The sequence below is a fragment of the Mycobacterium sp. IDUB_24 genome, assembly GCF_055419385.1.
Genome location: NZ_JBVAXO010000003.1, coordinates 114889 through 170043 on the forward strand (window position 1 = coordinate 114889; position 55155 = coordinate 170043).

A 55155-nucleotide genomic window follows, 5' to 3' on the forward strand; every position below is an offset into this window, starting at 1 on the left:
GGCGCGGTCGTGGGTGACCAGCTGGGTCAGGTTGTCACACTCGGCCGTCGCATACTCCGGGTGGCTGCCCACATCCAGATACAACCGGGCGCCGTTGCGAAGGAACACGTTGGAACTGCGGCCCCACGACACGACCCGCCGGAACAGATAGCGGGCAACCTCGTCGGGACTGAGCCGGCGATGGCCATGGAACGTGCAGGTCACACCGAATTCTGTCTCGATGCCCATGATTCGTCGCTGCACGCCATCGAGCTTACGGGGTGGCTGACGGTAACGGTGGGCAAGCTCGTCCATCGTGTTCGTGGCGCAACCTTTCTCGGACTTTTGACCCTGGTCAGCGCCCCTGGCAGGCATAGGGTTGGAGAAGCATCGACACAAAGGAGTGGTGATGACCCGCTATGAACTACCCGATGTTGCCGACCTGATCCGCCTTGGCGAGCCCCACGAGAACGCCATCACGGTCTATGCGGAAACCGCACCGGGACCGGACGAGCGGGAGAAGAGCGTGCTGACGGCGAAGAGCGCGGTGGACCGGGCACTGCGCACGATCCGCGAATCCGGGGCGCGGCACGCCGTGGAGGAACAGCTGCGGTCACGCTGGACCGAGATCGCCGAATCGGAACTGTGGCTGAGCCTGTCCCGTTCGGTGGCCATCTTCATCGCCGACGACTTCCATGAGGTCTACGTCCTGCCCAACGCTCTGGACAGCCAACTGCAGGTGGGCAGTTACTTCGACATCGGCCAGTTGGTGCGGGCAGTCACCACGCCGCAGGACGCCTACGCGCTGACGCTGTCCGCCGATGGCTGGAACCTGTGGCAGGCCACCGCGAGTACGCGGGCCGAGGAGTTGGAGCTCACCGGCGAGTACGCCGTCGACGTCGCCGATGCGACCCACCGCGCCACCGTCCGCGACCGGGGTCATGTGCGGCGCCTGGTCGGTGACGAGGGCAAGAAGGTGTTACTCGAGCAGTACGCCAAGCGGGTCGCCGATGCGGTGGACAGCGAACTGGGACAGCTCGATCCGTCGTCGACGCGACCGCTGTACCTGTTCGCGACCGGCCCGCTGCTCGACATGTACCGCGGCCTCGACCACAAACGCCAGATCGTGGCGGTGCCCGGCGCGGCAGACCAGCTGCGGCCCGATCAGATCGACGGCGCCATCCGGGAGTCGCTGCCCGCCCTGAACGCCGAGCAGGCCAGCGCGTGGGTCGACGAGTTGGGCGACGACATCGGCAAGGGGCTGGTGGCCACCGATCTCGGCGACATCACGCGGGCCGCGGCGGCCGGGGCGGTGGACACGCTGGTGTACAACTTCACCGTCGATGTGGTGGGCCGGATCGAGGCAGCCACCGGAGCGCTGCACTACGACGATTCCGGCTATGACGTCCTGTCCCGCGTCGCGGTGACGGTCCTCGACAAAGGCGGTGCGGCTTACGCCGTGCGGCCTGACGAAATCAGCTCCGGCATCTGGAACCAGACCGCTGTCGCGAAGCTACGTTTCCCCCTGGCCTGAGGACGCCGACGCGTGCAGTGACCCGGCGGGCGCGCCGAGGATGCGTTCGAACGCCTGCAGGTAGGCACCCACAACCTTTTGGGCATTCGCCCCGCTGATGTCGGAGCCCGTGGCGCCGTCCGCCTCGATCGCATCGATGAACGCATCGGCCAGGTGTAGTCCCATCCCGGTGATGATGCCTGCGGCCTCGTGCGGGTAATCGGTGTCGAAGACGCCTTCGGCGCAACCCTGGCGGATGATCGACTCCAGCATGGGCGCCGTGGTGCGCATCGAACCCTGGGTCATCTTCTGCCGCAGCAGCGCATTGTTCTCGTCATGCCACAACCGGATCAGGGTCGCCACCTCGGTGACACTCTCCGATTTCCATGCCCTCGATGCGTCGAAGTAGGCGTGCATCTTGTCGAGTGCCCCGCGGTGCGGGTCCTCGACGATGCGGGCCAACCGGACGGTGGCACTCTCTCCCATCTGCTCGATGACGGCCTCGAGGAGGGCGCGCTTGGACCGGAAGTAGTGGTAGAGCGCCCCTTTCGAGATCTGCAGCTGGGCCAGAAGATCCTCGATGGTCATCGCCTCGTAGCCCTTGTCGTGCATCAACCGCAGTGCTGCATCGAGAATGTCGCGACGCCGAACGGCGTATTCGGTGGGGTTCACCTGACGTGCCACGAATCCTCCGTTGACGTTGGACGTGGACCGAGTCTAGCCTAAAAATAGACCGTCAGTCGGTTTATTAATCAGGAGCCGCACATGCCGCAACCCACACCGCAGGCCCGGCAACGCACCCGCGCGTTCGCCAGAGTCCTCGGCCCCTTCGTCGCCATCGCCACCGTCATCATCGCGATCCGGCTGCCCAGCCTTCAGAACCTGCTCGGCGACCTGTTCACCAGCGGGACTCTGCCCTGGATCCTCGGGGCCGCCATGCTGCTGATGGGGCTGGTCGTGATCGCCTTCCACCAGTACTGGTACAGCGTGACCGCCGTGCTGATCTCGTTGTTCGGCTGGTTCGTCGCACTGCGCGGGGCAGCCATGATGGCCATCCCGTCTGCCATCGAGTCCGGTGCCGATGCAACTGTGACCAGCGCCGGGCTGCTGATCGCCGCACGTTGCTTCTTCCTACTGCTGACCGCGATGGGACTGTGGTTCACCTATGTCGGCTGGCGCCCCGAGGACACCGACGGACGGTGAGCCGGCCGGGCTCCTCAGCCCGTCCAGTACAAAACCGAGGTGGCGCCGCCACACGGCATCGTCGCCGTCGGCCATCGCGATCACCTTCGACATGGCCCACATCAGCGTGGACAGGTCATCCGCCCCGAAGTCGGCGCGGAGCACCCCGGCCTCCCTGGCCCGGCCCACCACGGCCTCGAGAAGCCCACCGGCACGGCCACATTCGCCCGCGACGTCGACAGCGCCGACCGGGTTTCGGGCCACCGCGTCGTTGATGCTGCGGTCCGAGGCCTGCATCGCGAACAGGCTGTCGAGGAATCCGGTGAACCCCCGCCACGGGTCGGCATCGCCGAGCGCCTGCTGCGCCAACCGATCGATGACGGCCAAACGATCGGACAGCACGACATCCAGGAGTGTGCCGCGGTTCGGGAAGTGGTTGTAGAGCGTGCCGATGCTCACGCCGGCCCGTCGGGCGATCTCGTCGAGCGGTACGTCGACGCCGCGCTCGGTGAAGAGATCCGCGGCCGCGGCCATCAACCGGTCCCGGTTACGGACCGCATCCGCACGCATTGCCGCCATGCCGTTCAGCATATCGAAGTTGAGGGCACACTCAACTTGTGTTATTAAGTTGAGCATGACCTCAACTTCTTCTCCCGTCCTGCTGGCACTCGGCGTCGGCCCCGGTCTCGGTCTTTCCGTCGCGCAGCGGTTCGGCGCCGAGGGGTACCGCGTAGCACTGATTTCGCGTTCATCACGACGGCATTCGGGTTACCTGGAGGCACTGGCCGACAACGGAATCGAGGCGGCCGCCTATGTGGCCGACGCATCCCGACCCGATCAGCTGCGCAGTGCCATCGACGCTGCCCGCGCCCGGTTCGGCCGGATCGACGTCGGCTACTACGGTCCCGCCGCGTTTGAATCGGCACCCACCGACGACATCACCGGTCTCGACGCCGCAGGCGCGAAAGCCGCGCTCGACAGCGTCGTACCCGCGGTCGACTTTGCCGCCCAACTGCTTCCCGAGATGCAACAGCGCGGCAGCGGAGGATTGCTGTTCGCCGGCGGGCTGAGCAGTGTCGTGCCGATGCCCCCGCTCGGCGGGCTCGCCCTGGCGGCGGCGGCGCTGCGCAACTACGCAGTCACGCTGCACGCCGCGCTTGCGCCCACAGGCGTGTACGCCGGGACGGTAACCATCGGCGGCCTGATCGAGCGCGGCGACATCTACCAGGCGATGGCGGGCGCGGGTGATCTACCGACGATCGATCCCGACGAATTGGCGGACCTCACGTGGCGGCTCTACCGCGACGGCACCGAGGCCGAAGCGGTGGTCAACCTACTTACCTGATTTCTTCGGCTTCACCGACGGCTCAGCATCGGCCGTCTTGTCCGAAACCGCTTCAGGCAGAAGCGCTTCCAGCGCGGCACCGGTGATCCGGCGGAAACACCGGCGCGGCCGGGTGGCATCGAGCACGGCGACTTCGAGTGTCGCCGGACCCAGAGCGCGTGCCTCGGATCCATTACCGCTCGCGCCCAGCGCCTCCACCGCGATCTTGATCGCAGCGGCCAGATCGGCGTTCTCCGCGTACGACTCGTTCAGCGCGGCGATGATCGGCTCCGTGGTGCCGCCCATCACGACGAAGTGCGGCTCGTCAGCAATCGACCCGTCATAGGTGATCCGGTACAACTCCGGGGCCTTCGTCTCGCCATAGTGCGCGACCTCGGCCACGCACAGCTCGACCTCGTAGGGCTTGGCCTGCTCGGTGAAGATCGTGCCGAGAGTCTGCGCGTAGACATTGGCCAGCTGGCGACCGGTCACGTCCCGACGGTCATATGCGTAGCCGCGGGTGTCGGCGAACTGGATGCCGCCGCGCCGCAGATTGTCGAACTCGTTGAACCGGCCGACGGCGGCGAAGCCGACCCGGTCATAGAGCTCACTGACCTTCTGCAGGGAGCGCGACGGATTCTCGGCGACGAACAGCACGCCGCTGTCGTACGCCAACGCCACCACGCTGCGGCCTCGGGAAATGCCCTTGCGGGCCAATTCGGAGCGCTCACGCATCGCCTGCTCGGGCGAGATGAAATACGGGAAGCTCATTTACCCCTCACCGCCCGTCCGGGTCCGGCGCGCGATGACCTCGCGGGCCAGCTCGGCGATGCGTCCCTCAGCGATCTCCTCGGCCCCGCCGGCGCCGAGGGTCACCGCGGTCGGATAGATGCCGCGCACCAGATCGGGTCCGCCGGTGGCGGAGTCGTCGTCGGCAGCGTCATAGAGCGCCTCGATCGCCACCTTCAGCGCCGAATCCGCGTCGACCGCTTGCGAGTACAGCTTCTTGATCGAGGACTTGGCGAAGATCGAGCCCGAGCCCACCGACTGGTAGCCCTCTTCCTCGATGTTCCACCCGCCGGCGGCGTCGAAAGACACGATGCGCCCGGCGGTCTGCGGGTCGGCGGCGTCGACGTCGTAGCCCACCAGCAGTGGCAGCGCCACGAAACCCTGCAGTGCGGCACCGAGATTCCCCCGCACCATGATCGCCAACCGGTTCACCTTGCCGCGGAACGTCAGCGGCACCCCTTCGACCTTTTCGTAGTGCTCCAGCTCCACGGCATAGAGCCGGGCAAACTCCACTGCGATGGCCGCGGTACCCGCGATGCCGGTCGCCGTGTATTCGTCGGTGATGTACACCTTCTGCACATCGCGCCCGGCGATCATGTTGCCCTGCGTGGAGCGACGATCACCGGCGATCAGCACCCCGCCGGGGTACTTGATCGCGACGATGGTCGTCCCGTGCGGCACTACGTTCGTCGGGTTGATCGCGCCGTCGGAGACACGGTTCACCGGCAACAGCTCGGGGGCCTGCCGCCGCAACAACTCAGAGAAAGATGACAGGTCCATGGCTACAGAGGGGGTACCGGAGAGGGTTGGTTGGGACAGAGACAGGTTCTCGCGCCAGGTCACTGGCCGCCCTTTTGGACGTATGCGCGCACGAAGTCTTCTGCGTTCTCTTCCAACACGTCGTCGATCTCATCGAGCAGATCGTCGGTCTCTTCGGCCAACTTTTCGCGACGCTCCTGGCCGGCGGCCGATGCACCCGGGAGGTCCTCATCCTCGCCGCCGCCACCGCCACGCTTGGTCTGCTCTTGAGCCATCGCTGCCTCCTGCAATTGTGATCGGCCGGGCTAACCGCCCAACCGGTTCTTCCACAGTACCGGTCGGCACCCGGATTGCCCGGGATAGCTCACCGGTCGAGATCGTCAGTTCGTGAGTTGCTCGACGAGTTCCGCGGCGCTGTCCACGGAGTCCAGCAGGGCCCCGACATGCGCCTTGCTTCCACGCAGCGGTTCGAGCGTCGGAATCCGGACGAGCGAATCCCCGCCGAGATCGAAGATCACCGAGTCCCAGCTGGCCGCGGCGATATCGGCGCCGAAACGGCGCAGGCATTCGCCTCGGAAGTATGCCCGGGTGTCGGTCGGCGGATTGTCCACCGCGTCGATCACCTCCTGTTCGGTGACCAGGCGCTTCATCGAACCGCGCGCCACCAACCGGTTGTACAGGCCCTTGTCCAGCCGGACGTCGGAGTACTGCAGATCGACCAGGTGAAGCCGAGGCGCCTGCCAGCCGAGGTTCTCGCGCTGGCGGAACCCCTCCAGCAACCGCAGCTTGGCGGGCCAGTCCAGGATCTCGGCGCATTCCATCGGATCGCGTTCGAGCAGGTCCAGCACATGGGCCCAGGTCTCGACGACGTGGGAAGCCCGCGGGTCGGAGTCCTTGATGTCGACCAGTTTGGCCACCCGGTCCAGATAGACCCGTTGCAGCGCCAGCGCGGTCATCTCCCGACCGTCGGCGAGCGCGACCGTGGCCCGCAGCGACGGATCGCGGCTGATGACGTGCACCGCATGCACCGGCCGGGCCAGCGCCAGATCGGACAGGTCCAGCCCGAACTGCGGGCCCTCCTCGATCAGGTCGAGCACCAGAGAGCTGGTGCCGACCTTGAGGTAGGTGGATGTCTCGGCCAGGTTGGCGTCGCCGATGATGACGTGCAGCCGGCGGTACTTGTCGGCGTCGGCGTGCGGCTCGTCGCGGGTATTGATGATGCCGCGCTTGAGCGTGGTCTCCAGGCCGACCTCGACCTCGATGTAGTCGGCCCGCTGCGACAGCTGGAAGCCGGGATCGTCCCCTGACGGTCCGATGCCGACCCGGCCGGAACCCGTCACCACCTGACGGGACACCAGGAACGGCGTGAACCCGGCGATCACCGCAGAGAACGGAGTCTGGCGGCTCATCAGGTAGTTCTCGTGCGAACCGTAGGACGCACCTTTGTTGTCGATGTTGTTCTTGTAGAGCTGGAGCTTGGCGGCGCCGGGCACACTGGCGACATGGCGGGCCGCGGCCTCCATCACGCGCTCACCGGCCTTGTCCCAGATCACCGCATCCATCGGATCGGTGCACTCGGGCGCCGAGTACTCCGGGTGGGCATGGTCCACGTACAGCCGGGCACCGTTGGTGAGGATCATGTTGGCCGCGCCGACCTCGTCGGCATCGACGATCGGAGCCGGCCCGGAGGCCCGCGACAGGTCGAATCCGCGAGCGTCCCGCAACGGGGATTCGACTTCGTAGTCCCACCGGGTGCGCTTGCCCCGCTGAATCCCGGCGGCTGCCGCGTACGCCAGCACTGCCTGCGTCGAGGTCAGGATCGGATTGGCGGTCGGATCTGACGGCGAGGATATGCCGTATTCGACCTCTGTTCCGATGATCCGTTGCATGGGGCCAGCCTAGGTGACGGCCTGTGCACCCCGACCCCGGGCCGCCAGGTATTCGGGCCGTCGCCGCGGTGCGGCGAACGGCTCCGTCAGCGCGTTGTCGACGGAGTTGAAAACCAGGAAGACGTTCGACCTCGGCAGCGGTGTGATGTTGGACCCCGAGCCGTGCAACAGGTTGGCGTCGAACCACAGGGCAGTGCCGGGAGGACCGGTGAACTGGTGGATGTCGTGCTCGTCGACGGCCTTGGTCAACGTCGTCTGATCGGGCACGCCGACGTTCTGGGCGACCAGGGAGGTGCCGTGGTTGTCCTCGGGCGTGGCGCCGACGCAGGGATAGAACGTCTGGTGCGAGCCGGGGATGACCATGAGCGACCCGTTGTACGGGTAGTTCTCGGTCAGGGCGATCGAACACGAGACGGCACGGATCGCCGGCATGCCGTCCTCGGCATGCCAGGTCTCGAAGTCGGAGTGCCAGTAGAACCCTGTCCCGGTGAAACCGGGCATGAGGTTGATCCGGGCTTGGTGGATGTAGACGTCGCCGCCCAGGAGCTGCCGCGCGATCGGTAACACCGTGTCGAGCCGGACCAGCTGTGCGACCAGGTCGCTGAGCAGGTGCGGTTCGAAGATCGACCGGATCGTGCCACCCGGCTCACGGATCACCCGTGGGTCATCCGACTCCAGATCTACTGCGATCCGGTCGATTTCGTGCCGCAACAGCGGCAGCCAGTCATCCGACACGGTCTCCGGCGCCACGAGGTACCCGTATTCGGAGAAACCGTCCAGGTGATGCTGGCTCAACGGTCCGTCAGCCACACCGCCCCACACCACGGGCTCCTGGCGCGGTATCGGCTCGATCGCGTGGTCGAGCCGGGTCGGGTACCGATCCTCGACACCGGCCGAGTCCGTTCGCGATTCGCCGACGGATTCTCGCTGGACTGCCGTCATGCGACCGACTGCGGCGCCGGGTAGACGCCGTTCTCGTCGTGGACCTCCCGCCCGGTCACCGGCGGATTGAACACGCACAACATCCGGAGCTGCTCGTCGCACGTAACCCGGTGGCGGTCATGGTTGTTGAGGACGTACATGGTCCCATCGGCGAGCGGGTACTGCTGGCCGGTCTGCAGATCCGTCAGCGTGCCGGTGCCCTCGATGACCCAGACCGCCTCGATGTGGTGCTGGTAGTGGAACTCGTTGACCGACCCGGACTCGATGGTGGTCTCGTGGAACGAGAACCCGACACCGTCGCCGGCCAGGAGAATGCGCTTGGATCGCCAGGTTCCGTCGGCGACATCGCGGTCCGTCCCGGTGATCTCAGCTGTGGTGCGAACGATCATGTTTCAAGCCTCCTCAGGCCAGCGTGACTGCGACGGACTCCGCGAGAATGTCGAGACCCTCGGACAATTCGGCGGCTGAAGTGGTCAGCGGCGGCAGCAGTTTGACCACTTCGTCGGACGGACCACTGGTCTCTATCAGCGCGCCACGGTCGAACGCGGCGCGGCACACCTGCCCGGCCAGGTCCGCCTGGTCGAATTTGATGCCCTGCGCCATCCCGCGGCCGCGGGCGGTCACTCCGTCGTGGGCCGCGGCGATCTCCTCCAGCCGAGCCCTGACCAGCTCACCCTTGGCGACCGTCTCGGCACTGAATTCGTCGTTTTCCCAATATGTCTCGAGTGCCGCGGTGGCGGTGATGAAAGCGGGGTTGTGGCCACGGAACGTGCCGTTGTGCTCCCCCGGTGTCCACACGTCGAGATCGCGACGGAACAACGTGAGCGCCATCGGCAGCCCGTATCCGCTGACCGACTTCGATATCGTGACGATATCGGGCACGATGCCCGCGGCCTCGAAGCTGAAGAACGGCCCGGTGCGGCCGCATCCCATCTGGACGTCGTCGACGATCAGCAGGATGTCGCGCTTGCGGCACAACTCGGCCAGGGCACGCAGCCATTCGATCCGTGCGACGTTGAGACCGCCTTCGCCCTGGACGGTTTCGACGATCACCGCGGCGGGCCGGTTGAGCCCACTACCCGAATCATCGAGCACACGCTCGAACCACTGGAAGTCCTCGGTGACCCCACCGAAGTAGTTGTCGTAGGGCATCGGGGTGGCGTGCACCAACGGGATACCTGCGCCGGCCCGCTTCATCGAGTTGCCGGTGACCGACAACGCGCCCAGCGTCATGCCGTGAAATGCGTTGGTGAAGCTGATAACCGACTCGCGACCGGTTACCTTCCTGGCGAGCTTCAGTGCCGCCTCCACCGAGTTGGCCCCCGTCGGCCCGGGGAATTGCACCTTGTAATCGAGCCCGCGCGGCTGCAGGATGAGCCGTTCGAAGCTCTCGAGGAAGCGTTGCTTGGCAGCGGTCGCCATGTCCAGGGAGTGCACGATCCCGTCGGACGCAAGGTATTGGAGCAACGGCTCTTTGAGGGCGGGGTTGTTGTGACCGTAGTTCAGCGCCCCCGCCCCGGCGAAGAAGTCGATATAGGTGCGTCCCGAGGTGTCGGTCACCCAGGAGCCCGCGGCGCTGTTCATCACGGTGGGCCAGCCACGGCAATAACTGCGGACCTCGGATTCAACCGTGCCGAAGACGTCGGGCAGGTCAGATTCGGTCAGGGGTGCTGTAGTAGCCAGCAGCAAGGGACAATCCTTCCAATGTGGATCAAAATGGTTATCAGATAACTGATTTCAGCGAGAGAGCGGTGTGGTGATCGGCCCCATCCGCAGGATCGGCTCATCTTCGTGTGCTCCGCCCGCATCCAGCAGGTCGCACCCGAAATGCGGGTCTTCGACGAGCGGCACGCCATGCCGGCGCGCGAAGGCCCCGAAGAATGCGCGTGAGGCGGCATTGCCGGGCGAGACCGTGGCTTCCACGGTGACCGGGCGTCCGTCGCGCTGCGATCGAACCCGGTGCACCAGCGCGTCGAGCATCGTGCTGGCCAGTCCCCCGCCCTGCGCCGACGGCGCCACGGCGACCTGCCACACGAACAGGACATCCGGTCGCGGCGGCGGGTGGTAGCCCGTGATGAATCCGTGCAGGTCACCGTCGCGTTCGGCGACGATTGACGTCGCAGCAAAATCGGTTGCCAGCAGCAGATAGGCGTAAGTGGAATTCAGATCCAGCACACCGGTAGCTTCGGCGAGGTCACGGATGCCAATCGCATCGGTACCCCGCGGTTGGCGCAGGAACTCTTCCCGGGAATGGCGCCCGGGAACGCTTTCTAAAACACGCATATCGAGTTAAAAGTCACCACCGAACTTCTCAGCGATCATCGTCAGTTTCAAGCCATCGGTGCCTTCGACGTAAGCACACCGCCCTGCCCGGATCAAGCGCCGACACCGCCCCGGAAGCGCCAATCCGTCTGTAGTCACAGCCTTTGACCTGCAATAACTGCGACATTCGTCAATTCCAGAAAAGTGTTAGCGCCGTTATCGAATCGTTACATTGGTGCGGGGGTACCACCCTCGGCGTCGCCGCCCCGTCCGTACCCCCGGCGGGGCCGACCGGTGGACCCGAACGCACACTCGAAAATTTCTCCGCGCTTTTTCACCCTGAAATTCAAATCGAAATTTAATAATCGCTGGGTGCGGCCGATCTTCAAAAGCCGATCGAACCCGCTCGGCGGGCTCCCCTCGAATCGTCGCCTCGGCGTTGGTCGCCCTATCGTTGTACGGGCAACCCCACGCGATCCGTAGCGGCGCCTCGCCTACTCCGAGATCACCGCAGCAACGCTGCGCTGGGGACCGAGCGTGACGCCTACCCGGTGCCGGAGCAACGCCGAGGCCGGTGAGGTGAGAATCATGCGTCCCCACATCGTGCCGATGATCACCAGTACGGCTCCGGCGATTCCGGCGCCGGTGACCGGATCATCGGCCACCGTCACACCGACGACGGCCGCCCACAGTGGTTCGGTGCCCACCAGGAGACTGACCCGGGCCGGGCTGATCGTGCCCAGTGCCCGCAGTTGCACGAGGAACGCGAACACCGTGCAGGCCAACACCAGATACCCGATCAGGGCCCAGTCGGCTACGCCGTACGCCGCGGCCACCGCCGGCACGGACTGCCCGGACGCCGCGCACAGGGCGAGCGCCACTGCGGCGACGGTGATCAGCTGCACCAGAGTGGTTCGGGCCGAGTCGATCTCATTCGCTGCCGACATCCGCGCCATGACGGTGACATGCACCGCCCGCAACAGGGCGGCGATGACGATCACCATGTCGCCTGCCCGCGGGGCGGTCAGACCGCCGGACTGGGTCAGCATCGCGCAGCCGATCACCGCGAGCGCTGCCGCCAGGTAGAAGCGGTGCGCGACCCGATGGCCCTGGATCATGGGTGTGGCCACGATGGTCAGCGCCATGATCAGTCCCGCATTGGACGCCGATGTCGCGGTGACGCCGAAGGTTTCGGCGATACAGACCGCGGCCAGAAGGATTCCACCGACCGCACCCGAAGCGACCTCACCGCGGGTCAATCCCGCCAGGCGCCGGCACAGGACGACAGCCAGCACCGCTGCGGCAAGGGCGAATCGAACCACCAGCAGCGCGAAAACCGTGTCGGGCGCGGCGATCTCCTTGGTGACCAGATAGCTCGATCCCCACACCACCGCGACGGCAAGTAGGCAGGAGTCGGTAGAACGTCGGGCCATACGGGTCAGCCTCTAGCCTGCTCGATAGTTCAGTCAAGCTACTCTTTTAACCGATTATATGTAGCATTGCTTCATGGATGCTGGTCGCCTACGGATGTTGCGAGAGCTCGCCGACCACGGCACAGTCGCCGCAGTGGCACAGGTGCTGTCCATGACACCCTCGGCCGTCTCCCAACAGCTGAAGATCCTGCAACGCGAGGCCGGCGTGGCATTGATCGAACCCGACGGCAGGCGGGTGCGCCTGACCGACGCCGGGCAGGTGCTCGTAGGGCACGCCGACACCGTGTTGGCGGCCCTGGACCGAGCCCGGGCCGAGATGGACTCCTACCGCAGCACGCCCCGAGGCGCAGTGAGCGTGTCGTTCTTTCCCTCCGGCGCGGCAATGTTGTTGGCCCCGTTGATCCTTCGGGCAGCCAAGCACGGGGTCCAGGTACTCGGGCGCGACATCGACCTTCCGGCCGCCCGGGCTCCGGCGCAACTCGCCGACTTCGATGTCGTGGTGGTGCACCGCGACGAACGCGACGCATCGCCGTGGGGCCCACGCTTCGAGGCGACCCAGCTGCTACGGGAACCACTGGATGTCGTCCTTTCGCCGGGGCATCATCTCGCGAGCCGCGATCAGGTCCGGCTGACCGATCTGGCCGAAGAACGCTGGATCGGCGTGGAAGGGGGGCTGATGGTCGACGACGTGCTGAATTCGATCACCATCCTGTCCGGCATTCGACCGCGAATCATCCAGCGGATCAATGACTTCCGTGTGGTGGAGGAGCTGGTGCACGCGGGCACCGGTATCGCCCTGATGCCTCGCTACGTGAGGCTGGCGCGCGAGTTGGTGCGGTTGCCGATCGCCGACATATCGGTGGCGCGCCGAGTGGAGGCGGTCACCCGCGCGGGTGCGGTGGCGCGGCCCGCGGTGTCCGTCGTGCTCGATGAGCTGGCTGCTGTCGCCGCGGAGATCGGCTCAGCGGCCAACTGACCGCCCGCACGCGGTTTGCCGCGACACGCTGTGCCCGTCACCATCCGGTGCTTGCCGTACCGGTGATTGCTTGGTGCAGTAGTCGTGATGAGAGCCGTGGCGAGTTCACGATCCCCTGACCGTATCGCGGCTGAACGCTGGTTCCTGGCCAACGGACTGCCTGCAGTATTACGTCCGGGTGCTTTGGTCCGTTCGGTGTGGGCGCGGTCGGCTCCGGCTCTGGCCGCCTACGCGTGGGTGATGCTGAGCTCCGTGCTGGTGGTCGCCCTGACCGGAAAGCACACCATCGACATCGATGGCACCCCGACCCGCACCGAGTGGTTCGTGCTGGCGGTATTGCTGCTGGTGTTGCCGACCGCCGCCGTGGTCGGATGGTCGGTCTCTCGACTACCGTCCGCACGGGCGGCCGGCGCGGCATCGACGGTGGCCGGTGTGGTGATCGTGGTGAGCGGGTTCTACGGCGGTATGACCACGCGAGACGGCGTGAACCTGATCATCGAATTGGTGGTCGTTTCAATCGTCTTACTTTGCACCGCAACAGGAATCGGATCGATCCTGGGTTTCGCGGCCCGGGTGACGATCTCCAATCTGGCATCGGTCGGCAGCCTGTTCGTCCGGGCACTGCCGGTGGTGCTGCTGACCGTACTGGTGTTCTTCAACACCTACGTCTGGCTGATGGCGTCCACCTTGAGCCGGACCAGGCTCTGGCTGGCGCTGCTCTTCCTCTTTGCGATCGCGTCGGTGTTTCTGGTCTCCAGCACGCTGGAGCGGGTACGGCCGATTCTGCGGCCCGACGCCAAGGAACCCGAGGACGCCCGGCGGCTGGCCGGCACCCCGTTCGCCGACATGCCCGACCGGCCGAGGCGAGTGCATCTGTCGAAACCGGAACGGGTCAACGTGGTGTTTGCGCTCGTGCTGTCCCAGATCGTCCAGGTGCTCACTGTCGCGGTCGTGACAGCGCTGATTTTCTTCGTGCTGGGGCTGATCCTGCTCAGCCCGGAACTGCTGGCCGCCTGGACCCGCAACGGATCACCCGACGGCCAGCTGCTGGGGATGACTTTCCCGGTACCCCAGGCGCTGATCCAGACCACCATGTTCCTGACCGCCTTGACGTTCATGTACCTCAGCGCCCGGGCGGTATCCGACGCCGAGCAGCGGACCCGGTTCCTCGACCCGCTGCTCGACGATCTGCGACTCACGCTGGTGGCCCGCGACCGCTACCGCACGCACACGGCCGAATCCTGACCCGTCAGAGCTTGTAGCCGATCGCGCGCAACAGATCCCGCCGGGCCGCAACGTCGTCATCGGATTCGACGCCCAGCGGCGACTGTCCGTCGATCACGCCCGCGATGCCGCGGCCGAGCGGAGTGACGGCAACCAGCACCTCGACCGGATTTGCGGTGGCACAGAAGATCGAGCAGACCTCCGGGACCCCTTTGATCGGATTCAGGACGTTCACCGGAAATCCCTCGCGCAGGAAGATCACGAAGGTGTGCCCGGCGGCGATCGCCAGCGCATTGCGCACCGCCAACTCGACCAGATCGGGATCATTGCCGCTGCGCCGGACCAATCGTGGACCGGACGCCTCACAGAAGGCCAGCCCGAACCGCAACGACGGGCTGACTCCCACCATGGCCTCGTGCAGGTCGTCGGCCGTCTTGATGAAGTGCGCCTGCCCGATGACGACGTTGAGGTCATCCGGCTTGTCGACGGACACCACGTCCCACGACAGCGACGGTGTGGTCACACCGTCATGCTGCCACCGTCACCGCCCGGCCGGGGCCGATTCGCCCGCAGGTTCTGCGGTTACAGGTACTGGCCCAGGTTCGACTCGGTGTCGATGGCACGGCTCGCACTCGAGCTCTTCCCGGTGACGAGCGTGCGGATGTAGACGATCCGCTCGCCCTTCTTGCCCGAGATACGGGCCCAGTCATCGGGATTGGTGGTGTTGGGCAGGTCCTCGTTCTCCGCGAACTCGTCGACGATGGAATCCAGCAGATGCTGGATACGCAGGCCGGGCTGACCGGTCTCCAGCACGGCCTTGATCGCGTTCTTCTTCGCCCGGTCGACGACGTTCTGGATCATGGCACCGGAGTTGAAGTCCTTGAAGTACATGACTTCCTTGTCACCGTTGGCGTAGGTGACCTCCAGGAACCGGTTGTCGTCGATCTCGGCGTACATCCGGTCCACGACCTTCTCGATCATCGTCTTGATCGTCAGCGAGCGGTCGTCGCCGAACTCGGCGAGGTCGTCGGCGTGCACCGGCAGCGCCTCGGTCAGGTACTTCGAGAAGATGTCCTGTGCCGACTCGGCGTCGGGCCGCTCGATCTTGATCTTGACGTCCAGGCGGCCGGGCCGCAGGATCGCAGGGTCGATCATGTCCTCGCGGTTGGAAGCGCCGATGACGATGACGTTCTCCAGCCCCTCCACACCGTCGATCTCCGAAAGCAGCTGCGGCACAACAGTTGTCTCGACATCCGAGCTGACACCGGTGCCGCGGGTACGGAAGATGGAGTCCATCTCGTCGAAGAACACGATCACCGGGGTGCCCTCGGAGGCCTTCTCGCGAGCGCGTTGGAAGATGAGCCGGATGTGACGTTCGGTCTCACCGACGAACTTGTTCAGCAGCTCGGGGCCCTTGATGTTGAGGAAGTAACTCTTCGCCTCACGCGCGTCGTCGCCACGAACCTCGGCCATCTTCTTGGCCAGCGAGTTCGCCACGGCCTTGGCGATCAGCGTCTTACCGCAACCGGGCGGGCCGTAGAGGAGCACTCCCTTCGGCGGACGCAGCGAGTACTCGCGGTAGAGCTCCTTGTGCAGGAACGGCAGCTCCACGGCGTCGCGGATCTGCTCGATCTGCCGGCCCAGGCCGCCGATGTCGCTGTAGCTGACGTCGGGCACCTCTTCGAGCACCAGATCCTCGACCTCGGCCTTCGGAATGCGCTCGAAGGCGTATCCGGCCTTGGTGTCGACCAGCAGGGAATCGCCGGGACGCAGTTTGCGGGGCCGGTCATCGTCTTGCCTGGCGTCAGGAAGGTCGGGCAGATCCTCGGCGGCGACCAGGGGCTCGGCCAGCCACACGATGCGCTCCTCGTCGGCATGACCCACGACCAGTGCCCGGTGGCCGTCGGACAGGATTTCGCGCAACGTGCTGATCTCGCCGACGGCCTCGAAGTTGCCGGCCTCGACCACGGTGAGCGCCTCGTTGAGCCGGACCGTCTGGCCCTGCTTGAGCGAGGAGGTCTCGATGTTCGGCGAGCAGGTGAGTCGCATCTTGCGCCCGGACGTGAACACATCGACGGTGTCGTCCTCATGGGTGCCCAGCAGCACGCCGTAGCCGCTGGGCGGCTGGCCCAGCCGGTCCACCTCCTCGCGCAGGGCGAGCAGTTGCTGGCGGGCCTCTTTGAGTGTGTCCATGAGCTTCGCGTTGCGCGACGCGAGCGAGTCGATCCGCGCCTCAAGCTGGTGGACGTCACGGGCACTGCGCAGTCCGCTCTGGGGCCCTACCGCATTCTCCAGTTGCTCACGGAGAACCGCAGCCTCACGACGCAGCGATTCCAGCTCGGCGGCCTCATCGTTGGACATGGGTTGCGAGTGGCCGGCCGAGAAACTCTCGGCATGGCCGTCCGAACGCTCTGACTCACTCATATTGCGCTCCCTCCCGCACCGTAAGTTGGTGCAGTAACAACTTCAACGCTACCGGCGATTCAGCCATTGTGTGCGCTCTAGGAACGAGACACACCAGCACGACTGTTAGCCTCTTAATTCAGTTGGTCCGATCGAAAGGACAATCGTGGCCTTGAAAACCCTCGTTACCGGCTTTATCACCGCAGCTGCTGCCGCCGCTGTGGTGAGCGGAGCAGCGGCGGGTGTGACATCTATTGCATCCAGCGGCATGTCGACCGCCCCGGCGATCCAGCCGGTCGTGTTCGACGCGCCTCTGCCGGCCACCCCGGCGCCGGATCTGGCAACGCCACTGGTGCAGACCTTGCAGGCGCTCTCCAACGGCGGCTCGTTCAGCGGCAAGGCCTCCTACATCCAGGGGGGCATCGGCCGTATCGAGAGCATCGCCGCGGACCGCGCGTTCAGCAAGGCCGCTGCGGAAGGGAAGTTCCCGCTGACCTTCGACATCGCCAATATCGATGATCAGGGCGGCGTGGCGTTCGCCGACGTGACCGCAACCTCGGCCACCGGCGGCACCGCCACCCAGAACATCCAGTTCGTGGCCGGCCCGAGCCCCACCGGCTGGCAGATCTCCAAGGGATCGGCCCTGAACCTGCTGTCCTCTGTCGGCTGAGTAGGTAATTGAACCGCAGCCGTATCGCTGTCCTGAGTGCCGCCACGATCGTGGCGGCACTTGGGCTATGCGGGTGCAGTAGTGGCGAGCATCCGGCCAAGACTTCGCACCCCACGACCAGCGTGCAATCCACGACCGTGCCGCAGGTCCCGCCCGCCGCGCCGCTGCCTGCCCCCGAAGCGCTGACCGGCGTGCTGGACCGGCTGGCCGACGTGAACGTCCCCGGCGCCGACAAGGTCATCCTGGTGGAACAGGGCACGGCCGATGACGCCGCAGCGCTGGACAAGTTCGGTCGCGCGCTGGCCGACAACGGGTTCACCCCGCTGACCTTCCAGGCCACCGATCTGGCGTGGTCGCAGACCGAGCCGAAGAACGTGGTGGCAACCGTCAACGTCACCGCGGGCGGTGAGAACTCGGCGCGCGATTTCAGCTTCCCGATGGAATTCACCCCGCACGGCGACGGCTGGCAGCTGACCCGGCACACCGCCGACCTGTTGCTGGTGATGGGCGCCGGCGCCGAAGCATCTACGCCGCCCGCGCCGACTCCACCCCGCTGAGCCGGGCCATGTGGATCGGCTGGCTGGAGTTCGACCTGCTGCTCGGTGATGTGCACTCGCTCAAACAGAAGCGCTCGGTCATCCGTCCGGTGATCGCCGAGTTGCACCGGAAGCTCGCGGTGTCGGCAGCCGAATCCGGCGCCCAGGACCTGCACCGCCGCGCCGGCATCGGCGTCGGAGTCGTCGCCGCCGACCGTGCCCACGTGGTCGACGTGCTCGATGCCGCCGAACGGATGGTCGCAAGCCGACCCGAGCTCGAATTACTCTCCGCCCGAAGGGGCTTGCACCACAGCGATGACTGAGCCGTCAGACGCTCGATTCCGCGGTGCCACGCGCGCCGTTTTCGACGTGAGGGTGGTCATCCAGGCCTCAGAGCAACCGCGGTGCAGAAAGCGACGCCGGCCGATGGGCCGTCAGACGCTGGACTCGGGCCCGGCGGCGAGCTGACGTTTCTTGCGCAGCGGGACCGGCGCAACCGCACCCGGCGCCAATTTGCGCGCGCTGACCAGAAAAGCGGTGTGGCCGCGCATGTTGTGTTCCGGGCGGACGGCCAGACCCACCACATGCCAGCCGCGCTGCATGCTTTCCCAGGCCCGCGGTTCGGTCCAGCACTGCTGCTCGCGAAGCGCCTCCACAACCCGCGACAGCTGGGTGACGGTGGCCACGTAGACCATCAGCACACCACCGGCGACCAGTGCCTTGGAGACCGCGGGCAGCACCTCCCAGGGCGCCAGCATGTCCAGGACCACGCGGTCCATCTCCGGGCCGTCGTAGTCGGCGAGGTCGGCGATCACCAGATCCCAGTTCTCCGGGCGCTCACCGAAGAATGTGATGACGTTGCGTTCGGCGGTCGGGGCGTGATCGTCACGGATCTCGTAGGACGTCACGCGGCCCTCGGGGCCGACCGCCCGCAGCAGCGAGCAGGTCAGTGCGCCGGACCCGGCACCGGCCTCCAACACCCGGGCGCCCGGGAAGATGTCACCCTCGTGGACGATCTGTGCGGCGTCCTTGGGATAGATCACCTGCGCACCGCGCGGCATCGACATCACGTAATCGACCAGGAGCGGTCGCAGCACCAGGAACTGGTCGCCGTTGGTGGATTTGACCACGCTGCCTTCCGGCAGCCCGATCACGTTGTCGAAGGCGATGATGCCGCGATGGGTGTGGAACTCACCGCCGGGGTTGAGCACCATCGTGTAGCGCCGGCCCTTGGCGTCGGTGAGTTGCACCCGGTCGCCAACGGCAAACGGTCCGGTCGGTCTCTTCCCTGCCACGGGCGTCCAGCCTGCCAGTACCCGTACCCGGCCGGGTGCCCGGGGTTCTGCAACTTTGTCGGTGCCCGGTCCTAGGCTTACGGATGTGAGTGAGGAACCGGCCCCGACGCCGCGCCGCCCGGCGCTGTCACCGTCTCGGGCCGGCGATTTCAAACAGTGCCCCCTGCTTTACCGGTTCCGCGCCATCGACCGGCTGCCCGAGCCCCGGTCCACCGCCCAGCTGCGCGGTTCGCTGGTGCACGCCGCGTTGGAGCAGCTGTACGGGCTTCCCGCAGCCGAGCGAGTGCACGACACCGCGCTGACGCTGGTCGAGCCGGCGTGGGAGCAAGTCGTCGCCGCCGAGCCCGAGCTGGCCGACACCGAGTATCCGACCACGTTGCTCGCCGAGGCCAGGGCGCTGTTGTCGGGGTACTACCGGCTGGAGGATCCGACCCGGTTCGATCCGCAGTGCTGCGAACACCGTCTCGAGGTCGAACTCGCCGACGGCACGCTGTTGCGCGGATTCGTCGACCGGATCGATGTGGCGCCGTCGGGAGAGTTGCGCGTCGTCGATTACAAGACCGGCAAGGCCCCGCCCGAGGCGCGGGCACAGGCCGAGTTCAAGGCGATGTTCCAGATGAAGTTCTACGCCGTCGCGTTGCTGCGCTCGCGTGGGGTGATGCCGTCCCGGCTTCGGCTGTTGTATCTGGCCGACGGTCAGGTGCTCGACTACTCCCCCGAGCATGACGAGCTGCTGCGGTTCGAGCGCACCCTGATGGCGATCTGGAAAGCCATCCAGGCTGCCGGGGCCACCGGCGACTTCCGGCCCAACCCGTCACGGTTGTGCTCGTGGTGCGCGCATCAGAGTTTGTGCCCGGCGTTCGGCGGCACCCCACCGCCCTATCCGGGGTGGCCAGAATCAGGAGCTGCATGATCGGGTGTCACTACCATCGGCTCGGTTCCGATGGTGAGTATCAATTGTTCGAATCCACCGCGGATACCCGGAGCAACTGGGATCCGGCCATTCAGCACGGCTCGCCGCCGCTGGCACTGTTGACCAAGGCCATCGAGGAGTTGACCGCGGACTCCGGTCTGCGCGTGGGACGGTTGACGCTCGACATCCTCGGCGCGATTCCCGTTGCGCCGGTGCGGGTTCGGGCGTGGGTGGACCGGCCGGGCTCACGTATCTCCATGGTCGCGTCGGAGATGGAGGCGGCCCGGCCCGACGGCACCTGGCGGGCGGTGGCGCGGGTGACGGCCTGGCTGCTGGCACCCAGCGACACCAGTGACGTGGTCACCGACCGCTTCCCGCCGTTGGTGGAGGGCTCGGCCGCCGACGTGGCACACAACTGGCAAGGCGTGCCCGGCTATCTGGAAAGCGTGACGTGGCGGCGGCAGCGGACTGCCGAGGGCGAGGCCGCCGTGGCGTGGATGAGTCCGTTGACGCCGGTGGTCGACGACGAGGAGACGACGGCCCTGCAGCGCCTCGCGCTCGTGGTGGATTCGGCCAACGGTATTGGCGCGGCGCTGGATCCGGAGAAGTTCATCTTCATGAACACCGATACCTCGGTGCATCTGCACCGGCTTCCGGAGGGCTCGGACTTCGCGGTGCGTGCCCGTGGCTCGATCGGTCCGGACGGTGTCGGCGCCACCACTGCGGAAATCTTTGACCGCCAAGGGTTTATCGGCACTTCGGCACAGACCCTGCTGGTGATGCGGGCGTCGTGATCGCTGCGTTGCGTCGGCAGTTCGACCTGGCCTGGGCGCTGACCGACCTGCACCTGTCGGCGCTGTCCGAGGGTGATCACCTGTGGGAGCCCGGCCCATTGGTGTGGACGGTGCACGAGGATTCTTCAGGTCGGTGGTGGCCGGACTGGGCTGACACCGAACCTGATCCGATTCCGGTTCCGACCATCGGCTGGCTCACCTGGCACATGATTTTCTGGTGGTCGACCGCCCTGGCCCATGTCGACGGCCGGCCCCCAGTTCCGCACTCGGAGATCGACTGGCCTGGCCCTGCGGCCTCGGTGCAGCGGATCAGGGTGCTCAGTGCACGGTGGAGCGACGTACTGGACTCGCTGACCGACACGGATCTCCTTGGCCCCGCGGCGTTTCCGTGGGGCCCGGATTCCGGCCGGTCGTTGGCCGACATGGTGTTGTGGTTGAACGTCGAGCTGACGAAGAACGCTGCGGAGATCGGTCAGTTGCGCATGCTGCGCGCGTCTACCCGCACCGACTAATCGTCTTCGCCCCAACGGTCGCCGTCCCAACCGCCACGCCAACGCGGACCGTCATACCAACCGTTGTACCAGCCGGGCGTGTCCACGCAGGCATGCGCGAAACCGTATGGGCCACTGACACACAGGCCCGGATCAGCCGATGCCGACCCCGCACCGGCAACCGCGACACTGATCGGCACCGCCACCACGCCGAGTCCGGCGGCCAACTTTCCCAGATTCTTCAATCGGATCACACCCCACCTCCGGCATAGCCTCAAGCGAGCACCCCGACTCTGCCCATTTTAGGCCGACTGGGCGTGGTCGCAAGGCTCGTGCCGGAGCACCCCGTCGATGCAGCCTGCGGGCTGTCGAGATTGCGTTCAGGGTCGCCAATCTCGAGAACTCCTGATCCCATGTGCAATCTCGGCAACATGCCACCCGACTCATATATGCCCTTGCGTCTATATAGACCTAATGCAATACTTGACACCATGGACGTGTTCGAGGCGATAGCCGAACCCAGTCGGCGCGCATTGCTCGACGCCCTCGTCGACGGTGAACGCACCGCAGGCGAGCTGGTGGCCACCCTCCCTGAGCTGACCCAGCCCACCGTGTCGCGGCACCTACGGGTGTTGCGGGAAGTCGGGTTGGTCGAGGTACGGCCAGATGCGCAGCGCCGCATCTACGCGTTGCGCGCCGATGGCCTGGTGCAGATCGACGAGTGGATCGAACGGTACCGCCGCTACTGGACCGATCACCTCGACGCCCTGGAGCGTCATCTCAAAGCGACCCATAAGGAGACGAAATGACCAGCCGCGAAGGCAAACTCACCGTCGAGGGCGACCGGGCCGCTCTGAACTTCGAGCGGCGGCTGCCCTATCCCGTCGACGCGGTATGGGCCGCCATCACCGATCCCGAACAGCGCAGTCAGTGGATGGGCGAAACGACCATCGACGCCCGTGAGGGCGGCTCGATCGAGATGATTCCGCATTCACCGCCGATTCCGCCGCAGCAGAAGACGATGACCGGGCGGATCCGGGTATGGGACCCGCCAAGGGTTTTCGAGCACGAATGGAGCCAGGCCGTACTGTCGGCCCCTGAACCCGGAGTCGTGCGTTACGAGCTCATCCCCGACGGCGACGGCACCCTGCTGCGGTTCAGCCATCGCGGACTCACGGTCTCCGACGGTCAAGGCTTTCACCCCGGCACCCACGCCTATCTGGACCGGCTCGAGGCGCATCTGGGCGGGCACCAGCTGCCCGGCTGGACCCAGCGCTATCAGGAAGTCGCCCAGATGCTCGGCACCCAATGGAACCGATAGAAGGAAACAACATGCCACACAATGGAACTGACATCGCTGCCCCCACCGTCGCAGTGGTTCACCACTCCGGATTCGGCCACACGTCAACCCTGGCCGATGCCGTCGCGGCGGGTGCTCGCGACGGCGGCGCCGACGTCACCGTCATGCACGTCGAGACCATGACCGACGAGGATTGGGACCTGCTGGACAACGTCGACGCCATGATCTTCGGCAGCCCCACCTACATGGGGAACGTGTCGGCGGGTTTTCAGGCGTTCGCCGAGAAAACCGGCCAGCGGTGCATGGACGGCACCTGGCGTGACAAGGTGGCCGGCGGCTTCACGAACTCCGGAGGTAAGAGCGGCGACAAGCTCAACACACTCAGTTCACTGGTGGTCTTCGCCGCCCAGCACCACATGCACTGGGTGAACCTGGGTTTGAGAACCGGTTGGAACACCTCGTTCAGCAGCGAGGACGACCTCAACCGGCTCGGCTTCTTCCTGGGCGCCGGGGCCCAGACGAACGTGGACGCCAACCCCGATCAGGTGCATCCCTCCGATGTGCGCACGTGCCGCCACCTCGGGCAGCGTGTCGCACTGGTGACGCGCCAGCTCAACATCGGCCGCACGTTCAGTCCAGCGGTTTCAGCTCCTGCAGCATCGTAGGCACCAGCTCGCTGACGGTCGGGTGGATGTGCATGGTGCGCGAAATCGCCGTGTAGGGCAGTTTCGCCGTCATGACATCGAGAAGGGAATGCACCACCTCGTCGCCGCCGACACCGAGGATCGCCACCCCCAGAATCTCCTCGGTCTCGGCATCCACGACCACCTTCATGAAGCCCTGGGTCTCGCCCTTCTCCACCGCCCGGCCGACCCTGGTCATCGGACGCTTGCCCACCAACGCTTTTCGACCGGATTTGCGTACCTGATCGACGGTCATCCCGGCGCGGCCCAGCGGCGGATCGATGTAGAGCGCATAGGTGGTGACGCGATCGCTCACGCGACGCGGGTCGTCGTCGAGCAGATTGGCGGCAACGATCTCGAAGTCGTTGTAGGACGTGTGGGTGAACGCGCCCTTGCCGTTGCAATCCCCCATCGCCCAGATGTGCTCGGCCGTGGTGCGCAACTGATCGTCGACCACGACATAACCGCGACCGTCGAGGTCCACGCCGGCGTTCTCCAACCCGAGATCGTCGGTGTTCGGTAAGCGACCCACCGCGAGCAGCAGGTGCGTACCGGTGATCGGATCGGCGCCGGCGCGCGGCGTCACCTCGAAACCGCCGTCCTGCGCGGCGAACCGGATTCCGGTGGCGTTCAGCACGACCTCGATGCCCTCGGCCCGCAGAATGTCGGCGATGGTGGCCGACACATCCTCGTCCTCGCGGGAGGTCAGGCGCGCACCCTTCTCGATCACCGTGACCCTGGCACCGAACCGGCGGTACATCTGCGCGAACTCCAGCGCGATGTAACTACCGCCCACGATCACCAGGTGTTCCGGCACTTCGTCGAGGTCCAAGATCCCGACATTGGTCAGGTAATCGATGCCGTCCAGACCGGGAAAATCCGGAACCACCGCGCGGCCACCGACATTGAGGAAGATTCGATCGGCCCGCAGCAATTCGCCGTCGACGTCGATGGTGTGCGGGTCCACGAAACGGGCATGGCCGCGGAAAAGCGTCGCGCCGTTCATCCCCTCGAGCCAATCCTCGACACCGTGGCGGTCGGCCAGCATGATCGCATCCTTGCGGGCCTTGACCTTGGCCATGTCAACCGCGACTTCGCCTGTGCCGATGCCGAAATCAGCGCCACGTCGCGCCAGATGCGCGGCATGTGCGCTGGCCACAAGGGTTTTGGTGGGGATGCAGCCGTAGTTGACGCAGGTGCCGCCCACGAGCTTGCGTTCGATCACCGCGACGGTCTGCCCCGCCGCGGTCAACCGGCCCGCCAACGGCGGCCCGGCCTGCCCCGCGCCGATGACGATTGCGTCGAAACTCTGCGCGGACGCCATGGGTTAGAGGATCGAGGTCAGGGCTGCGATGGCGAAACCGCCGAGCACGGCGACCGCATCCTCGAAGAGCGCGACGGGCAGATCGTGACCATCGTTGCGGGCGACCAAGCGCTTTCGTGCCTCGTAACCGCCGAGCGTGCCGATCACCGCGCCGACGAGCGCCGCACCGACCGCGGTGTACGTGAAGCCCCACGCGGTGCCGATCACCGCACCGGCGAAGGCGCCGGTGATCAGGCGGGCGATGAACTGCACCGGGGTCTTACGGCTCGGCGTGCGCGGCAGCTGATCGGTAACCAACTCCACCACAGCCAGAATTGTCAGCACAGTGACCGTGACCGGGTGCGCCAACCACTGAACCCAGGTGCCGTCGAGGTTGATCCAATTCAATGCAGCGGCCCACGCCACCGCGGCCGGAGCGGTGAATGCCCGCAATCCGGCCACCACGCCGATGAAAAGAGCCAACAAAAGAACCAGAAAATGCGTCACGGCGACCTCCGAGGCCTGGAATTGTCACCCGGACGCTAACACGCAATGCGCCGCGGCACGCGCCGATCAAGGAGCGCGGTATCCGCCCGTCAGAAACGGCAGAACCGAATATCCGATGCGAGTATCGCTTTGGCGCCGATCGCGGAGATCTCATCCATGATGGCGTTGACGTCGCGTCGCGGTACCAACGCCCGTACGGCCACCCAGTCCGGATCGGCCAGCGGCGCGATGGTCGGTGACTCCAGCCCCGGCGTCACCGCGGTGGCCTGCTCCAAAACCGCACGCGGGCAGTCGTAATCCAGCATCAGATACTGCTGGCCGAACACCACGCCCTGAACGCGCGCCGTCAGCTGATCGCGCGCCGATGCGTTGTCATCGCCCTCGGCACCGTCACGTTCGATCAGCACGGCCTCCGAGTCACACAGCGGCGCACCGAATGCCACCAGGCCGTGCAGCCCGAGAGTTCGGCCCGAGCCGACCACGTCGGCGATCACGTCCGCAACCCCGAGCTGAATCGAGATCTCGACCGCGCCGTCCAGCCGAATCACCGAGGCCTCGATCCCCTGCGCCGCAAGATCCTTGCGCACCAGGTTGGGAAACGAGGTGGCGATCCGCTTGCCCGCCAGGTCCTGCGGGCTCCACTCCCGGCCGGCCGGGCCGGCATAGCGGAAAGTGGAGTTGCCGAAGCCCAGTGACAGGCGCTCACGCACCGGGGCGTCGGAGTCGGCAGCCAGGTCCCGCCCGGTGATGCCCAGATCGAGCTGACCCGAGCCCACGTAGATCGCGATGTCCTTGGGACGCAGAAAGAAGAACTCGACGTTGTTGACCGGGTCGACGACAGTCAGGTCCTTGGGGTCACGCCGGCGCCGGTACCCGGCCTCGGCGAGGATCTCGCCGGCCGCTTCGCTGAGCGAGCCCTTGTTGGGCACCGCGACGCGCAACAACTGATCGGCCACGGCTCACAACTTCCGGTAGACGTCGTCGAGGGTGAGACCCCGGGAGATCATCAGCACCTGCGTCCAGTACAGCAACTGGCTGACCTCCTCGGCGAGCGACTCGTCGCTCTCGTGCTCGGCGGCCAGCCACACCTCGCCGGCCTCCTCCAGGATCTTCTTGCCGAGCCCATGGACGCCGGCGTCAAGGGCAGCGACCGTGCCGCTACCGGCGGGTCTGGTGCGCGCTTTGTCGCTGAGTTCGGCAAACAGGGCCTCGAAGGTCTTCACAGGCACGAATTGTTTCATGCTCGGAGAGGGTCCCTTTGTGGGGTTCGGTAGAAGGGTGAGCGAATCCGTCGCCGGCCAGCCGTTTACCGCTAGGCACTCAACGCGTTGGCGTGCATGTCCTCGAGATTCTTGCCCTTGGTCTCCTCGACCCAGCGCCATACGAACAGGAACGACAGGACCGCGCAGATGGCATAGAAGCCGTACGCCGCGCCCAGGAAGTTGCGCAGTTCCGGGAACGACACGGTGATCAACCAGTTCGCTGCCCACTGCCCAGCGGCGGCCAGGCCCAGGGCTGCCGCCCGGATGCGGTTGGGGAACATCTCACCGAGCAGTACCCACACCACCGGACCCCAGGACATGCCGAAGGCCACCACGAACAGATTGGCCGCGATCAGCGCGATCGGCCCGGTGATCCCACCGAGGAACGGTTGCTGCTCCATCAGACCGGTCGACTTGTTGAGCACCTCATGCGTCTGGGCGGTCCCGAAGAGCACGGCCATCGTGCCCAGTGTCACCGCCATTCCCACCGAACCGATCAACAGCAGCGGCTTGCGGCCGACCTTGTCGATCAACGCGATCGCGATCAACGTGGTCACGATGTTGGTCACCGAGGTGATGACGGTGATGACGAACGACGAGCTCTCGTCGAATCCGACGGCCTGCCACAAGACATTCGAGTAGTAGAAGATCACGTTGATGCCGACGAACTGCTGAAACACCGACAGCCCGAGGCCCACCCAGACGATGCCGTAGACACCGCCGGCCGGTTTGCGCAGATCGCGCCACGCCGCCGGTTTCTCCTGCTGGAGCGTGTCCTGGATCCGGCCGAGGGTGATCTCCAGGTTCTTCTCCCCGAGCAGGCGCGACAGCACCTTGCGGGCCTCGGGAATCCGGTGTGTGGCAACCAGATACCGCGGCGATTCGGGAATCGTGAAGGTCAGCATGCCGTACACGACGGCGGGAATCGTCATCAACAGGAACATCCACCGCCAAGCCTCCATGTTCAGCCACAGTTCCTTGGTGGCGTCCCCGGCGATGTGAGCCAGCAGCGCATCGATACTCAGGGCCAGGAAGATGCCCGAGACAATCGCCAGCTGTTGCAGAGATCCCAACCGGCCGCGGATGCCCGGAGGCGACGTTTCGGCGATGTACGCCGGGGCGATCACCGACGCGATGCCGACGCCGATGCCGCCGACGACGCGGAACAACACCACCACCCAGACGCTGGGAGCCAGCCCGGTGCCGATCGCGCTGACGAAAAACAGCACTGCGGCGATCTTCATCACCGCGATCCGGCCGATCCGGTCGGCTATCCGGCCCGCCGTCAGCGCACCTACGGCCGCACCGAGCAACGCCGAGGCCACCGCGAAGCCCAGGATCTTGTTATCGATGAGGAAATGCTTCTGGATGGCGTCCACCGCACCGTTGATGACTGCGCTGTCATAGCCGAACAACAACCCACCGAGCGCAGCCACCGAGGCGATACGCACGGCACTGCGTCCGGACGAGTAATAGTCGTCGCCGTGAACTGCAGGAGTGCCGTCACCTACCGGACCGTGTGACATACCGTGCCCCTCCGCACCATTTGCGTGACTGGTCACCATCACCTTGGCACAGCACACCCGCAGCCAGGGTCATATCCGGCAGCTGGATTCGAGGCGCGGGTCAGGCGCTGCGGACGTCCGTGTCCTCCGCCAGCTCGGCGTGGATCGTCCGCAGGGCGGAGACATCGAGCGCACCGAGGGTCTCGGCATGCCTGCGCCGCGCCCCCGCTGGGACCTCGACATCGTTGGGTACCACCAACACCGGGCAACCGGCGGCTTCGGCCGACGCCGTTCCGGTGACCGAATCCTCCACGGCCAGACAGTGCTCCACGGGCACCCCGAGCAGGTGAGCGGCCCGCAGGTAGGGATCCGGTGCGGGCTTGGCCCGGTCCACCTCGTCACCGCAGACGCTCACCGTGAAGTAATGGCTACCAATACTTTTCAGGGCCCGCTCGGTGAGTCCGCGACGGGTGTTGGTCACCAGCGCCATCGGAATCCCGGCGACTGTGAGGCCGTCGAGCAGCTCTTTGGCGCCGGGACGCCACGGCAGTCCCTGCTCGAACAGCTCACCGGTGTAGTCGTGCAGCCAGTCCGCCGATTCGGCCATTGCGGCAGGGTGGGGCTCCAGTCCCAGATCGTCGTAGACGATGCGCATCACGCTCTCGGCGGAGCCGCCGACGGTCGATTCCCTTACCTCCGCAGTCAACACTCCACCCATCCGCGCGTACAGCGCGTGCATGGCGATGTCCCACAGCTTTTCGGAGTCGACGAGCGTGCCGTCCATATCCCAGAGCACAGCACGCATGGCGACCATTCTCGCATTGTCGGACGGCGTCGATAGCGTGGGAGCATGACGGTATTGGTGACAGGAGCCACAGGAAACATCGGCAGACGCGTCGTGGATCAACTGATCACGTTGGGTGCCCACAACATCCGCGCATTGACCGCAAAGCCGGCGAAGGCGGCGCTGCCCGAATCTGTGACAGCAATCACCGGATACCTGGGGCGCCCGGAGACGCTACCGGCCGCGTTCGAAGGTGTCGAATGCGTGTATCTTGCCCCGTTCCCCGCGACCGTCGGCCCGACACTCGAGCTTATGGCGCAGGCAGGCGTGCAGTACGTGGTGGCGCTGTCCGGCGGGGCGCATTGGTCGGACCACGCCGACGCGATCTCTGCCTCCGGACTGGCGCACACCCAGCTCGGCCCCGGCGAGTTCTGCGAGAACTTCGCGATGTGGGGCCCGCAGGTCAAGACCGGCACAGTCCGCGATGTCAGTCCGGAGTACGTCCAGTCGCCGGTGTCGATGGATGACATCGCCCGGGTGGCCGCTCACCTGCTGGCGGCGCCGCGGGATGCCCACGTCGGCGCAATGTATGAACTGACCGGCCCAGTCGCGCTGTCTCGCGCCGACATCGCCCGCCAGATCGGCGCGGGCATCGGAATGCCCGTCGACATGCAGCGGTGCACCCGCGGCGAGGCGGAAGATCTGTTGCGCCCCGTCATGGGTGATGGTGCGTACTGGTATCTCGACCTCTTCGATGGCTACCTGGAGCCCCAGACCGCCAATGACAACGTGGCGCAGTTGACGGGCACTACGGCGGAATCGATCGCCCAGTGGGCAGCCCGCAACCGGAGCCTGTTCATTTAGCCACCCTGGTTGAGCCAGAACTGGAGCCTGTTCCGGCTCAACCGGTTTCGGCTCGGTCAGTCCTCCGGGTTGTAGGCGAGGTTGGAGCTGAGCCAGCGTTCGGCCTCCTGCAGGGTCCAGCCCTTGCGCTTCGCGTAGTCGGCGACCTGGTCCTGGGCCACCCGGCCGACGACGAAGTACTGCGACTGTGGGTGAGAGAAGTACCAGCCGCTGACGGCAGCGCCGGGCCACATCGCCATCGACTCCGTGAGCTCGATACCGGTCCGCGCCTTGACGTCCATCAACTCCCACAGCGTCGCCTTCTCGGTGTGCTCGGGGCAGGCCGGGTAGCCCGGGGCGGGGCGGATTCCGACGTACTTCTCGCCGATGAGTGCATCGTTGTCCAGCTGCTCGTCGGGCTGGTATCCCCAGAACTCCTTGCGAACTCGTTGGTGCATCCGTTCGGCGAACGCCTCGGCGAGCCGGTCGGCGATCGACTCCAGCAGGATGGCGCTGTAATCGTCGAGGGCTGCCTTGAACTCCATGATCTTGTCCTGGCTGCCGAGTCCGGCGGTGACGGCGAACGCGCCGATATAGTCCGGGACCCCGGTTTCTCTGGGCGCAATGTAGTCACCCAACGACCGGTTCGGGATGCCGGCTCGGTGCTCACCCTGCTGGCGCAGGTTGTGCAACGTGGTCAGCACCTCGGTACGGGTCTCGTCGGTGTACACCTCGACATCGTCGCCGACCGCGTTGGCCGGGAAGAACCCGATCACCCCGTTGGCCGTCAGCCACTTTTCCTTGATCAGGCTGTCGAGCATTTCCTGGGCATCGTCGTACAGCTTGCGGGCCGTCTCGCCGGTGGCCGGGTTGTTGAGGATGTCGGGGAAGCGGCCCTTCATCTCCCAGGCGTTGAAGAACGGCTGCCAGTCGATGTACTCCCGCAGTTCGGCGAGGTCATAGTCCTGGAATTCCCGAACTCGCGTCCCGATGGCGGGCACCGGCGGGGTGTAGCCGTCCCACTCGATCGGCGTCCGGTTGGCGCGGGCCTTCTCCAACGTCAGCATCGGCCGCTCGTTCTTCTGCGCGTGCCGTTCGCGAAGCGATGCGTAATCCTTCTCGGTGGCCTCCAGCAGGGCCGGACGCTGCTTGTCGTCGAGCAGCGCGGCGGCGACCGGCACCGAGCGGGAAGCGTCCTTGACCCAGACCACCGGACCGCTACGACGCGGCGAGATCTTCACGGCCGTGTGGGCGCGCGAGGTGGTCGCCCCACCGATCAGCAGCGGGATCTCCAGCCCCTGGCGTTCCATCTCGACGGCAAAGTTGACCATCTCGTCCAGGGACGGGGTGATCAGGCCGGACAGCCCGATGATGTCGGCATTGTGTTCGTGCGCCGCGTCCAGGATCTTCTGGGCGGGAACCATCACACCGAGATCGATCACGGTGTAGTTGTTGCACTGCAGCACGACCCCGACGATGTTCTTGCCGATGTCGTGGACGTCGCCCTTGACCGTCGCCATCACGATGGTGCCGTTGCTTCTGTCGGCATCGCCGGGCTGCTTCTCGGCCTCGATGTAGGGCAGCAGGTAGGCCACCGCCTTCTTCATGACCCGGGCCGACTTCACGACCTGGGGCAGGAACATCTTGCCTGCGCCGAAGAGGTCGCCGACGACGTTCATGCCGTCCATCAGCGGCCCCTCGATCACCTCGATCGGGCGGCCACCGGCGGCGGCGATCTCGGCCCGCAGTTCCTCGGTGTCGGTCTCGACGTCGGCGTCGATGCCCTTGACCAGGGCATGGGTGATGCGTTCACGGACCGGGAGAGATCGCCACTCGGCTGCTGCCGGATCATCGGATTTCTCCGACTTATTGAACCGTTCGGCGATCTCCAGGAGCCTCTCGGCCGCGTCGGGGCGACGGTTCAGGACGACGTCCTCGATCCGATCCCGCAGCTCGGGGTCGATCGAGTCGTAGGGCACCAGCGCGCCGGCGTTGACGATGCCCATGTCCAAACCGGCCTTGATGGCGTGGAACAGGAACACCGCGTGGATCGCCTCGCGGACTGGGTTGTTGCCCCGGAACGAGAACGACACGTTCGAGATACCGCCGGAGATGTGCACCCCGGGAAGGTTCTCCTTGATCCAGGCGCAGGCCTCGATGAAGTCGATCCCGTACGTCGCGTGCTCCTCGATACCCGTCGCCAGTGCGAAGCAGTTCGGGTCGAAGATGATGTCCTCGGCCGGGAAGCCGACCTCTTCGGTCAGGATCCGGTAGGCGCGCCCGCAGATTACCTTGCGGCGCTCCAGGTTGTCGGCCTGCCCTTGTTCGTCGAAGGCCATCACGACGACGGCGGCGCCGTACTTGCGGCACAGCCGTGCCTCACGGATGAACTTCTCCTCGCCCTCCTTCATGGAGATCGAGTTGACGATCGGCTTGCCCTGGACGTTCTTCAGGCCGGTTTCGATGACCTCCCACTTGGAGGAGTCGATCATCACCGGGACGCGGCTGATATCCGGCTCGGCCGCGATCAGCTTGGTGAACCGGTCCATCGCGGCGACGCCGTCGATCATGCCCTCGTCCATGTTGATGTCGATGACCTGCGCACCGACCTCGACCTGCTGTAGGGCGACCGACAGCGCGGTGTCGTAGTCCTCGGCCTTGATCAGGTTGCGGAACCGGGCGGACCCGGTGATGTTGGTGCGCTCACCGATGTTGACGAACAGGGAGTCCTTGGTGATGTTGAGCGGCTCCAGGCCGGCCAAACGTGTGGCGACCTCGATCTCGGGCACCTCACGCGGCGGCTTGCCCTCTACGACCTTGGCGATCTTCGCGATGTGCGCCGGCGTCGTTCCGCAGCACCCACCGGCCAGGTTGATCAGGCCGGCCTCGGCGAACTCGGCGATGTAGGAGGCCTGGCTCTCCGGGGACTCGTCGTACTCGGCGAAGGCGTTGGGCAGGCCGGCGTTCGGGTAGCAGGAGACGAAGGTGTCCGCGATGCGTGACATCTCGGCGATGTATGGCCTCATCTCGGGCGCGCCGAGAGCACAGTTCAGCCCCACCGCAATCGGATTGGCGTGCCGGATCGAGTTCCAGAACGCCTCGGTGACCTGACCGGACAGCGTTCGCCCGGAAGCATCGGTGATGGTGCCCGAGATGATCACCGGCCAGCGGCGTCCACGGTCCTCGAACAGCGTCTCGAGGGCGAACACCGCGGCCTTGGCGTTCAGCGTGTCGAAGATCGTCTCGATGATGATGAGATCGGAACCGCCGTCGACCAGGCCGCCGGCAGCTTCGCGATAGGCGGCCACCAGCTGGTCGTAGGAGATGTTGCGGGCTCCGGGGTCGTTGACGTCCGGCGAGATGGACGCGGTCCGCGTCGTCGGGCCGAGTGCGCCTGCGACGTAGCGCGGCTTGTCCGGCGTGCTGAACTCGTCGCAGGCCTTACGGGCCAGAGCCGCGCCGGCGTAGTTCACCTCGTAGCTCAGGTCGGCCATGTCGTAGTCGGAGAGCGAGACCGCGGTCGCGTTGAACGTGTTGGTCTCCAGGATGTCGGCGTCCGCCTCCAGGTACTCGCGGTGGATCGCCTCGATGATGTGCGGCTGCGTCAGGTTCAGCAGATCGTTGTTGCCCTGAAGATCGCTCGGCCAGTCCTTGAACCGCTCGCCGCGGTAACCGGCCTCGTCCGGCCGGTCCCGCTGGATCGCCGTCCCCATCGCGCCGTCGATCACCATGATCCGCTGGCGCAGAGCTGCCGTCAGTGCGTCGGTGCAGTCCGGGCGGATGTTCGGCTCAAAGGTGTTCGATGGGGCGGCGTTCACGTGCACTCCTTCCGTAACGGAAGGCGTCCTTGACTCTGCCGAGCGTGGCGGATACCAAATGGACCCAAGGCCCCCGGTAACCGTTGCAACGCCTCTCGACCAGAAGAGTCTACGTCGTCACCCGATCGACGTATGGACGCCCAACTCGTCGCTGCGATCGACTCGACACGCTGGCCGACGCGTGCCCTTCGCCCACTACCACGCGCTGCGACACGGTGTCGAGCAGCTCGGTGTCGTAGGCCTTCTTGTCAGAGGCAGCCACATAAACAGGGTAGTCGGTCTATCAAATGCCGCTGTTCGGTGCCGTGGCGACCCGCGCGCACAACGGGCTCATCGGCACCGTCCAAGGCTTAGGCTGAAGGTGTGACACCGTCGTATCCGAACGCCGGCCGGCCGATGAACCTGCCCGAATTGAAGGACGCCACCATCGTGGTTGCCTTCGAGGGCTGGAATGACGCCGGCGACGCGGCCAGTGACGCGCTGGACCACCTGGATGCGATCTGGGAAGCCCAACCGATCGTCGAGATCGACGACGAGTCGTACTACGACTATCAGGTGAACCGTCCGGTGATCCGCCAAGTCGACGGCGTCACGCGGGAACTCGAGTGGCCGTCGATGCGGATCTCGTACTGTCGTCCCCCGGGCAGCAACCGCGACGTCGTGTTGATGCACGGCGTCGAACCCAACATGCGCTGGCGCACCTTCTGCGCCGAGTTGCTGGCCATCGCCGACAAACTCAACGTGCAGACCGTGGTGATCCTCGGCGCCCTACTCGCCGACACCCCACACACGCGGCCCGTACCCGTGTCAGGCTCGGCGTATTCGGCCGATTCGGCGAAGCTTTTCGGGCTGGAAGAGACTCGCTACGAAGGTCCGACCGGGATTGCCGGGGTGTTCCAGGACGCGTGCGTGCAGGCCGGCATCCCGGCCGTAACCTTCTGGGCCGCGGTTCCGCACTACGTGTCGCAGCCACCCAGCCCCAAGGCCACGGTGGCCCTGCTACGCCGAGTCGAGGATGTGCTGGACGTCGAGGTGCCGTTGGCCGACCTGCCGGCGGCAGCCGAGGAGTGGGAGCAGGCCGTCACCGAGATGACGGCCGAGGACGAGGAGATCGCCGAGTACGTCGCCTCCCTTGAACAGCGCGGCGACGCCGAGGTCGACATGCACGAGGCGCTCGGCAAGATCGACGGCGACGCGCTGGCCGCGGAGTTCGAGCGCTACCTGCGGCGTCGCGGCCGCTGAGCGGCCTGTCCAGCTGGTGCCGCTGAGCGGCCTGTCCAGCTGGTGCCGCTGACTACTTCTCTTCCAGGGCCTCGATGCGGGCGCTGGTCGAGCGGCCGAGTGCGGCGGCCTCGGCGTCGAGTTTCGGCAACAGTGTCGGAGTGAACTTGCGGATGTCGCGTTCGGCCAGCGGCGTGGTGACGAACGGCCGGATCCACCGGAACACCCCGACCCATTCCGGGCTGTAGATGCGCTTCTTGCGTCCCTCGATGCCCTTGACGAAGGCCGCACCGCAGGCATCGACGGTGGTGGTCCGGTTCAGCGGCGGGGGCAGCTTGGACAGCATTTCCTGGAAGGCCGACAGGTCCGACTTGGCATCCTGCACCAGCGGAGTGTCGATCCAGCTCATGTGCGCCGAGCCGACGTCGACGCCGCGATGGGCCACCTCGAGGCGCAGCGTGTTGGCGAAGTACTCGGCACCGGCCTTGGAGGCGTGATAGGCGGCCAGCCCAGGTGCCGAGGTGAACGCGGCGAGCGAGGACACCACCAGCACGTACCCGCGGCGCTCGATGACGGATGGGAGGGCGGCCCGCACGGTGTTGAACACACCCGTCACGTTGATGTCGATGACCCGCTTGAACGCCTCGGGGTCCACCTGCATGACCGAACCGAAGCTGGCGATGCCGGCGTTGGCCATCACGATGTCGATGCCGCCGAACCGCTCGACGGCGGCATCAGCGGCCTTCTGCATGGCGGCCAGATCGCGCACGTCGGCCAGTGCCGTCAGTACGTGCTCCGCACCGAGTTCGGCAGCCAGCGCGCTCAACGGCGCCTCATCGAGGTCGGTGAGCACCAGCTTGGCGCCCCGGCGCCGCAGCCGGCGGGCCACCTCGGCACCGATCCCGCGCGCACCGCCGGTGATGAAGACGACTTTCCCGTTCACTGAACCCATTGCCGCAACGTACCGCACCGGGGCGCGCGCGACGAGGCCTAGAGTTCGACGCCGAGCAGCGCATCCACGGTAGCGGCAACCTGCTGTGGCGAAGCGGTGTCGTGGCCGCCGTAGGCCAGCGCATCGCTACACCAACCATCCAGTGCGGCAAGGGCTTTCGGGGTGTTCAGATCGTCGGCGAGGTACTGACGCACCCGGGCCACCACGTCGGTCGCATCAGGACCGGCGGGCAGGGCCGTGGCGGCGCGCCACTGGTTCAGCCGGGCGTTGGCCGCCTCCAGTACCGCGTCGCTCCAGAACCTGTCACTGCGGTAATGCTCGGCGAACAGGCCGAGCCTGATGGCCGACGGATCGACGCCCTGCGTACGCAGCCGGGACACCAGCACCAGGTTGCCGCGGCTCTTGCTCATCTTGTGCCCGTCCCAGCCGATCATGCCGGCGTGCACGTAGTGGCGAGCGAATCTCCGCTCCCCCGTGACTGATTCGGCATGTGCGGCGGAGAACTCGTGGTGCGGGAAGATCAGATCGCTGCCGCCACCCTGGATGTCCAATTCCGAGCCGATGCGGGTGAGCGCGATCGCCGAGCACTCCACGTGCCAGCCCGGCCGGCCCGCTCCGAACGGTGACGGCCAGCTGGGCTCACCGGGCCGTTCGGCGCGCCACAGCAGGGCATCCAACTCGTCGCTCTTGCCCGCGCGATCGGGATCGCCGCCCCGCTCGCCGAAGAGCCGCAGCATGGTCTCGCGGTCATAGCCCGACTCGTAGCCGAACTGCGCGGTGGCATCGGCGCGGTAGTACACATCGGGGTACCGGGCGTCGTCGACGACGTAGGCCGCACCCGAGGCCAGCATCTTCTCCACCAACTCGACCACCTCGGAGATGGTCTCGGTGGCGGCCACATAGTCGTGCGGGGGCAGCACCCGCAGGGCCGTCATGTCCTCGCGGAAGAGCTGGGTTTCACGGTCACCGAGGTCGCGCCAGTCGATGCCGTCGCGGTCGGCCCGCTCGAACAGCGGATCATCCACATCGGTCACGTTCTGCACGTAGTGCACGGTGTGCCCGGCATCCAGCCACAGCCGGTGCACCAGATCGAAGGTCAGGTAGGTGGCGGCGTGGCCCAGATGGGTGGCGTCGTACGGGGTGATGCCACACACGTACATGGTGGCCGTCGGCCCCGGGGTGACCGGCCGTACCTGCCGGTCGGCACTGTCGTACAGCCGCAGTTGCGGACCATGCCCTTCCAGCACCGGAATTGACGGTGCCGACCACGATTGCATGGCTTCGACTCTAAGGTGCTCGCTCAGGACGGCCTCCCGCCGGTCGGTCCCGCATAGTTCTCCCAAGTCAGACAATGCCGCCGACGATTCCATTCCCGGATCGCAGCGGAGATGGCTCATCGGGCCACGCCGATCGCCTCCAACAGGATCGGTGCCAGCTCTTTACGGCACATCAGGAAATCCGGCAGGTACGGGTCAGCCCGGTTGTAGCGCAGCTCCGAGCCGTCGAGGCGGGACGCGTGGAGGCCCGCGGCCAGCACCACACCCGCAGGTGCGGCCGAATCCCATTCCCACTGTCCGCCGGCGTGGATGTAGGCATCGACGTCACCGCGCACCACGGCCATCGCCTTGGCGCCGGCCGAGCCGATGCGCACCATCCGGAAATCGAGTTGCTCGCGCATCCGCCACAGCACCGCGGGGGGTCGATTCGAACTCGCGGTGATCAACAGCGGACCGTCGCGGCGCGGTGGGGGCGGGCTCACGGTATCGCTGCGGTACACCTCACCGCGGGCGGGCAGACCCACCACGGCATCCGACAGACCGCCGTCGACGCCGACCGAGCGCTGCCACAGGGCGATGTGTACGGCCCAGTCCTCTCGCCCGGGTAGCGAGAACTCATGCGTGCCGTCGACGGGATCGACGATCCACACCCGGTCGGCGTCGACGCGGGCCAGGTCGTCGACCGCCTCCTCGCTGAGCACGGAATCGCCGGGACGAGCCTTCGCCAGCCGGTCCAGGATCAGCGCGTTGGACCGCCGGTCCCCCTCGTCGCCGAGGTAGTAGGGGTCGTAGTAACCGACCTCCTCGCGTACGGCCAGCAACAGCTCGCCGGCCTCCTTGGCCACTGCGGCAGCCAGGTCGGCGTCGGTCGAGTGCACCCGACAAGTATCGGTGGCGCTTCGCATTGGCGTACTGGCGGGGCCCGTTGTGCCATTAAGGTCAGGGCATGACCGAGCAGACCCCAGTCGACAACCTGTCCGACTCGTGGCGCTGGAAGTTCGATTTCTTCGGCACCTACGGGCTGCCGAGCGCAAGCCCCGAGGCCAAGGCCGCGTACCGCAATCTCAGCTTCATGGCCAAGCTGCGGCTCACGTCGAACATCCTGGCGTTCCTGTTCGGACCGCTCTACTTCTTCGTCAAAGGCATGTGGCGCAAGGGATTGGCGCTGCTGGCGTTGACGATCGCGGTGGCGGCGGTGCTGGTGGTGCTCGACGTCAGCGACTCGATCGGCCGGGCCGTCGGCTTCGGTGTCGGGGCACTGGCGATGTCCACCGCCAACTACGCCTACTACCTGCACATCGTCCGCGGCAGCCAGTCCTGGAATCCGTTCGAGGGGTTCGGGCGCGCCCGCTAGGGCCCGGTTAGAAGGCCGGCCACGGGATCGGCCGGTGCCGATCGGGTGTCGGCATCACCGGATTGTTCAGTAGGCCAACAATTCTGGACCGCAGCGCGGCGATCTCCGTGTCGGTGATGTGTGCGCACAACTGCTCTGCCAGGTCACTGAACGCGTCACGCAGCGTGGTGACGTCGGCCAGAGTTTCGTCGTCGACGGGCTTGCCGGCCCAGCCCCACAGCACGGTCCGCAGCTTGTCCTCGACGTGCAGGCTCACCCCGTGGTCCACGCCGTACACGCCGCCGTCGAGCCCGGCCAGGATGTGACCGCCCTTGCGGTCGGCGTTGTTGATGAGCACGTCGAACACCGCCATCCGGAACAGTCGGGGATCGTCGGCATGCACCAGCGTCACCTCGTCGCCGGCGTAGTCGTAGGCCTGCAGGATCGGCAGGAAACCCGGCGGGAGGTGTCCGGCCGGCAGCAGGTCCACCAGATCGGGGCCCGAATCCGGCTCGTCCCCCACCTGATCGCCGGGCTGGTCTACCCACAGCTGCAGCATTCCCGGACCGGCCGGGCCGTCACGAATAATGGTGTGGGGCACGATGTTCCACCCCAAGGCGGCCGAAACCAGGTAGGCGCCGAGCTCGCGGCCGGCAAGCGTGCCGTCGGGAAAATCCCACAGCGGCGCCTCGCCCCGGATCGGCTTGTATACGCAGTGCACCTGCCGCGCACCCAGGTTGGCCTCACACAGGAAGGTGGCGTTGCTGGCCGACCGGATGCGGCCGATCACCGTCAACTCGCCGTCGGCGAGGACCGCGCCGTCAGGATCGATGCTAGGTTTCTGCGTCATCTTCGGATCCGGCCACCTCACCGCGCCGATAACCGTTGGTGCGCACGCAGATGTGGCCATCGGGATCCAGCGGTTCCTCGCACAACGGACAGGGCGGGCGTCCGGCCGAGATCACCCGGTTGGATCGGGTGGCGAACTCCCGGGCCGATTCCGGGGAGAGAAACACCCGCACGGCGTCGGGGCCGTCCTCGGCGTCGTCCAGCACGACCGAGGCGTCGAACTCGCCCTCGGAGACCGCCAGCAGTTCCACCACGACGGTCTGCGCTTCCGAATCCCAGCCCAGCCCCATCGTCCCCACTCGAAACTCGGCATCGACCGGGGTGACCAGCGGCAGCAGGTCACTGACTTCACCGGTGTCCGGCGGGATCGGCGTGCCGAAGCGGCGATTGATCTCGGTCAACAGGGCGGCGATACGCTCGGCCAGCACCGCGACCTGCTGCTTCTCCAGGATCACCGAGATCACTCGTTTGTCGTGGACAGCCTGCAGGTAAAAAGTGCGGTTGCCGGGTTGGCCGACCGTCCCGGCCACAAAACGGTCGGGAGTACGGAAGACGTGAATTGCGCGGGACATGGCACCTTCCAAAATACCGGTAGCGGTACCGCGGGTCAGTTGGTGGACCCACCGACCACGGCGTCGGTCGCGGGTTTGGCGGCCAGTCCGGCGCTCAATTGCGTACCGGTGTGGTTGATGTGCATGACGAATGGGCGCAGTTCGGTGTAGCGGATCACGCTCATCGATGCCGGGTCGGCGGTGATGCGCTGGAACCCGTCCAGGTGCACACCCAACGCGTCGGCGAGCACCGCCTTGATCACGTCGCCGTGCGTGCAGGCCAGCCACAACACATCGGCGTTGTGCTCTTCGGCCAACGCGCGGTCGCGTTCCCGCACGGCAGCGACCGCCCGGGCCTGAACCTGGGCCAGGCCCTCGCCCTCAGGAAACACCGCCGCACTGGGCTGCTGCTGGACCACCGACCACAGGGGTTCCTTCACCAGTTCACCGATGGCGCGCCCGGTCCAGCTGCCGTAATCCACCTCGGTGAGCCGCTCATCGACGATCGGCTGTAAAGCCAGCGCCTCGGCCAGCGGCGCCACCGTGCGGGCGCAACGCAACAGCGGCGAGTGCACGATCGCGGTCACCGGTAACTCCCCGACACGCGCCACCAGGCCGCTGGCCTGTTCGGCACCGCGCTCGTCGAGGTCGACGCCCGCGCTCCGGCCCGCCAGGGTGTGTGCGGTGTTCGAGGTCGAGCGGCCGTGCCTCAGCAGGATCACGGTCATTTGGGCTCCTCGCGCCGGCAGTCGTCGGTCATAGGTCAGCTTTCACTGTCGGGATCATTGCGCGGCAACCACCCCGGTAGCCAGCAGGGCCAGTACCACTGCGCCCAGCACCACTCGATAGCCGACAAACCAGTACATGCTGTGCGACACCAGGAATTTCAGGAACCAGGCGATCGCCGCGAGGCCGACGATGAACGCGATCACCGTGGCCACCAGCAGCTGGACCCCCGTGGCGCTCATCCCCTCCCCGACCGGATGAAACGCATCGGGCAGGGAGAAGATGCCGGAGGCGAAGACCGCCGGAATCGCCAGCAGGAAACCGAACCGGGCGGCCAGCTCGCGTTCCATCCCGAGGAACAGCCCGGCGCTGATGGTCGCACCGGAACGCGACACCCCCGGCACCAGTGCCAGACACTGGGCCAGGCCGACCACGATGCCGTCGCGCCAGGTCAGCTGCTCAACCCGGCGGACCTGCCTGCCGTAGTACTCAGCCGCGGCGATCACCGCCGAGAACACGATCAGCGCCGTGGCCACCAGCCACAGATTGCGGGCGCCGGTGCGGATTTCGTCCTTGAACAGCAGGCCGAACACCCCGATCGGAATGCTGCCGATGATCACCCACCAGCCCAGCCAGTAGTCGGGGGACCGGTGTGCGGCATTGAACAGCCCGGAAAACCAGGCCTTGATGATCCGTCCGATGTCGCGCGCGAAGTACACCAGCACCGCAAGCTCGGTGCCCAGCTGGGTGACTGCTGTGAACGAGGCGCCTGCGTCGTCGTCGAAGAACACCCGGGAGGTGATCGCGAGGTGCCCCGAGGACGAGACCGGCAGAAACTCGGTGAGCCCCTGGACAATCGACAACACAACCACTTGCAGCCAGGACATGGCACCGACGTCAGTCACGACGACGACCGTACCGTGAGACGGGCAGTGAGATGCGTCAGCGAGCGGCGCGCGAAACCGGCTGCGCGCCGGCAACCGCGTCCCGGACGGTTGCCGACAGGGTGCGCTCATCAGACAGGTCGATATCGGTCAGTTTGCGGGTGGCCATGGCCACCACGTCGTCCTCGACCGGAACCGGTCCGGACAGCCGCGGACGGTAGACCTCGATCACGAGTTGCTGACGTTCGATGTGGAAAGAAAAACTCCGGCCATCGCCAACTTGGCCAAACCCACTGGCGTGTACACCAGTGGAAATATCCTCCATAGCAAACTCTCGGTTACCCAGTTCCCGGTCTGCGGCGAGGGTCATGATCGAACCATACCTCTACTTATGCCGCGATGGTTGCAGACGCCACCATTTCCGATCGAGAGCCATGCCTAGACTGGATTCCTGCACGTCACCGACCATCCGCCTCGACCGAGAGCCTTCCGTTGCGCCCAATCCTTGCAGGTCAGCCAGTTCGCGCCGGCCTCGTTGCGCTGGCCCTGCTGATCACCGCGGGCTGCACGTCCGACCCCGCCGACACCCCGCCGCCGACCATCGAGCCCGCTCAGGCCGCAGTTTCGCCGCCGGTCACTGCCCCACCGGACGGTGAGATCCGACAATTACGCGGGCACGCTGTGAGTGCGGTATTCGATCCAGCAACCGGCACCCTGGCCGTCCTGACCCCCACGTCCGAAGGCCAGTCGACCCTGACCCTGGTGACGGGCAAACGACAGCCGCGCGAGGTGACACTGATGCCCGCGGCCACCGCGCTCAGCGTCGACGGCAAGGGCGATGTCCTGGCGTCCACCAGGGGCGGATACTTCCGGGTCGACCTGACCGACGCCAAGGCCAGCAAAATCGACGTGGACGGCGCCCAGGGCGTCGACTTCACCGCGATCGCATTGCGCGCCGACGGCAATCCGGTTCTGGGCAGTGCCGACGGAGCGGTCTACACATTGGGCGGTGACCACACCGTGGCTGCCCGGCTCAAGATCTTCGCCCGAGTGGATTCGCTTGTCACACAAGGAAACACCGCGGTGGTTCTGGACCGAGGGCAAACCTCGGTGACTGCCGTCAACGCCGACGGCACCAGCGCCGCACAGGCACTGCGGGCCGGCGAAGGCGCCACCACCATGGCCGCCGATGCGCACGGCCGGGTCCTGGTCGCCGACACCCGCGGTGACGAGCTACTCGTGTTCGGTGCAGACCCCTTGATCATGCGGCAGCGTTACCCGGTACCCGCCGCCCCCTACGGTCTGGCCGGATCCGACCAGCTGGCCTGGGTGTCGCAGACCGCGGCAAATACCGTGATTGGTTACGATCTCTCCACCGGCATACCGGTGGAAAAGGTGCGTTATCGAACCGTGCAGCAACCGAACTCCGTGGCCTTCGACGATAAGACCGACACTCTCTATGTGGTGTCGGGGTCGGGAGCGGGTGTCCAGGTGATCGGCAGCGCATCGGGTCGCCGATGACCGCCATCCAGCAGGGCCGCATGCCGCCGGGGTGGGACAAGGTCGTCGCCGAAGACCGTTCCGAAGAATACGAGTGGATACCGTTGCGGCTACCGCCCGATGTCACCAGGATCAGCGCCTCGATCCGCTTGTCGATCGAGGCCGAGTACCGCGGCTGGGAACTGACCCGGGTGCGGGCCTATACCGATGGGAGCCGACGGGTGCTGTTGCGCCGCAAGAAATCCGCGTCATCCATGCCAGGCACACCCCAGGCGCCTTCGCTGTGATGTATGCGGCCCTGCGGCGGGCACTGTTCCTCGTGCCCCCCGAACGCATCCACATGTGGGTGTTCGCATTGTTACGCACCGTCACCGGGCCGGCCATCCTGCGTCGCGCGCTGGCGAAGCGGCTCGCCCCCACCGACCCGGCCCTGGCCAGCACGGTGTTCGGTGTGCGGTTCGGCGGCCCGATGGGTCTGGCGGCCGGCTTCGACAAGGACGGCCGCGGGCTGGAGATCTGGGGAGCGCTCGGCTTCGGCTATGCCGAGGTCGGCACCGTCACGGCGCAACCCCAACCGGGCAACCCGGAACCGCGGCTGTTCCGGCTGCCCGACGACCACGCGCTGCTCAACCGGATGGGATTCAACAACGAGGGCGCCGGGGCGTTGGCGATCCAGCTGGCCCGGCACACCCCCGATGTGCCGATCGGGGTGAACATCGGCAAGACCAAGGTCACCCCGCCGCAGGACGCGGTGGCCGACTACGCCGAGAGCACCAGACTGGTCAGTGCACTGGCCGCCTACGTCGTCGTCAACGTCAGCTCCCCCAACACCCCGGGCCTGCGGGACCTGCAGGCGGTGGAGTCGCTCCGGCCGATCCTGGCCGCCGTCAAAGCCGAGACCAACAAGCCGGTTCTGGTCAAGATCGCCCCCGACCTCTCTGATGCCGACATCGACGAAATCGCCGACCTGGCAGTCGAATTGGGGTTGGCGGGCATCGTCGCCACCAATACCACAGTGTCCCGCGACGGACTGGCCACACCCGGTGTCGCCGATCTGGGTACCGGCGGCATCTCGGGACGCCCCGTGGCGCAACGGTCCATCGAAGTGCTGCGTCAGCTGTACCGCCGGGTGGGTGACAAGCTCGTACTGATCAGCGTCGGCGGCATCGAAACCGCCGACGACGCATGGGAGCGGATCACCTCGGGAGCCACCCTGCTGCAGGGCTACACCGGGTTCATCTACGGCGGCGGATTGTGGGCCAAACAAATCCACGACGGCCTCGCCGAGCGGCTGCATGCCGGCGGATTCGCGTCGCTGACCGACGCGGTGGGCTCGGCCACCCACCGCGAGCAGACGTAAAACTGCCCTATTTCACTTGATTTTGGGCAGTTTTACGTCTGCTCGGCAGAGGAAAGTTACTTCTGCTCGTAGGTTCCGTGGATGACGGCGCGGGCGATCGCCTGGCCGAACAGGTTGAAGCCCAGGTACGCCGGTGTCGCGCCGTCGGGCAGACCCAGCGATTCGACCGGCAGAGCATGCACGGCAATGTAGTACCGGTGCGGGCCGTGGCCGGCAGGCGGGGCCGCACCGATGTAGCGCTTGGCGCTGGCGTCGTTGGCCAGCGTGACCGCCCCACCGGGCAGATCGCCGCCGTCGCCGGCGCCGGCCGGCAGCTCGGTCACCGTGGCGGGCAGGTCGGCCACTGCCCAGTGCCAGAAGCCCGAAGCGGTCGGCGCGTCGGGGTCATACACGGTGACCGCGAAGCTCTTGGTCTCAGCAGGGAAGCCCGACCAGCTCAGCTGCGGCGAGATATCCGAACCGCCGGCCCCCATGATCCCGCTGACCTGGTCATTGGCCAGCGGCTCGCCATCGCTCACCGACTCGGAGGTCAGGGTGAACGTCGGCAGCTTCGGCAGGCTGTCGTACGGAGATGTGCTCATGGTTCCCTCTCGTCGTGACTCGTACAGTCAGCAGTTCCGCAAAAAGTGTTCCAGAACGCCCGCACCGAAGTGCAGTGCGTCCACGGGTACCCGCTCGTCGACACCGTGGAACAGCGCCGCGAAGTCCAGCTCCGGCGGCAACCGCAGGGGCGCGAACCCGAAGCAGCGAATCCCCAACCGCTGGAACGACTTCGCATCGGTTCCACCCGACATCATGTAGGGCACGGTGCGGGCCTCGGGATCCATCGCCAGGATCGCCGCGTTCATCGCGTCCACCAGATCACCGTCGAACGTGGTCTCGTACGACGGCAGGTCCCGCTCCCAGCTGCGGGTGACATCCGGACCGATCAGCTCGTCGACCTCACGCTCGAAAGCCTCCATGCGGCCCGGCAGCACCCGGCAGTCGATCACGGCCTCGGCCGAGGCGGGGATCACGTTGGCCTTGTAGCCGGCCTTGAGCATGGTCGGGTTGGCTGTGTCGCGCAGGGTGGCCGATACGATCCGGGCCACGCCGCCGAGTTTGGCGATGGTGCCGTCGAGGTCCGGCGAGTTCACGTCGAAGTCGTAGCCGGTCTCCTCGGCCACCGCGGTGAGGAACTGTTCCACGGCCGGGTTGAGCACCAGCGGGAACTGGTGACGACCCAGCCGGTCCACCGCACCGGCGATGGCCGTCACGGCGTTGTCGTCGTGCACCATCGAACCGTGGCCGGCCCGGCCCCGGGCCGTCAGCCGCATCCAGGACACGGTCTTTTCAGCAGTCTCGATCAGGTAGAGCCGACGCTCCCCGCCGTCCTTGCGTGGCACGGTCAGGGAGAACCCGCCCACCTCACCGATCGCCTCGGTGACGCCCTCGACCAGGTCGGGCCGGTTGTCCACCAGCCAGTTGGCGCCGTAGGTGCCACCGTGTTCCTCATCGGAGACGAAAGCGAACACCAGGTCGCGAGGCGGGACGATGCCCGACCGCTTGAAATGCCGGGCCACCGCGATGGTCATCCCGACCATGTCCTTCATGTCGACCGCGCCGCGGCCCCAGACGTAACCGTCCTTCACCGCACCCGAGAACGGGTGCACGCTCCAATCGGCGGGCTCGGCCGGGACGACGTCGAGATGCCCATGGATCATCAGTGCGCCGCGAGTGGAGTCCGCGCCGGGTAACCGGGCGAAGACATTGCCACGACCGGGGGCCCCTGCCTCGACGTATTCGGTGGTGTAGCCGACCTCCTGCAGCTGCTCGGCCACCCAGTGGGCACAGTCCGCCTCAGGCTTGGTGGTGGCCGGGTCACCTGTATTGGACGTGTCGAATCGGATGAGCGCACTGACGAGATCGACCACCTCGTCCGCGCTGGAGGCGGGGACAGTCACAGTCACATTCGTACCACTGCAACACCGGTTTGGGTCTGGGCCACTCAATCCGATAACCTTAGGCGCCCAACCCCGAGTGGTTGGCAAGTCCGAGTGGCGGAATGGCAGACGCGCTAGCTTGAGGTGCTAGTGCCCTATTAACGGGCGTGGGGGTTCAAGTCCCCCCTCGGACACCCAACTAAGCCGGGTTCAATTTCCCGGCAGCGGCGGCAACCCAACACAATTCTTCGTGGAAGATGTCGCTGTGCGCACCCGACGGGCCGTCATCCTTGGCCACCACGTCTGACGAATTCAGATTCAGAATCTGACCGGACTGGAACGGATAGCTCGTGCCCTTGGCGCCCAGAGTCTGGGTCGCCGAGTTGTACGCCCCGTGCGATCCCATGGCCCGCCAGCGGAACAGAGGATCGTCGGCCCCGGCCGCGTCCTCGCCCGCCGCAGCCGAGGCCAGCGGATAGAACGTGCCGAGCGCCCGGTCATGACTGGAGAAGCAGACCGTCAGCGGGCCGTCGATCCGGTCGAGGAGACCCGCCAGCTCGCCCGCACCCTTCCGGAACGGCAACCGATCGGTGAAGGTGAAGCGGGAGTACGCGCCCTGCAGCAGGGTCACCGCTTTGACGGGTGAGGGCTGGACCTCACTCATCCCCGCGATGGCGTAGGACACCACACGGGCCCCGAAACTGTGTCCGACCAGATGAATCCGCAGCTCGGGGAAATCGGTGTGCAGCGCATCGATGACGGGGCCCAGCCCGCGCCGGCCCACCACCCCGGCACGGTTCTTCATCTTCCAGTAGCTCAGCTGGCGCAGCGCCTCCTTGGCGCCGTGCCACAGCCGCCCGGCGATGTCACCGAGGCCAGCCGCTCCCCCGCCCTCAACTTCATCGAATTCCACACCGGCAGAGGCCAATTCGTCAGCGAAGGTGGTGAACAACTGTTCCGGGTCCTGATGTTCGTCGAGCATCCCCGGCCCGGCGTCCGGGGCGGCGACCTCACCGTCGTTGAACCCGGTCTGGGTGGCGGCGCTGAACGCGCGCAGCGCATCGAGCAGCTCCGGTAGGCGGTCGCTGCTCGGCGGCACCGCCAGCAGACCGGCGATGGTGTCCAACTGCTCCTTGCCGTCCGGAAACAGGTCCTTGAGCTCGTCGAGCTGGGCCGGATCGATGGTCGCCGGACCAGCCGGCACCACCTCCACCTCGTCACCGAGGGCGGCCGCGCCCCCATCGTCATGCACCGCCGGCCCGGAAAAGTCCGGGATCGGCTCGTCACGCCAGAGTTGCGACGGCCACCGCAAACCGACGAAGCCGACCGCGCGGGCCGGGTCGAGTTGTGGGGCCAACAGACCGAACCACCGCTCGTACAACGACGCCGCGGCCGCTTCGTCGTTGTTCCAGCCGTGGGAGAAGATGATCAGATCGGTCAGCCCCGCGGCGCCGATCCGGCTCTTGAGATCGGCGAGCACCGCCGGCTCGGGATCACCCTCGGCGTCGAACACCAACCGCCAGATCCGTCCTGCCACATCGTTGGTCATCGGAGTCCCTTTCAGGTCAGACGGACTGCAGTGCACGCATGAGATCGACCATCCCACTGCCTTGGAAGGCGGGGTCGCGGTTCAGGGAGGTCGCCGATTCGACGAAGATGCGTTTGACGGCCTCGGGTTCACTGACGAACTCGCGCTGCACCGACAGAAACGCCGCGATCGCACCGGACACATGCGGGGCGGCCATGCTGGTGCCGCTTTCCTCGACGTACACCGGCACGCCCGGCTCGACGTCGATCTGGTTGGTCACGGCCTCCCGGCGCTCCCCGGCCGCGGCCGAGGTGATGCGCTCACCCGGTGCGACCAGGTCTGGCTTACGTCGCCCGTCGCCGGTGGGGCCGCGGGAGGAGAAGTACGAGACACCAAAGGTGTGCGGAGAACTGCGGTGCGTGGAACCGACGGTGATCGCGCTCTCCGTGTTGCCCGGATCGTTGATCGTCATGTCCGCGGTGAACTTCACCGAATCCTTGTCGAAGGCCGTATTCAGTGATACGTAGCCGGAATTGCCCGCGGCCACTACCACCACCACGCCCGAGCGCACGGTCTTGTCGACCTCGATACACATCGGGCTCTGCCCGCAGGCGTACCACTCGGCATCGAACTCGTATCCGAGGCTGAGGTTCACGCCGTGTACCCGCGGCACCCGCTCACTTCCGGCGTTGAGCTTCCGGACGTAGGCCAGTGCCTGCATCACCCGGCTCACCCGCGAGGTCTGGTCCCCGGGCCCGAGCACCTTGAGGCTCACCAGCTTGGCCTTGGGTGCCATGCCCGCCAAGCGGTCCGGATCAGCGACGGTCCGCGGCGCGGTGATCGGATCACCGCCGCGCTCAGGGTCATTGAGCCGTTTCTCGACCACCACGACGTCCGCGGGCTTGCGGCCCACCAAACCCCCGGCGATGATCCCGGCCACGTGCGTGCCGTGCCCGTCGGTGTCGGTCAGCGGAGCGTCACCTCCGGTGAAGTCGTGGTGTAGATCGATGACCGACGGATCACGCAGGTTCTGGTACTCCGCGAAGTGCGCATGCGTCTCGTCGATACCGGAATCAACCACGGCCCAGACGATCCCCTCGCCGAAGCTGGCGAACGACCGCTGCGCCGCGACGGCCTTGATGGTGGTCGAGGAGGCGTCGATCTGCGGGTGCACCTCGAAGTCCGGCCAGATCCGGTAGACCGCCCGCTGAGCCCAGGTCTGCGGGACGGCGTCGGCAGACACGAGCGATTTGATCTGGTCCGACGTGAGATCGCCGGCCATGAACTGATCGGCCAGCGGCACCGGAGTACCCGCCCCGCCCACCATCTCCCACAGCCGTTCGACCCTCTCGATCGCGGCCGCCACCGACGGCTGAAAGGTGAGGTTGAGCTCCACCATGATCGGTATGGGCGTGGCGGCACCCTCCCGCGCCATCGCCGTGCGCAGGGGCGCGGTCACCACCCCGGCCAGAACCGGGTCGCGTTTGGGTGGTTCGGAAGTCCCGACCTGTGGTGGTGGTGCATCTGAGGGAGCCACGCCACGCACCGCCGGCTCGGTCACGGCCTCGGCCCGTTCGCGGGCACCCGCAACAGCGGCACGACCGGTATCGGTCAATTGCACCCTTGTGGTCTTCGGCGCCTTCGCGGCAACCAGCCTCCTCCGGCGCAGTCCGGCGACCGCGTCGTGAACACGGTTGTGCCAGTACGGTTTGTCGTTCTCATACTGCCGGTCCCGCTCATCGAATCTCGACGCGAATTTGGCGGCGACCGTCTCGGTCAGCAGTGTCATGTCCGCGGTTCTGCCGGCCTGATCCAGCTCCCCCAGTGCACTGAGCACCCGATCTGCCCAGACTTCCCCCGTTGAACTCACCACGCTCCTCGGAATACTCAGCCACTCCAGGTTTTCCTGCGTCGATTGATCGTCGCTCAGCCGAGCCATGCACACACGCGTATTCGACTACTCGAAACGCGGAGGAACCTCACGGATCGGATCGAGTAGCCCACTACTCATGTCATTTCTGCTTCCGTGCACAACAATCGTGGCCGACAGGCTCGTTATAGCGGCCGGAGGGAAACAACGAATGGTGACCACGGCAAGACAGGCACCAGCGTTCGTCGCTGCTGTCTGGTCCTGGTCGCGATCGTTGACGGCCACCCTCGCGGCCCGGGTCGCCCAGCAGATCGACCAGACGGTCGGCTGGGCCCGACTGCCCAGGGCGATCGGGCTGGTCGTCCTGATCGGACTGCGCCATCAGCTGCGGACGTCGAATCTGTATGCCGCCGAACCCGCCCCGGACCCGCCGGCCGGTCCGGCGGGCGTGGGCAACTATCTGGGCGCCCGTACCCGCGACGGTTCCTACAACGACCTGAACGACCCGCGGATGGGTGCCGTCGGTTGCCGGTTCGGCCGCAACGTCCCACCCGAACACTCCCGCCCGGAATCCGCCCAGCGGTTGCTCGACCCCAACCCGCGGCTGATCAGCCGCACCTTGCTGACCCGTGACATTTTTCAGCCCGCGACCACACTGAACCTCCTGGCCGCAGCGTGGATTCAGTTCGAGGTACACGATTGGTTCGCCCATGGCTCGGTCACCACCCAGCCCTGGGTGGTGCCGCTGCACGACGACGATCCGTGGCCGCTGCGGCCGATGCACGTCGAGCGCACCCCGCCCGACCCGCACCCCAGTCCGGTCGGCCCGCCCACCTTCGTCACCCAGGAGTCGCACTGGTGGGATGCCTCCCAGATCTACGGCACCACACCCGCATTCGCCAGTGCGCTGCGCGCACCCGAGGGCGGCAAGCTGCGCATCGACGAGTCCGGCCTGGTGCCACCCGACGTCGAGGACACCGCCGACCTCACCGGCACCGCGGGGAACTTCTGGGTGGGCCTGGCCCTGCTGCACTCGCTGTTCATGCGCGAGCACAACGCCATCTGCGACCGGCTGGCGCAGGTGTACCCCTATCTGACCGGCCAACAGCTCTACGACAAGGCACGCCTGGTCAATTCCGCATTGATGGCCAAGATCCACACCGTGGACTGGACGCCGGCCATCATCGCGCACCCGACGACGGTGACGGCCATGCGCATCAACTGGTTCGGGCTGTTGGGCAACAAGCTGGGACCCCGGCTCCGACGAAGCTCCGGACGCCTCAGCAACAGCCCGTTGTTGTACGGCATCCCCGGCTCACCGACCACCCATCACGGTGTTCCGTATTCGTTGACCGAGGAGTTCGTCGCGGTGTACCGGATGCACCCGTTGATCCCCGACGAGTTCACCTTCCGCTCGCTGGCCGACGACCGCATCACCGCACGGCACGAGCTACCCGAACTGTCGGTGCTCAATGTGCGTGCCCGGCTGAGCGAAAGCCCGATGGCCGACCTGTTCTACTCCTTCGGCCGCGCCCATCCCGGGGCGTTGTCGCTGCACAACTTCCCGCGGCACCTGCAGCACATGCACCGCGTCGACGGCACCCTGATCGACCTGGCCACGATCGACCTGATCCGGTGCCGGGAACGAGGTGTCCCGCGCTACAACGAGTTCCGGAAGCTGTTCCGACTCAAGCCGGTGCAGACGTTCGAGGAGCTGACCGGTGACTCCGCGCTGGCCGCCGAGTTGCGCGAGATCTACGACGACGACGTGGACCTCGTCGACCTGGTGATCGGCCTGTACGCCGAGCCCAAACCACCGGGATTCGGATTCAGCGACACCGCATTCCGGGTCTTCATCCTGATGGCCACCCGCCGGCTGGAAAGCGACCGCTTCTTCACCACCGACTTCCGTGACGAGACGTACACCGTTGCCGGCATGAAGTGGGTTCGCGACAACGACATGCGCTCGGTGCTGTTGCGCCACTTCCCCGAACTGGCCCCCGCCCTGTCCGGTGTGGCCAACCCGTTTGCCCCCTGGAAAGTCGCAGCACCCCGCTGAATCAGAAAGGCATCCGCATGACCGCAGCCATGTCCACCGCCGACGTACGCCGCATCGCCGAGAGCCTCAACCCGGTTCCCTACCGCGACGATCTCGAGCAGCCCAAGGCGCGCGAGGCCCAGGACATCGAGAAGATCATCAAGTCGCTGCACAAGAACAACGAACGGGCCTACAAGAAGTTCAAGCACGGGCTGCGTGACGCGCATGCCAAGAGCCACGCCGTCCTGCGCGGCGAACTCATCGTCAATCCCGGCCTCCCCGAGGTACTCGCCCAGGGGATATTCGCCGAAGCGCGCAGCTACCCGGTGATCGCCCGCATCTCGACCACCTCGGGGGTACTGCGCAGCGACAAGAACCGCGGCGTGCGCGGACTCGGCATCAAGGCCATCGGCGTGCACGGCGAGCGCGCGATGAAGGACCCGAAGGACGAACACAATGTCACGCAGGACTTCGTGCTCGTCACCCACGAGGAATTCCTGTTCGCCGACGCCCACGCGTACCGCAAGCTGGGAATGCTGAGCGCCACTCTGCTGGCCCGGCTGTCCGACGGCACGCTGTGGGCGGTGAGCGAACTGCTCGGCGCGCTCAAGAAGATCCGCCTGCCGATACCGGAGAACCTGGCCGTGTTCGCCGCGCCCAACCGTCCCATCCTGGGCGAGACGTTCTACTCCTCCGCCCCGATCCGGTACGGCGACTACGTGGCCCGCTTCAAATACGAACCGACCTCGCCGGAGGCCAAAGCGCTTGCCGATCAGACCCTTCCGCGCAATCCCGGTCAGGACGAGCACCGCGATCTGATCATGGCATTCTTCGAAAAACACTCCGCGGAGTACACATTCGGCGTGCAACTGTGTCTCGACAAGGACAAGATGCCGATCGAGGACGCCACGAAACCCTGGAAGTCATCCCCGTACCTGCCAGTGGCCAAGGTGGTGTTCCCCCAGCAGAACCCGTACAGCGCGTTACGCCGTGCGTATGGCGACGACGTGCTGTCGTTCAACTCGTGGCGCGGCCTGGAGGCCCACCGGCCGCTGGGGTCCATCAACCGGCTGAAGCTCAAGGTATACGAAGCATCGAGCGACTTCCGGCACAAGATGAATCACATCGACCGGCACGAGCCCACCGATATCGCCGAACTTCCGGATTGACCCTAGCGAACGGGAAATACTTGCAATGGGAAGAACATTCGCCGCTGAGGCCGACGCGAAACGCCCCGTCGACCCTCTGTTCGGCACCGTTCCGGGCCTGGTGCCCCTAGACTCAGGATTCATGCCTGGTCAGTGGCAGCTTTTGGACCGGCCCGTCGAGCACGAGGCCATTCGGGCCGCCCTCAGCGGGACGGACAGCTGCGGAGTCGTGCTCGTCGGAGCCGCCGGCGTCGGCAAGACCACGCTGGCGCGCACGGTCACCGCATCGTTGAGCCGCAAGGTGCACTGGGCCGCGTGCACCGAATCGTCACGCAGCATCCCGCTCGGCGCATTCGCCCACTGGGTGTCGTCATCGGGATCACGCGACCCCATCGCCCTCATCGGATCGGCACGCGAATCGCTTGTGGCCGACGGCGACACCATCGTCGGGATCGACGATGCGCATCTGCTGGACCAGTTGTCGGCGACGCTGTTGCACCAGATCGCCGTGGAGCGCTCGGGCCACGTGGTGGCCACCGTGCGTAGTGGTGAGCCGGTCCCCGATGCCGTCACCTCGCTGTGGAAGGACGGCTACCTCCAGCGCTTCGAACTCCACCCGTTCACCAAACAGCAGAGCATCGCACTGATCGAAACCGTCCTGGGCGGAACGCTGGAGGGGCTCAGCGCCGACGTGATGTGGGAGACCTCCGGCGGCAACCCACTGTTCCTGCGCAACATGGTCGAGGGCGCGGTCGACGCAGGCACGCTGGCCAAGGTCAACGGGGTGTGGCAGTTCCGCGGACCCACCGTCATTCCCTCCGGGCTGGTCGAGCTGCTCGACGAACGTCTGGCGCATGCCGGCGAGGACGTCCTGCACGCTTTGAAGCTGCTGTCGCTGTGCGAACCGCTCGATATCGATGCGCTGGCAGAACTGGCCGGCGAGGACGCGGTCGATGCGGCCGAGATGCGCGGCCTGATCCGGATCGTCGCCGACGACGGCCAGATCAACGTCCGTTTCAGCCACCCGCTGTTCGGCGAGGCGGTGCGCCGCCGGGTCGGCACCGCGTCGGCCCGGAAGCTGCGGGGCCGGATCACCAAGATCCTGCACGAGCGCAACCTCGACTCGCCCGCCAGCCGAATCAAGTTGGCCGAGTTGGCCATCGAGAGCGACCAGGGCACCGACATCGAACTGCTGATCACCGCTGCCAAGGACGCGGTGTTCCTGTCCAACCTGCCGCTGGGCGAGAAGCTGGCGCGTGCCGCCTTCGCGCACGGCGGTGGACTGAGCGCGGCCGCGCTGCTGTCCCGCGCGTTGCTATGGCAGGGCCATCCGGCACAGGCCGACAGCATCCTGGAACAATTTTCCCCCGCTGACCTCAACGAGATGGAACTCGTGCAGTGGGGCGTTCCACGGCTGTCCAACCTGTTCTGGTCCATGGGCGACGTGGCACGCGCCGGCCAGGTGCTCGCCCTGCTGCAGGAACGGGTTACCCATCCGACCCTCCGACTGATCGTCGACGCGTTCGGCGCTGGCATGGCCGTGCACCAGAACAAGATCCCCGAAGGGCTCGAAATCGCCGAACGGGTCCTGGCGAACCCCGAGGCGCCGCGGCAGGCCGTGGATTTCGCGGCATTCGCCGCCGGCTTGTCGATGCCGCTGGTGGGCCGGGGAAACGATTTCCTGCCGATCGCATCGCGATGCCGCGCAGAGCGCAAGACCACCGACGGCATGGTCCGGATCATGGTCTTCTACGGCGAGGTGCTGGCCCTCGCGTACACCGGCCAACTCGACCTGGCCCAGCGGCGGGCCACCGAGTACGCCGAATTCTCCTCGGCCGGTCAGTTCGCCGGCTGGGCGATCGCCAAGATCATGGAAGGCGTCGCCGCCACCCACCGTGGCCGCTTCCGCGATTCCATCCTGGCCATCGAACAGGCCCTGGCCGCGCTGAACGCCGAGAGCTCTCTGCCCTGGCAGCTCCCCGGCCGGCTGCTACTGGCCCGCGCCTACGCCGGGGTGGGTAACCCCGCCGAGGCCGAACGGGTACTGGAGGACGCCAAGGAGCACTCGGGCGAATTCATGGCGCTGCACGAGCCCCTCCGGATGCTCGCCAAGGCCTGGCTGGCCGCCGCCAAGGGCGGGCACCGCTCGGCGATCGACCTGGCCCGGGCAGCCGCCGATGCGGCACATTCCTCCGGCCAGTACGCCGTCGAGGCCGAGGCGCTGCACAGCGCGGCACGCTTCGGCGACCGCAGTGTCACCCGTCGCCTACAGGACCTCGTCGACAGGGCGGACGGCCCGCTGCCCGCCCTGTACGCGCGGCACGCCGCCGCAGTGGCCGCCGCCGACCCGAACGCACTGGACAAGGTGGCCGGTGCATTTGAGGAGGCGGGCCTGCTGCTCTCGGCGGCAGACTCCGCCGCCCAGGCGGTGCCCCTGCACGACAAGGCCGGACACCGCCGAAACAGCACCGAATCCGCCGCGCACGCACTGCAATTGGCGTCCAAGTGCGGGGGTGCCGCCACCCCGGCGATTCGATCGGCCGCCCGGCCCCTGCCGGTGACCGGGCGCGAACGCGAGGTGGCCGGTCTGGTTGCCCAGGGATTGTCGAACCGCGAC

59 protein-coding genes and 1 tRNA gene (2 of these 60 cut by a window edge) are annotated in these 55155 nt (G+C 66.4%); 24 read left to right on the plus strand and 36 right to left on the minus strand.

What is annotated here, in order from left to right; genetic code table 11:
- Window positions 1-243, minus strand: the start of a protein-coding gene (gene pafA, locus ACZYZF_RS13020) for a Pup--protein ligase (protein WP_208301349.1). It extends 1116 nt beyond the left edge of the window; 243 of the gene's 1359 nt are visible here — the first part of the coding sequence; the start codon lies at window positions 241-243; its stop codon lies off the left edge, out of view.
- A 145-nt stretch (window positions 244-388) separates the two neighbouring features.
- Here pafA and ACZYZF_RS13025 point away from each other — a divergent pair, with 145 nt between their 5' ends.
- Window positions 389-1513 (plus strand): baeRF11 domain-containing protein, encoded by a 1125-nt coding sequence (locus tag ACZYZF_RS13025; RefSeq protein WP_463746817.1) that lies wholly within the window; start codon window positions 389-391, stop codon window positions 1511-1513.
- On the opposite strand, the gene ACZYZF_RS13030 is transcribed toward ACZYZF_RS13025, so the two are convergent.
- Complete coding sequence (locus tag ACZYZF_RS13030) at window positions 1493-2176, minus strand: TetR/AcrR family transcriptional regulator (RefSeq protein WP_463746816.1); 684 nt, start codon at window positions 2174-2176, stop codon at window positions 1493-1495. The two genes, ACZYZF_RS13025 and ACZYZF_RS13030, sit on opposite strands and share 21 nt — an antisense overlap.
- Window positions 2177-2257: 81 nt before the next feature.
- Between ACZYZF_RS13030 and ACZYZF_RS13035 the strand changes: the two genes are divergently transcribed.
- Window positions 2258-2695, plus strand: coding sequence for a hypothetical protein (locus ACZYZF_RS13035; RefSeq protein WP_463746815.1), 438 nt, complete (start codon window positions 2258-2260; stop codon window positions 2693-2695).
- On the opposite strand, the gene ACZYZF_RS13040 is transcribed toward ACZYZF_RS13035, so the two are convergent.
- Window positions 2624-3253, minus strand: coding sequence for a TetR/AcrR family transcriptional regulator (locus ACZYZF_RS13040; protein WP_463746814.1), 630 nt, complete (start codon window positions 3251-3253; stop codon window positions 2624-2626). The genes ACZYZF_RS13035 and ACZYZF_RS13040 overlap by 72 nt on opposite strands.
- Window positions 3254-3308: 55 nt before the next feature.
- Here ACZYZF_RS13040 and ACZYZF_RS13045 point away from each other — a divergent pair, with 55 nt between their 5' ends.
- On the plus strand, window positions 3309-4019 hold the full coding sequence (locus ACZYZF_RS13045; protein ID WP_463746813.1) for an SDR family NAD(P)-dependent oxidoreductase: 711 nt from the start codon (window positions 3309-3311) through the stop codon (window positions 4017-4019).
- Here the strand turns inward: ACZYZF_RS13045 and prcA are convergent.
- The 9 genes from prcA to ACZYZF_RS13090 all read right to left on the minus strand — a co-directional run bounded on the left by prcA (window position 4008) and on the right by ACZYZF_RS13090 (window position 12072).
- Window positions 4008-4769 (minus strand): proteasome subunit alpha, encoded by a 762-nt coding sequence (gene prcA, locus ACZYZF_RS13050; RefSeq protein ID WP_463746812.1) that lies wholly within the window; start codon window positions 4767-4769, stop codon window positions 4008-4010. The two genes, ACZYZF_RS13045 and prcA, sit on opposite strands and share 12 nt — an antisense overlap.
- The gene (gene prcB / locus ACZYZF_RS13055) at window positions 4770-5567 is read right to left on the minus strand and encodes a proteasome subunit beta (protein WP_463746811.1); all 798 of its coding nucleotides are present in this window, start codon (window positions 5565-5567) and stop codon (window positions 4770-4772) included.
- A gap of 59 nt (window positions 5568-5626) precedes the next feature.
- Window positions 5627-5821: a ubiquitin-like protein Pup gene (locus ACZYZF_RS13060; RefSeq protein WP_019343292.1), complete on the minus strand. Its 195-nt coding sequence runs from the start codon at window positions 5819-5821 to the stop codon at window positions 5627-5629.
- 105 nt (window positions 5822-5926) lie between these two features.
- The gene (gene dop, locus ACZYZF_RS13065; protein WP_463746810.1) at window positions 5927-7435 is read right to left on the minus strand and encodes a depupylase/deamidase Dop; all 1509 of its coding nucleotides are present in this window, start codon (window positions 7433-7435) and stop codon (window positions 5927-5929) included.
- A gap of 9 nt (window positions 7436-7444) precedes the next feature.
- Window positions 7445-8377, minus strand: coding sequence for an ectoine hydroxylase (thpD, locus tag ACZYZF_RS13070; protein ID WP_463746809.1), 933 nt, complete (start codon window positions 8375-8377; stop codon window positions 7445-7447).
- Window positions 8374-8766, minus strand: a complete 393-nt coding sequence (locus ACZYZF_RS13075) for an ectoine synthase (RefSeq protein WP_463746808.1) — start codon at window positions 8764-8766, stop codon at window positions 8374-8376. Before ACZYZF_RS13075 ends, thpD begins: the two co-directional genes overlap by 4 nt.
- A gap of 13 nt (window positions 8767-8779) precedes the next feature.
- Window positions 8780-10066, minus strand: a complete 1287-nt coding sequence (ectB, locus tag ACZYZF_RS13080; RefSeq protein WP_463746807.1) for a diaminobutyrate--2-oxoglutarate transaminase — start codon at window positions 10064-10066, stop codon at window positions 8780-8782.
- Between the two features lie 48 nt (window positions 10067-10114).
- A complete protein-coding gene (ectA, locus tag ACZYZF_RS13085; protein WP_463746806.1) occupies window positions 10115-10660 on the minus strand; it encodes a diaminobutyrate acetyltransferase in 546 nt (181 codons plus the stop codon).
- A 473-nt stretch (window positions 10661-11133) separates the two neighbouring features.
- Entirely contained in the window at window positions 11134-12072 is a 939-nt protein-coding gene (locus ACZYZF_RS13090; protein WP_463746805.1) for a DMT family transporter, read from the minus strand.
- Window positions 12073-12145: 73 nt separating this feature from the next.
- Here ACZYZF_RS13090 and ACZYZF_RS13095 point away from each other — a divergent pair, with 73 nt between their 5' ends.
- The gene (locus tag ACZYZF_RS13095; RefSeq protein ID WP_463746804.1) at window positions 12146-13048 is read left to right on the plus strand and encodes a LysR family transcriptional regulator; all 903 of its coding nucleotides are present in this window, start codon (window positions 12146-12148) and stop codon (window positions 13046-13048) included.
- Window positions 13049-13144: 96 nt separating this feature from the next.
- The gene (locus ACZYZF_RS13100; protein ID WP_463746803.1) at window positions 13145-14293 is read left to right on the plus strand and encodes a hypothetical protein; all 1149 of its coding nucleotides are present in this window, start codon (window positions 13145-13147) and stop codon (window positions 14291-14293) included.
- Between the two features lie 4 nt (window positions 14294-14297).
- On the opposite strand, the gene ACZYZF_RS13105 is transcribed toward ACZYZF_RS13100, so the two are convergent.
- Window positions 14298-14795 carry an adenosine-specific kinase gene (locus ACZYZF_RS13105; protein ID WP_463746802.1) on the minus strand — a complete coding sequence of 166 codons (498 nt, stop codon included), beginning with the start codon at window positions 14793-14795 and terminating at the stop codon, window positions 14298-14300.
- 59 nt (window positions 14796-14854) lie between these two features.
- A complete protein-coding gene (gene arc / locus ACZYZF_RS13110) occupies window positions 14855-16696 on the minus strand; it encodes a proteasome ATPase (protein WP_463746801.1) in 1842 nt (613 codons plus the stop codon).
- Between the two features lie 145 nt (window positions 16697-16841).
- On the opposite strand from arc, the gene ACZYZF_RS13115 reads away from it, so the two are divergent.
- Genes ACZYZF_RS13115 through ACZYZF_RS13125 form a run of 3 tightly spaced genes read left to right on the plus strand, consistent with a single transcriptional unit; the run spans window position 16842 to window position 18204 of the window.
- Entirely contained in the window at window positions 16842-17345 is a 504-nt protein-coding gene (locus tag ACZYZF_RS13115) for an MTB12 family secreted protein (protein WP_463746800.1), read from the plus strand.
- Between the two features lie 8 nt (window positions 17346-17353).
- Window positions 17354-17902 carry a lipoprotein LppK gene (gene lppK, locus ACZYZF_RS13120; protein WP_463746799.1) on the plus strand — a complete coding sequence of 183 codons (549 nt, stop codon included), beginning with the start codon at window positions 17354-17356 and terminating at the stop codon, window positions 17900-17902.
- A gap of 8 nt (window positions 17903-17910) precedes the next feature.
- A complete protein-coding gene (locus tag ACZYZF_RS13125; protein ID WP_463746798.1) occupies window positions 17911-18204 on the plus strand; it encodes a DUF503 domain-containing protein in 294 nt (97 codons plus the stop codon).
- A gap of 111 nt (window positions 18205-18315) precedes the next feature.
- Here the strand turns inward: ACZYZF_RS13125 and ACZYZF_RS13130 are convergent, their stop codons facing one another.
- On the minus strand, window positions 18316-19176 hold the full coding sequence (locus ACZYZF_RS13130; RefSeq protein WP_463746797.1) for a tRNA (adenine-N1)-methyltransferase: 861 nt from the start codon (window positions 19174-19176) through the stop codon (window positions 18316-18318).
- Window positions 19177-19261: 85 nt separating this feature from the next.
- Here ACZYZF_RS13130 and ACZYZF_RS13135 point away from each other — a divergent pair, with 85 nt between their 5' ends.
- The 3 genes from ACZYZF_RS13135 to ACZYZF_RS13145 are packed head-to-tail and all read left to right on the plus strand — an operon-like array spanning window position 19262 to window position 21395.
- Complete coding sequence (locus ACZYZF_RS13135; RefSeq protein ID WP_463746796.1) at window positions 19262-20089, plus strand: RecB family exonuclease; 828 nt, start codon at window positions 19262-19264, stop codon at window positions 20087-20089.
- The gene (locus tag ACZYZF_RS13140; protein ID WP_463746795.1) at window positions 20086-20883 is read left to right on the plus strand and encodes a thioesterase family protein; all 798 of its coding nucleotides are present in this window, start codon (window positions 20086-20088) and stop codon (window positions 20881-20883) included. Before ACZYZF_RS13135 ends, ACZYZF_RS13140 begins: the two co-directional genes overlap by 4 nt.
- Complete coding sequence (locus tag ACZYZF_RS13145) at window positions 20880-21395, plus strand: DinB family protein (protein ID WP_463746794.1); 516 nt, start codon at window positions 20880-20882, stop codon at window positions 21393-21395. Before ACZYZF_RS13140 ends, ACZYZF_RS13145 begins: the two co-directional genes overlap by 4 nt.
- Here ACZYZF_RS13145 and ACZYZF_RS13150 read toward each other — a convergent pair.
- Window positions 21392-21628: a hypothetical protein gene (locus ACZYZF_RS13150; RefSeq protein WP_463746793.1), complete on the minus strand. Its 237-nt coding sequence runs from the start codon at window positions 21626-21628 to the stop codon at window positions 21392-21394. The two genes, ACZYZF_RS13145 and ACZYZF_RS13150, sit on opposite strands and share 4 nt — an antisense overlap.
- Before the next feature lie 237 nt (window positions 21629-21865).
- On the opposite strand from ACZYZF_RS13150, the gene ACZYZF_RS13155 reads away from it, so the two are divergent.
- From ACZYZF_RS13155 to ACZYZF_RS13165, 3 genes are read left to right on the plus strand one after another with little or no spacing between them, the layout of a single operon-like run.
- Window positions 21866-22183: an ArsR/SmtB family transcription factor gene (locus tag ACZYZF_RS13155; protein WP_463746792.1), complete on the plus strand. Its 318-nt coding sequence runs from the start codon at window positions 21866-21868 to the stop codon at window positions 22181-22183.
- Window positions 22180-22695, plus strand: coding sequence for an SRPBCC family protein (locus ACZYZF_RS13160; RefSeq protein WP_463746791.1), 516 nt, complete (start codon window positions 22180-22182; stop codon window positions 22693-22695). The genes ACZYZF_RS13155 and ACZYZF_RS13160 overlap by 4 nt, the downstream gene beginning before the upstream one ends.
- A gap of 11 nt (window positions 22696-22706) precedes the next feature.
- Entirely contained in the window at window positions 22707-23339 is a 633-nt protein-coding gene (locus ACZYZF_RS13165) for a flavodoxin family protein (protein WP_463746790.1), read from the plus strand.
- On the opposite strand, the gene ACZYZF_RS13170 is transcribed toward ACZYZF_RS13165, so the two are convergent.
- The 6 genes from ACZYZF_RS13170 to ACZYZF_RS13195 form a co-directional block, all read right to left on the minus strand.
- A complete protein-coding gene (locus ACZYZF_RS13170; RefSeq protein ID WP_463746789.1) occupies window positions 23305-24681 on the minus strand; it encodes an FAD-containing oxidoreductase in 1377 nt (458 codons plus the stop codon). The two genes, ACZYZF_RS13165 and ACZYZF_RS13170, sit on opposite strands and share 35 nt — an antisense overlap.
- A 3-nt stretch (window positions 24682-24684) precedes the next feature.
- Window positions 24685-25167, minus strand: coding sequence for a DUF4126 family protein (locus tag ACZYZF_RS13175; RefSeq protein WP_463746788.1), 483 nt, complete (start codon window positions 25165-25167; stop codon window positions 24685-24687).
- A gap of 89 nt (window positions 25168-25256) precedes the next feature.
- Complete coding sequence (gene hisG / locus ACZYZF_RS13180; protein WP_463746923.1) at window positions 25257-26111, minus strand: ATP phosphoribosyltransferase; 855 nt, start codon at window positions 26109-26111, stop codon at window positions 25257-25259.
- A gap of 15 nt (window positions 26112-26126) precedes the next feature.
- Window positions 26127-26408, minus strand: coding sequence for a phosphoribosyl-ATP diphosphatase (locus ACZYZF_RS13185; protein ID WP_039321463.1), 282 nt, complete (start codon window positions 26406-26408; stop codon window positions 26127-26129).
- Window positions 26409-26479: 71 nt separating this feature from the next.
- A complete protein-coding gene (locus ACZYZF_RS13190) occupies window positions 26480-27955 on the minus strand; it encodes a sugar porter family MFS transporter (RefSeq protein WP_463746787.1) in 1476 nt (491 codons plus the stop codon).
- A gap of 100 nt (window positions 27956-28055) precedes the next feature.
- Window positions 28056-28739, minus strand: a complete 684-nt coding sequence (locus tag ACZYZF_RS13195) for an HAD family hydrolase (protein WP_463746786.1) — start codon at window positions 28737-28739, stop codon at window positions 28056-28058.
- A 45-nt stretch (window positions 28740-28784) separates the two neighbouring features.
- Between ACZYZF_RS13195 and ACZYZF_RS13200 the strand changes: the two genes are divergently transcribed.
- Window positions 28785-29582 (plus strand): SDR family oxidoreductase, encoded by a 798-nt coding sequence (locus ACZYZF_RS13200; RefSeq protein WP_463746785.1) that lies wholly within the window; start codon window positions 28785-28787, stop codon window positions 29580-29582.
- 56 nt (window positions 29583-29638) lie between these two features.
- Here ACZYZF_RS13200 and metH read toward each other — a convergent pair whose 3' ends face one another.
- Window positions 29639-33379 (minus strand): methionine synthase, encoded by a 3741-nt coding sequence (gene metH, locus ACZYZF_RS13205; protein ID WP_463835934.1) that lies wholly within the window; start codon window positions 33377-33379, stop codon window positions 29639-29641.
- Window positions 33380-33488: 109 nt separating this feature from the next.
- Window positions 33489-33641, minus strand: coding sequence for a hypothetical protein (locus ACZYZF_RS13210; RefSeq protein ID WP_463746783.1), 153 nt, complete (start codon window positions 33639-33641; stop codon window positions 33489-33491).
- Between the two features lie 101 nt (window positions 33642-33742).
- Between ACZYZF_RS13210 and ACZYZF_RS13215 the strand changes: the two genes are divergently transcribed.
- Entirely contained in the window at window positions 33743-34621 is an 879-nt protein-coding gene (locus tag ACZYZF_RS13215) for a PAC2 family protein (RefSeq protein ID WP_463746782.1), read from the plus strand.
- 52 nt (window positions 34622-34673) lie between these two features.
- On the opposite strand, the gene ACZYZF_RS13220 is transcribed toward ACZYZF_RS13215, so the two are convergent.
- The 3 genes from ACZYZF_RS13220 to ACZYZF_RS13230 all read right to left on the minus strand — a co-directional run bounded on the left by ACZYZF_RS13220 (window position 34674) and on the right by ACZYZF_RS13230 (window position 37707).
- Window positions 34674-35552 (minus strand): SDR family oxidoreductase, encoded by an 879-nt coding sequence (locus ACZYZF_RS13220; RefSeq protein WP_463835935.1) that lies wholly within the window; start codon window positions 35550-35552, stop codon window positions 34674-34676.
- A 38-nt stretch (window positions 35553-35590) separates the two neighbouring features.
- Window positions 35591-36829, minus strand: coding sequence for a cysteine--1-D-myo-inosityl 2-amino-2-deoxy-alpha-D-glucopyranoside ligase (mshC, locus tag ACZYZF_RS13225; RefSeq protein WP_463835937.1), 1239 nt, complete (start codon window positions 36827-36829; stop codon window positions 35591-35593).
- A gap of 116 nt (window positions 36830-36945) precedes the next feature.
- Window positions 36946-37707, minus strand: coding sequence for a 3'(2'),5'-bisphosphate nucleotidase CysQ (locus ACZYZF_RS13230; RefSeq protein WP_463746779.1), 762 nt, complete (start codon window positions 37705-37707; stop codon window positions 36946-36948).
- 68 nt (window positions 37708-37775) lie between these two features.
- Between ACZYZF_RS13230 and ACZYZF_RS13235 the strand changes: the two genes are divergently transcribed.
- Window positions 37776-38183 (plus strand): DUF2628 domain-containing protein, encoded by a 408-nt coding sequence (locus ACZYZF_RS13235; protein ID WP_463835938.1) that lies wholly within the window; start codon window positions 37776-37778, stop codon window positions 38181-38183.
- A 7-nt stretch (window positions 38184-38190) separates the two neighbouring features.
- Here ACZYZF_RS13235 and ACZYZF_RS13240 read toward each other — a convergent pair whose 3' ends face one another.
- Genes ACZYZF_RS13240 through ACZYZF_RS13260 form a run of 5 tightly spaced genes read right to left on the minus strand, consistent with a single transcriptional unit; the run spans window position 38191 to window position 41542 of the window.
- Window positions 38191-39012, minus strand: a complete 822-nt coding sequence (locus ACZYZF_RS13240; RefSeq protein ID WP_463746777.1) for an SCO1664 family protein — start codon at window positions 39010-39012, stop codon at window positions 38191-38193.
- A complete protein-coding gene (locus ACZYZF_RS13245; protein WP_463746776.1) occupies window positions 38996-39583 on the minus strand; it encodes a DUF3090 domain-containing protein in 588 nt (195 codons plus the stop codon). The genes ACZYZF_RS13240 and ACZYZF_RS13245 overlap by 17 nt, the downstream gene beginning before the upstream one ends.
- A 35-nt stretch (window positions 39584-39618) precedes the next feature.
- Window positions 39619-40290, minus strand: a complete 672-nt coding sequence (locus tag ACZYZF_RS13250; protein WP_463835940.1) for a histidine phosphatase family protein — start codon at window positions 40288-40290, stop codon at window positions 39619-39621.
- A gap of 54 nt (window positions 40291-40344) precedes the next feature.
- The gene (locus ACZYZF_RS13255; protein ID WP_463746922.1) at window positions 40345-41175 is read right to left on the minus strand and encodes an undecaprenyl-diphosphate phosphatase; all 831 of its coding nucleotides are present in this window, start codon (window positions 41173-41175) and stop codon (window positions 40345-40347) included.
- 55 nt (window positions 41176-41230) lie between these two features.
- Complete coding sequence (locus ACZYZF_RS13260; protein ID WP_463746774.1) at window positions 41231-41542, minus strand: hypothetical protein; 312 nt, start codon at window positions 41540-41542, stop codon at window positions 41231-41233.
- Window positions 41543-41664: 122 nt separating this feature from the next.
- Between ACZYZF_RS13260 and ACZYZF_RS13265 the strand changes: the two genes are divergently transcribed.
- Genes ACZYZF_RS13265 through ACZYZF_RS13275 form a run of 3 tightly spaced genes read left to right on the plus strand, consistent with a single transcriptional unit; the run spans window position 41665 to window position 44032 of the window.
- Window positions 41665-42693 (plus strand): YncE family protein, encoded by a 1029-nt coding sequence (locus ACZYZF_RS13265; protein WP_463835941.1) that lies wholly within the window; start codon window positions 41665-41667, stop codon window positions 42691-42693.
- Window positions 42690-42959, plus strand: a complete 270-nt coding sequence (locus ACZYZF_RS13270) for a DUF5703 family protein (protein ID WP_463746772.1) — start codon at window positions 42690-42692, stop codon at window positions 42957-42959. The genes ACZYZF_RS13265 and ACZYZF_RS13270 overlap by 4 nt, the downstream gene beginning before the upstream one ends.
- Window positions 42959-44032, plus strand: coding sequence for a quinone-dependent dihydroorotate dehydrogenase (locus ACZYZF_RS13275; RefSeq protein ID WP_463836165.1), 1074 nt, complete (start codon window positions 42959-42961; stop codon window positions 44030-44032). Before ACZYZF_RS13270 ends, ACZYZF_RS13275 begins: the two co-directional genes overlap by 1 nt.
- Before the next feature lie 56 nt (window positions 44033-44088).
- On the opposite strand, the gene ACZYZF_RS13280 is transcribed toward ACZYZF_RS13275, so the two are convergent.
- Together ACZYZF_RS13280 and ACZYZF_RS13285 are read right to left on the minus strand one after the other, a co-directional pair.
- Window positions 44089-44613 carry a YbhB/YbcL family Raf kinase inhibitor-like protein gene (locus ACZYZF_RS13280; RefSeq protein ID WP_463835942.1) on the minus strand — a complete coding sequence of 175 codons (525 nt, stop codon included), beginning with the start codon at window positions 44611-44613 and terminating at the stop codon, window positions 44089-44091.
- 27 nt (window positions 44614-44640) lie between these two features.
- On the minus strand, window positions 44641-45975 hold the full coding sequence (locus ACZYZF_RS13285; protein WP_463835943.1) for a M20/M25/M40 family metallo-hydrolase: 1335 nt from the start codon (window positions 45973-45975) through the stop codon (window positions 44641-44643).
- 87 nt (window positions 45976-46062) lie between these two features.
- Here ACZYZF_RS13285 and ACZYZF_RS13290 point away from each other — a divergent pair.
- Window positions 46063-46148 (plus strand) — tRNA-Leu (locus tag ACZYZF_RS13290).
- Between the two features lie 5 nt (window positions 46149-46153).
- Here ACZYZF_RS13290 and ACZYZF_RS13295 read toward each other — a convergent pair.
- Window positions 46154-47503, minus strand: a complete 1350-nt coding sequence (locus ACZYZF_RS13295) for an alpha/beta fold hydrolase (protein WP_463835944.1) — start codon at window positions 47501-47503, stop codon at window positions 46154-46156.
- Window positions 47504-47519: 16 nt separating this feature from the next.
- The gene (locus tag ACZYZF_RS13300) at window positions 47520-49352 is read right to left on the minus strand and encodes a S8 family peptidase (protein WP_463835946.1); all 1833 of its coding nucleotides are present in this window, start codon (window positions 49350-49352) and stop codon (window positions 47520-47522) included.
- A 211-nt stretch (window positions 49353-49563) separates the two neighbouring features.
- Here ACZYZF_RS13300 and ACZYZF_RS13305 point away from each other — a divergent pair, with 211 nt between their 5' ends.
- The 3 genes from ACZYZF_RS13305 to ACZYZF_RS13315 all read left to right on the plus strand — a co-directional run.
- Complete coding sequence (locus ACZYZF_RS13305) at window positions 49564-51411, plus strand: peroxidase family protein (RefSeq protein ID WP_463835947.1); 1848 nt, start codon at window positions 49564-49566, stop codon at window positions 51409-51411.
- A gap of 29 nt (window positions 51412-51440) precedes the next feature.
- Window positions 51441-52559, plus strand: a complete 1119-nt coding sequence (locus ACZYZF_RS13310; protein ID WP_463836166.1) for a catalase family protein — start codon at window positions 51441-51443, stop codon at window positions 52557-52559.
- A 121-nt stretch (window positions 52560-52680) separates the two neighbouring features.
- Window positions 52681-55155, plus strand: partial view of a LuxR C-terminal-related transcriptional regulator gene (locus ACZYZF_RS13315; protein WP_463835948.1) — the 5' portion only. Its footprint extends 126 nt past the window's final position; only the first 2475 of its 2601 coding nucleotides appear in the window; the start codon lies at window positions 52681-52683; its stop codon lies beyond the right edge, outside the window.

Excerpts from the sequence above, each read along its gene's own strand:
- ACZYZF_RS13025 (WP_463746817.1), top strand. The coding sequence starts at position 389 with ATGACCCGCTATGAACTACCCGATGTTGCCGACCTGATCCGCCTTGGC.
- ACZYZF_RS13035 (WP_463746815.1), top strand. The coding sequence starts at position 2,258 with ATGCCGCAACCCACACCGCAGGCCCGGCAACGCACCCGCGCGTTCGCC.
- ACZYZF_RS13040 (WP_463746814.1), bottom strand. The coding sequence starts at position 3,253 with ATGGCGGCAATGCGTGCGGATGCGGTCCGTAACCGGGACCGGTTGATG.
- ACZYZF_RS13045 (WP_463746813.1), top strand. The coding sequence starts at position 3,309 with ATGACCTCAACTTCTTCTCCCGTCCTGCTGGCACTCGGCGTCGGCCCC.
- prcA (WP_463746812.1), bottom strand. The coding sequence starts at position 4,769 with ATGAGCTTCCCGTATTTCATCTCGCCCGAGCAGGCGATGCGTGAGCGC.
- prcB (WP_463746811.1), bottom strand. The coding sequence starts at position 5,567 with ATGGACCTGTCATCTTTCTCTGAGTTGTTGCGGCGGCAGGCCCCCGAG.
- ACZYZF_RS13060 (WP_019343292.1), bottom strand. The coding sequence starts at position 5,821 with ATGGCTCAAGAGCAGACCAAGCGTGGCGGTGGCGGCGGCGAGGATGAG.
- dop (WP_463746810.1), bottom strand. The coding sequence starts at position 7,435 with ATGCAACGGATCATCGGAACAGAGGTCGAATACGGCATATCCTCGCCG.
- thpD (WP_463746809.1), bottom strand. The coding sequence starts at position 8,377 with ATGACGGCAGTCCAGCGAGAATCCGTCGGCGAATCGCGAACGGACTCG.
- ACZYZF_RS13075 (WP_463746808.1), bottom strand. The coding sequence starts at position 8,766 with ATGATCGTTCGCACCACAGCTGAGATCACCGGGACGGACCGCGATGTC.
- ectA (WP_463746806.1), bottom strand. The coding sequence starts at position 10,660 with ATGCGTGTTTTAGAAAGCGTTCCCGGGCGCCATTCCCGGGAAGAGTTC.
- ACZYZF_RS13090 (WP_463746805.1), bottom strand. The coding sequence starts at position 12,072 with ATGGCCCGACGTTCTACCGACTCCTGCCTACTTGCCGTCGCGGTGGTG.
- ACZYZF_RS13095 (WP_463746804.1), top strand. The coding sequence starts at position 12,146 with ATGGATGCTGGTCGCCTACGGATGTTGCGAGAGCTCGCCGACCACGGC.
- arc (WP_463746801.1), bottom strand. The coding sequence starts at position 16,696 with ATGAGTGAGTCAGAGCGTTCGGACGGCCATGCCGAGAGTTTCTCGGCC.
- ACZYZF_RS13125 (WP_463746798.1), top strand. The coding sequence starts at position 17,911 with ATGTGGATCGGCTGGCTGGAGTTCGACCTGCTGCTCGGTGATGTGCAC.
- ACZYZF_RS13140 (WP_463746795.1), top strand. The coding sequence starts at position 20,086 with ATGATCGGGTGTCACTACCATCGGCTCGGTTCCGATGGTGAGTATCAA.
- ACZYZF_RS13155 (WP_463746792.1), top strand. The coding sequence starts at position 21,866 with ATGGACGTGTTCGAGGCGATAGCCGAACCCAGTCGGCGCGCATTGCTC.
- ACZYZF_RS13160 (WP_463746791.1), top strand. The coding sequence starts at position 22,180 with ATGACCAGCCGCGAAGGCAAACTCACCGTCGAGGGCGACCGGGCCGCT.
- ACZYZF_RS13165 (WP_463746790.1), top strand. The coding sequence starts at position 22,707 with ATGCCACACAATGGAACTGACATCGCTGCCCCCACCGTCGCAGTGGTT.
- ACZYZF_RS13170 (WP_463746789.1), bottom strand. The coding sequence starts at position 24,681 with ATGGCGTCCGCGCAGAGTTTCGACGCAATCGTCATCGGCGCGGGGCAG.
- ACZYZF_RS13185 (WP_039321463.1), bottom strand. The coding sequence starts at position 26,408 with ATGAAACAATTCGTGCCTGTGAAGACCTTCGAGGCCCTGTTTGCCGAA.
- ACZYZF_RS13190 (WP_463746787.1), bottom strand. The coding sequence starts at position 27,955 with ATGTCACACGGTCCGGTAGGTGACGGCACTCCTGCAGTTCACGGCGAC.
- ACZYZF_RS13195 (WP_463746786.1), bottom strand. The coding sequence starts at position 28,739 with ATGCGTGCTGTGCTCTGGGATATGGACGGCACGCTCGTCGACTCCGAA.
- ACZYZF_RS13200 (WP_463746785.1), top strand. The coding sequence starts at position 28,785 with ATGACGGTATTGGTGACAGGAGCCACAGGAAACATCGGCAGACGCGTC.
- ACZYZF_RS13220 (WP_463835935.1), bottom strand. The coding sequence starts at position 35,552 with ATGGGTTCAGTGAACGGGAAAGTCGTCTTCATCACCGGCGGTGCGCGC.
- mshC (WP_463835937.1), bottom strand. The coding sequence starts at position 36,829 with ATGCAATCGTGGTCGGCACCGTCAATTCCGGTGCTGGAAGGGCATGGT.
- ACZYZF_RS13235 (WP_463835938.1), top strand. The coding sequence starts at position 37,776 with ATGACCGAGCAGACCCCAGTCGACAACCTGTCCGACTCGTGGCGCTGG.
- ACZYZF_RS13240 (WP_463746777.1), bottom strand. The coding sequence starts at position 39,012 with ATGACGCAGAAACCTAGCATCGATCCTGACGGCGCGGTCCTCGCCGAC.
- ACZYZF_RS13245 (WP_463746776.1), bottom strand. The coding sequence starts at position 39,583 with ATGTCCCGCGCAATTCACGTCTTCCGTACTCCCGACCGTTTTGTGGCC.
- ACZYZF_RS13250 (WP_463835940.1), bottom strand. The coding sequence starts at position 40,290 with ATGACCGTGATCCTGCTGAGGCACGGCCGCTCGACCTCGAACACCGCA.
- ACZYZF_RS13255 (WP_463746922.1), bottom strand. The coding sequence starts at position 41,175 with ATGTCCTGGCTGCAAGTGGTTGTGTTGTCGATTGTCCAGGGGCTCACC.
- ACZYZF_RS13260 (WP_463746774.1), bottom strand. The coding sequence starts at position 41,542 with ATGACCCTCGCCGCAGACCGGGAACTGGGTAACCGAGAGTTTGCTATG.
- ACZYZF_RS13270 (WP_463746772.1), top strand. The coding sequence starts at position 42,690 with ATGACCGCCATCCAGCAGGGCCGCATGCCGCCGGGGTGGGACAAGGTC.
- ACZYZF_RS13275 (WP_463836165.1), top strand. The coding sequence starts at position 42,959 with ATGTATGCGGCCCTGCGGCGGGCACTGTTCCTCGTGCCCCCCGAACGC.
- ACZYZF_RS13280 (WP_463835942.1), bottom strand. The coding sequence starts at position 44,613 with ATGAGCACATCTCCGTACGACAGCCTGCCGAAGCTGCCGACGTTCACC.
- ACZYZF_RS13295 (WP_463835944.1), bottom strand. The coding sequence starts at position 47,503 with ATGACCAACGATGTGGCAGGACGGATCTGGCGGTTGGTGTTCGACGCC.
- ACZYZF_RS13305 (WP_463835947.1), top strand. The coding sequence starts at position 49,564 with ATGGTGACCACGGCAAGACAGGCACCAGCGTTCGTCGCTGCTGTCTGG.
- ACZYZF_RS13310 (WP_463836166.1), top strand. The coding sequence starts at position 51,441 with ATGTCCACCGCCGACGTACGCCGCATCGCCGAGAGCCTCAACCCGGTT.